Here is a 54,353-nt window from a genome sequence, read left to right on the forward strand (position 1 = left end):
GCCATGCACCCCTGCGGAGTGCTGCTGTCGGACGCCTCCCTGCTCTCCCGTACGCCGGTCATGCCGACCAGCGGTGAGGGCTTCCCCATGGCGCAGTTCGACAAGGACGACGTGGAGGACCTCGGCCTGCTCAAGCTGGACGTGCTCGGCGTGCGGATGCAGTCGGCGATGGCACACGCGGTCGCCGAGGTGAAGCGGGCGACGGGCGCCGAGGTGGACCTGGACGCGGTGCCGGACGGCGATCCGGCGACGTACCGGCTGATCCGCTCCACCGAGACGCTGGGCTGCTTCCAGATCGAGTCGCCGGGGCAGCGGGACCTGGTCGGCAGGCTCCAGCCGGCCACCTTCCACGACCTGGTCGTCGACATCTCGCTCTTCAGGCCCGGCCCGGTCGCCGCCGACATGGTGCGGCCGTTCATCGAGGCCCGGCACGGGCGGGCGCCGGTGCGCTACCCGCACGAGAACCTGTCGGAGCCGCTGGAGGGCACGCACGGAGTCGTCGTCTTCCACGAGCAGATCATCGACATCGTGGACATCATGACCGGCTGCGGGCGCGGTGAGGCCGACCGCGTGCGGCGCGGGCTGTCCGACCCGGAGTCGCAGGGGCGGATCAAGGTGTGGTTCGCGCAGCACGCGGCGGCGAACGGGTACGACGCGGAAACGATTCAGCGGACCTGGGAGATCGTCGAGGCCTTCGGTTCGTACGGCTTCTGCAAGGCGCACGCGGTCGCCTTCGCCGTGCCGACGTACCAGTCGGCGTGGCTGAAGGCCCATCACCCGGCCGCCTTCTATGCGGGGCTGCTCACCCACGACCCCGGCATGTACCCGAAGCGGCTGCTGCTGGCGGACGCGCGGCGGCGCGGGGTGCCGATCCTGCCGTTGGACGTGAACAAGTCGGGGGCCGCACACAGGATCGAACTGGTGTGTGAATCTCCGCGTCGGGCGAAGGTGTGGGGCCTGCGCCTCGCCCTCTTGGACGTGCACGGCATCAGCGAGGCCGAGGCGGCGCGGATCGCCGAGGGGCAGCCGTACGCCTCCCTGCTCGACTTCTGGGAACGGGCCCGCCCCAGCAGGCCGCTGGCCGGACGGCTCGCCCAGGTCGGCGCGCTGGACGCGTTCGGCGCCAATCGCCGCGACCTGCAACTGCACCTGACCGAGCTGCACCGCGGCGCCCGGGCCGGGCGCGGCGACCAGCTCCCCCTGTCCGGCGGACGGAAGACCGCTCCGGCCGGACTCCCCGACCTCACCTCGGCGGAGAGACTCAGCGCCGAACTGGGCGTGCTCTCCATGGACGCCTCGCGCAACCTGATGGACGACCACCGCACCTTCCTGGACGAGCTGGGCGTGGTGTCGGCCAAGCGGCTGCGCGAGGCCCGGCACGGGGAGACGGTGCTGGTCGCGGGCGCCAAGGCGGCCACCCAGACACCGCCGATCCGCTCCGGCCGCCGGGTTATCTTCTCCACCCTCGACGACGGCACCGGCCTGGTCGACCTCGCCTTCTTCGGCGACTCGCACGACGCCTGCGCGCACACCGTCTTCCACTCCTGGCTGCTGCTGGTGCGGGGGGTGGTGCAGCGGCGCGGACCGCGCAGCCTCAGTGTGGTGGGCTCCGCCGCCTGGAACCTCGCCGGCCTGCTGGAGGTGCGCCGGGAGGAGGGGCTGGAGGGCGTCGCGGCCCGGCTGGCCGGAACCGGCGGGGCCCAGGGCGACGACCCCGAGGGCGGTCCGGCGCGCAGTCGCCTGGCCGGTTCGGACGGGCAGCCGGCGCCGACGGGTTCCGCGGCCCAGGACCCGATGGAGCGGCAGCGGAGCATCCGCATGTCCACGGGGTACGAGATGCATCCATGGGCCGATCTGCGCCCGGCGGGCGAAGGGCCCGCGGTGGGAAGGAAGTTGTGGCACCAGAGCCCGGGGAGTGCGGGATGACGATTCTCTGCGTACGTTTCCAGCTGCCGCCGATGTACGAGGCGGCCCTGCCCCAGCTGCTCGGATTGCTGGAGGAGTTCACGCCGGTCGTCGAGGCGCTGCCGCCGGACGGGGCGCTGGCCGATCTGCGGGGCGCCGAGCGGTACTTCGGGCGCGACGCCGTGGAACTGGCCTCGGTGATCCGCGTCCGCGCCCTCGCGCTGTACGGCGTCGACTGCGTGACCGGCGCCGGGCCGGGCCCGATGCTGGCCCGGATGGCCCTGCGGGACGCCCGGCCGGGGCTGACCCGTGCGGTACCCGAGGGCGAGGTGCGGGAGTTCCTCGCCGGCAAGCCCGTCGCCGCGCTGCCCGGCGTCGGCGCCGCGACCGCCCGCACCCTGTGCGAGTACGGCCTCGACACCCTCGGCCGGGTCGCCGCCGCGCCCTTGTCCACGCTCCAGCGCCTGGTCGGCGCGAAGGCCGGCCGTGAGCTGCACGAGAAGGCGAACGGCACCGACCGCGGCCGGGTCGTCCCCAACGGCGTCTCCCGCTCCCTGGCCACCGAACGCCCCTTCACCCGCGACGAACTCGACCCCGGCCGGCACCGCCGCGCCCTGCTCTCGGCCGCCGAGGAGCTGGGCACCCGGCTGCGCGCCGTGGACAAGGTGTGCCGCACCCTCACCCTCACCGTGCGCTACGCCGACAGGTCGGCGACCACCCGCAGCCGCACCCTGAAGGAGCCGACCGCCCACTCGGCGGCCCTGACCCGGGCCGCGTACGGCATGTACGAGGCGCTCGGCCTCCAGCGCGCCCGGGTCCGCTCGATCGCCCTGCGCGCCGAGGGCCTCGCCCCCGCCGAGCAGGCCTCCCACCAGCTCACCTTCGACCCCGTGGACGAGAAGGCCCGCCGGATCGAGGAGGTCGCGGACCGCGCGCGGGCGAAGTTCGGACCGAGGGCGGTGATGCCGGGGTCGCTGGCGGCATGACGCCTCCGGGGGTCAGTTGGCCCACGGAGGAGTGATCCGGGTGCCGTCGGCCAGCTCCGCCTCCAGGCCGACGGAGGTGGTCACCCAGGAGGTCGCGGTCCGGTCGGTGGGGTTCTCCACGGCGAGGGTCGCCCCCGCGTTGACGATCACCGTGTCGCCCGCGGTGACGCGCTCGGCGCGGCCGTCGAGGACGATCAGCAGTTCGCCGGTGAGCAGGTGGAGGATCTCCTCCCGGTTGACGGTGTGCGCGGGCGCCTTCGTGCCCGCCGGGATCTCGCCCCGCCAGGCGCACAGCTCCTTGCTGCCGCTGCGAGGAGTGGCGTACGAGACGAAACGGGCGCCGTGGATCTCGTGGGTCACGGCTTCGGACGAGCGGACGACGGGCATGGCGGTCTCCTGGCGAACGGCAGAGGTTATGGTCAAGTAGCTTGACTATCTGATCGCTGCCTATGGTCAAGTCGCTTGACCAATACGTCAAGGGTGTTTCAATGCCCCCGTGCAGAACTCCGACGCCATGGCCCTGTCCGCCGCCCTGCTCGCCGCCGCCGGTGGGCTGACGCGGCGCATCCACGAGGGTGTCGTCGCCCGCGGCTTCGCGGGGCTGCGGCCCGCGCACGGCTTCGCGTTCGCCCGGCTCGCCCCGGACGGTGCGACGGTCACCGACCTCGCCGCGCACCTCGGGACGACCAAGCAGGCCGCGAGCCAGCTTGTCGAGGAACTGGTCCGCAAGGGATACGCCGAACGCCGGGCGCATCCCGACGACGCGCGGGCCCGGCTGGTCGTGCTGACCGAGTCGGGGTGGGCCTGTACGCGGGCCGCGGAGGAGGCGGCGGCGGAGGCCGTGCGCGCATGGGTCGACGTGCTGGGTGAGGGCGAGGTCCGCGCGCTGCGCGACCGTCTGCTGCGTGTCGCGCCCCACGGGCCTGTGCGGCCCGCCTGGTGAGCCCCCACCGCCCGCGGTCTCCGGCTGACTTCGGCTGACTTCGACCGGGCGCGGTGCCCGGCGCACCACGCGGGGCCTGTCCGGCCTGAGCCGCCGGACAGGCCCCGCGTTCCCCCGAGCCGTGGGTCAGCCGCTGTGCCGGCCCCCGGTCGTGGCCCGTCGGCGGACCGACGCGAACATGACGGCCGCGCCCACCGCCAGGGCGGCTGCGCCACCGACGGCGACGTAGGGAGTGGTGCTGTCCCCGCCCGTCTCGGCGAGGTTCCCGGTGCCCGCGCCGGCGGCCTTGACCTGGTTGGGCTCCCCACCGGCGGCGGGCGTCGAGGCGTCCTCCGGCGTCCCGCCCGACGGCTCGTCCGACGGCTCGTCCGGGGCGGCGGGGTCCGTCGGGTCCGTCGTCGTCCCGGCGTCCTGGTCGCCGTGGCCGTTGTGTTCGACCGTCGACTTGTCGGCCGCGGCCGCGATCTGCTCCTCCGACGGGGCGGAGGCCGCGGGGGCCGGGGCGCCACCGCCGGCGGAGCCGCCGCCCGCTGAGTCGTCACTCGCGGCGCCACCGCCGTTGCCGCTGCCGCTGCCGCTGCCGCCCCCGAAGGAGACGTCGGAGCAGGAGTAGAACGCCTCCGGGCTGTCCGAGCGCTGCCACACCGCGTACAGCAGGTGCTTGCCCGACCGCTCGGGAAGACTCCCGGAGAAGGTGTAGAAGCCGCCCGAGGCGGCCGGGTCGGTGGCGGTGGCCACCGGGGCGGACAGGTCCAGGTCGCCCCAGCCCAGCGGCTTGGCCGGGTCGTAGCCGGGCTTGGTGACGTACACCTTGAAAGTGCCCTTGTGCGGGGCCGTCACGCGGTACTTGAAGGTGTACGAGCCGCTGCTCACGCTGGTGGCGGGCCAGTCGGCGCGGGCCAGGTCCATGCCCTTGAAGGCCGGGTCGTTGGCGCTGCACAGCTTGCCGTCCGGGATCAGCTCCTGGTGCTTGCCGGCCGCGTTGCCGATGCGGATGCCGTTCCAGTCGTAGAGCGCCTGCGTGCCGCCGGCCGCGACCGCCGCCTTGCAGGCGTCCGACTTGGGGCTCTCCGGGCCCTCGGCGTGGCACTGGGACACCCGGCTGACGGGATCGCCCATCGAACCGTGCGCGGACGCCGGGGCGGCGGCCAGCGTGGTCAGGGCGAGTGGGGCGAGGCCGGCGACGGCGACGGCGGCGGCCTTGCGGGACGCGGACGGTGCGGGCATGGGGAACTCCTCGAAACGGTCTCTGGGACGTGGGGACTTGAGCCGGGAACCCGTGGGGTGATCAGCAAACTAGCCCCGAGAAACCGCGAAATCGCCTGTCGGCGACGGGTGGTGGAGATCCTTATGGCCGCGTTAAGGGAGTGCTCAGGCTGCGCTGAGGTAGCTACCGTTCGCGGCATGGCACGGGAACGAGAAGAGCAGGTCCGGCAGGCGGTCGCCGCCGACCTGCCGGCGGTGGAAGACGTCACCGACGCCGCCTACCGCCCCTACGTCGAGCGCATCGGGGTGGTGCCGCAGCCCATGGAGGCGGACCACGCGGCGAACGTGGCCGCGGGAAGGGTGTTCGTCACGGAGGCCTCGGGCGGACCCGTGGTGGGCGTTGTGGGTCTCGTCGTCCTGGAGGCACACCCGGACCACCTCTTCCTCGACAGCGTCGCCGTCCACCCCGACGCGCACGGCAGGGGCGTGGGGCGGCGGCTGCTGCGCTTCGTGGACGCACGCGCCCGTGCGCTGGACCTGCCCGAGGTCAGGCTCTACACGAACGCGTTGATGTGGGAGAACCAGGAGATCTACCCGAAATACGGCTACGAGGTCGTGGAACGTCGAGTGGACGGGCCCTACGACCGCGTCCACTACCGTAAGCGGCTGCTCTGACGCGTCTCATGACGTGACCGGTCCGGTCAGCTGTCCGGCCACCACGTGCGCGCGATGTCCTTGCGGACCTCCGGGCGTCCAGAGGGACGCTCGTCGGCCTCCTCACGGACTCGGCGGGCGTCGGTCTTCTTCAGGGGCTTCTGCACGGTCAGACGGCGCATGGCTGCCTCCTTACGGATCCACCGGGTTCCGCGTTCTCACGGAGGTAGACCCTTTCCCCGAGACTTACCCATCGAAGCATGGCTGTCAGTGGCGGTTGTCACGATCCGGTGTCCCGATCCCGTTGTCAGTGGCGGGTGTCACTCTTGGCGGCATGGCGAACCACAGTGACGAGGCGACCGCGCCGGGTATCGACTGGGACGCGCGGGCCGCCGTCTTCGACGACGAGCCGGACCACGGTCTGCGCGACGCGGACGTGCGCCGGGCCTGGGCGGCCCGGTTGGCATCCTGGCTGCCCACGCGGCCCGGCGACGTCCTCGACCTGGGGTGCGGCACCGGCAGCCTGTCGCTCCTCGCGGCCGAGCGGGGACACCGCGTCACCGGTGTCGACCTGTCCCCGGCCATGGTGGGGCGGGCCAGGTCCAAACTCGCCGGTCGTGACGCCGTGTTCCTGACCGGTGACGCGGCGGCACCGCCGGTGGGCGGGCAGCGCTTCGACGCCGTGCTGGTCCGGCACGTGCTGTGGACGCTGCCCGACCCCGGCCGGGCCCTGCGGCACTGGCGGGAGTTGCTGCGTCCCGGAGGGCGGCTGGTCCTGGTCGAGGGGGTGTGGGGGACCGTCGCACCGGCCGGCATACCCGCCGGCCGGCTCACCGCGCTCCTCGCCCCGCTCGCCGGGCAGGTGCGCGTGGAGCGGCTGTCGGACGACCCGTCGCTGTGGGGGAGGGACGTGGCGGACGAGCGGTACGCGATGGTGGCGATACCCGGGTGAGCCGTCCGCCCCGTGCTATTCCAGCAGGCCGCTGAAGCCATCCGAGCGGGCCAGCCGCTCCAGCTCGTCCAGCGCGGCCACGGCGGCGGCAGCGGCCTCCGGGTCCCGCTCCGCCAGACCGCTCTCGGCGAACTCGTCCTCGTCCAGCCGCCGTACGTCCGTGCCGTCGGCGGAGCGCCACAGGTCCAGGTCGAGGTCCTCCACGACCAGTTCCCCGCCGGTCAGTACGGCGGGGCGGGTGATGTCGCAGTACCAGCCCTTCAGCGCACCGGCCGCCGTCCGGACCTCCTTCACCGAGTACCACCGGTCGCGCCAGTAGTACTCGGTGAAGACGTCCCCGGCCTCGAAGCGCACGAAGCCGAAGTCGCGGACGCCCGCCCCGGCCCAGGGGGCGCGGACGGCGAGGCGGACGCCGTCGTCGTGCAGCAGCTCGCCCGCGTACCGGATCTTCGTACGGCCCGCCTTGACCAGGACGACGTCCACCCCGGGCGTCGCCTCAGCCGAGTTCGCGGACATAACGCGTCTCCGTCCCGCAGACCTCGTACCCGAGCCACTTGTTGACGGCGAGCATCGGGCCGTTGTCGGAGTCGTTGCCCGTGAAGGCCTCCGTGTACCCGGCGGCGCGGGCCCGGTACAGGGAGTCGGTCTTGGTGAGCTTGGCGAGACCCCGGCCGCGGTGGGCCCGGACGGTGCCGGTCATCGCGGTGGAGTAGCGGGTGCCGCCGTCCGTGTAGGCGACGCTGAAGGCGACGGGGCGGCCGTCGGCCACCGCGACCGTGGTCAGTTCGCGGTCGAGCAGCGGGTGCCGCCAGGTCTCCGCGAGCCAGGCCTCGTAGTCCGTGAACTCGACGGCGACGTCGCTCGGTTCGTCCTTCAGCGTCTCCGCGTCAAGTTCGAACACCGGACGGGGATCGTCGGCGAAGTCGGCCGCGGTGCGCAGTTCGACGCCGGGGGGAGGGGACGGCCGGGTCGGCAGGGTGCCGTCGGCCAGGTCGAGGCGGAGGAAGTGGGCCGAGCGCCGCCGCTCGTAACCGTGCCGCTCGGCGAAGGCCAGGCCGGCGGGCTCGTCCAGCACCCAGGCGAACAGCTTCGTCGCCCCCTCGGTGGCGAGGTACTCCTCGGCCGTGCGCACCAGCAGCCCGCCGGCCCCGCGCCGGAGCCTGTCCGGGCGGACGTAGATGTTGAGGTATGCCTGGCCGGGCTCCGGGCTGTCGTGCACCAGCCCCACCTGGGCCGTCCCGATCACCTCCCCGTCCTGCTCCGCGACGAGGGACCGGCTCCGGGCGTCCGGGTGGGTGCCCAGGAGGTGGTGGACGACGGCCTCGGGCGTCCACAGCATGAACGGCAGGGCGACATGGCGGACATGGGCGAAGGCCGCGACGTCGGCCGGATCGTCGGGACGCAGGTCGCGCACAAGAACGGTCATGTGGGCGCACGCTACGGCGAGCGGTCGGTCGGATGCCTCTCATTTTCCCGGGGATACGGGACAATCGCTGCGTGACCTTGAAGATCCACATCGATGACGGCGCCCCGCCCTACGAGCAGGTGCGCGCGCAGATCTCCGAACAGGCGCGGTCGGGGGCGCTGCCGGTGGGGTACCGGCTGCCCACCGTGCGCGGACTGGCCGAGTCCCTGGGACTCGCCGCCAACACGGTCGCCAAGGCGTACCGGGCGCTGGAGGGGGACGGGGTGATCGAGACCCGGGGGCGCAACGGGACGTTCGTCGCCGCCGCCGGTTCAGCCGCCGAGCGGGAGTTGGCGGCCGCCGCGCAGGGGTACGCCTCGCGGGCACGGCGGCTCGGGATCGCGGAGGCGGATGCGCTGGGCGCGGTGCGGGATGCCCTGCGGGCGGCCTATCGGGACTGAGCGCCGTGCCGGTCGGGGGTGTCGCCCGGCCGCGGGTGCGCCGTGGCTGGTCGCGCGGTTCCCCGCGCCCCTTTCGGCGTACGGGTGACCGAAAGGTTCGCCGTTCGAGCGAGTCGGCCGAACAGCACCGCGTCGCGCACCGCCGCCGCGTTCGGGTCGTTGTTGAAGTACACGTAGACGTCGTGGTCGTCCGGCCAGGTGTTCGCGATGCGGTCGACCCATGTCGCCAGAGACCGACGGCCGTAGTGCGGCCACGGCGCGGCGCGCCCCTGGTGGAAGCGGACGTAGCCCCAGTCGGTGGTGCTCCACAGCGGAGTGGCCGGACGGGCCCGGACGTCGGCCCAGCACAGCGCGGCGCCCCGGGACTCCAGGACCCCGCGCACCTCGGGCGTCCACCAGGACTCGTGCCGGGGCTCGACCGCGACCCGCGTGCCGGGCGGGAAGCGGGCGAGGCAGGCGTCCAGGAGGCCCGCGTCGCCCCGCAGCGTCGGCGGGAGCTGCAGCAGGACCGGGCCGAGGCGGTCGCCCAGGCCCGCCGCGTGGCTCATCAGGCGGTCGACCGGCTCCTCCGGGTCCCGCAGCCGCTTGATGTGGGTGAGGTAGCGGCTCGCCTTGACGGCGACGGTGAAGTCCGCCGGTACCCGATCGCGCCACGCCTCGAACGTCTCGCGCGCGGGCAGCCGGTAGAACGCGTTGTTGATCTCGACCGTCGCGAAACCGGCCGCGTACCGCTCCAGCCACAGCCGGACGGGCAGGCCGGGCGGGTACAGGACGCCCCGCCAGTCCCGGTACTGCCAGCCGGACGTGCCGACGAACAGGGTCATACCCCCATCAAAGCACCCGGCCGCCCCGCTAGAGGTAGAGCCCCGCCTCGGCGCCGTCCCGTGGCTCCGGCAGCGCCGTCGGCGAGGTGCCCCGGCGCAGGGCGTACAGCTCGGCCAGCGTGGCGCCCTCGCGGCCGACACCCTCCTCGGTGCCCAGCCAGTCCACCGCCTCGCGGCGGGTCAGCGCTCCGACCTCGATGCGGGCCAGGCAGCGGCCGGGGCGGACGACTGCGGGGTGCAGGCGTTCCAGGTCCTCGTTGGTCGTGACGCCGACCAGGACGTTGCGGCCCTGGCCGAGCAGTCCGTCGGTCAGGTTCAGCAGCCGGGAGAGGGCCTGGCCGGCGGTGTGCTTCGCCTCGCCGCGGATCAGCTCGTCGCAGTCCTCCAGCAACAGCAGCCGCCAACGGCCCTTGCCCGCCGCGTCCTCCTCGCCGATCGCGATGTCCATCAGGTAGCCGACGTCGGAGAAGAGCCGTTCCGGGTCCAGTACGCAGTCCACCTGGCACCAGTCCCGCCAGGACCGGGCGAGCGTGCGCAGCGCCGAGGTCTTGCCGGTGCCGGGGGGCCCGTGCAGGAGCAGCAGCCGGCCCGCGATGTCCTCGGGGGTCGTCTTCATCAGGGTGTCCATCGCGTCGGCGACCGGCGCCGTGTAGTTGGCCCGGACCTCGTCCCAGGTACCCGCGGAGATCTGCCGCGTGGTGCGGTGCGGGCCGCGCCGCGGGGAGACGTACCAGAAGCCCATCGTGACGTTCTCCGGCTGCGGCTCGGGCTCGTCCGCCGCGCCGTCCGTCGCGTCGCCGAGCACCTTCTCGGCCAGGTCGGCGCTGGTCGCCGTCACCGTGACGTCGGCGCCGCGGTTCCAGCGTGAGACCAGCAGCGTCCAGCCGTCGCCCTCCGCCAGCGTCGCGCTGCGGTCGTCGTCGCGAGCGATCCGCAGCACGCGCGCGCCGGGCGGCAGCAGCGTCGCCCCGGAGCGCACGCGGTCGATGTTCGCCGCGTGCGCGAAGGGCTGCTCGCCGGTCGCGAAACGGCCGAGGAACAGCGCGTCGACGACATCGGACGGGGAGTCGCTGTCGTCGACGTTGAGCCGGATCGGCAGGGCCTCGTGAGGGTTGACGGACATGCCGCCATGATCCGGCACCCGGCCGCCGCGTGCACCCGGTTTCCCGGGTACCCGCGGCTCCCGCGCCCTCCGGCACGGTCCGGCCGACGGCCGGCGGTTCAGGCGCCGGCCCCCAGCATCCGCCCCCGTACCCGCCGCGTCCCGCGGAGTACGGCGTACCCCTTGGTGAGGGCCCGGTCCCGGGCGAAGGTACGGGCGATCGCACGACCCTCGATCAGCCGTGCGAACTCGTCGGGCCCCGTACTCCTGCGCACGGTGACCCGCCGCAGCGCGTACGGCCCCTGGGCGCGGCGCGCCAGGCCGTTGCCGACGGCGAGCGCCTGCGCGTACCCCGTCTCGCGCACCGCCCGCCGCACCCGGCGGTCGGAGTACCCGTAGGGGTAGGCGAACGAGGCCGGTACGGTGCCCAGCTGGTCGGCGACGATCTCCTTGCAGTGGATCAGTTCGTACCGCAGCCGCCGCTCGCCGAGTCGGTCGAGCTGCGGATGGGTGTGGCTGTGTCCGCCGATCTCCACGCCGGCGGCGGCGAGCTCGCGGACCTGGTCCCAGTCGAGCATCGTGTCCAGGGCGCCCCCGGTGTCGTGCGGGCCGCGCAGCCAGCCGGTCGAGACGAACAGGGTGGCCGGGAAGCCGTGTTCGGCGAGGGCGGGCAGGGCGTGGCGGTGCACGCCCTCGTAGCCGTCGTCGAAGGTGATGAGGACGGGCCGCTTCGGCAGCGGGCGGCCGGAGCGCCAGGCGGCGGCCAGCTCCGCCGTGCCGACCGGCGTCAGGCCCCGGTCGGCGATCGCCGCCATCTGCTCGGCGAACGCCTCCGGGGTCACCGACAGCACGCGGGTCGCGTCGTCGGGCTCGTCCGCGACCGCGTGGTACATCAGGACCGGCACGCGCGCGTCGGCCTCGCGGACCTGCTCAGCCATGCGCGCCCCCCTCGACGGCCGCCACCGTGAACGTGGCCCCGCCCCGCCGCGCCCGCACGCTCCCCACCACGTAGCCGCCCGCCGCCGTGAGCACCCCGGCGACGATCGCGCCCGCCCGTCCCGCGCCGCCCGGCCGGGCCAGCACGGCGTCGCGCAGCCCGCGCACCACCCCGGCCGGCAGCACCCGGGTGGCGTACCGGCGTTCGGACTCGAGGCCCTTGTCCGCGCCGACGCTGCGTGCCACCAGGGCCTTCGACAGGCCCTCGGCGTAGGCGCGGGTACGGAAGTAGCCGAAGTGCTCGCGGGCCTCGGGCACCCGGTGGTGGATCACCGCCCGGTCGTCGATCAGCAGCACCGCGTCGGGCCGGGCACGGGAGAGCCGGATGCACAGTTCGGTCTCCTCGCAGCCCAGCGGGCGCTTGTCGCCGTCGCGCCCGATGCCGGTGGCGAAGCCGCCCGCCGCGTCGAACGCCTCGCGCCGGAAGGAGGCGTTGCCGCCCAGCACGTTGCGCACCCGTACCCGGCCGGGCGGCAGGCCACGGTACGTGCAGCCCACCACCCAGTCGAACTCCTCCGGGAACCAGCCGGGCCGGCGCCCGGACGCCCAGATGGGCACCGTGCGCCCGCCGACGGCGACGACCGCCGGGTCGGCGTACCCCTCGGCGAAGTGCCGCAGCCAGTCGCGCTCGGCCACGGCGTCGTCGTCGAGGAAGGCGATCACCTCCCCGCGCGAGGCGGCGATCCCGGTGTTGCGGCCGGCGGACAGGCCGCGGGGGCCCGCGTTGGCGAGCACCCGCACGTCCCGCCGCTCCTTGTACTCCTTCAGCAGCCGGTCCCTCAGCGCCTCGTTGTGGTCGACGACCAGCAGTGTCTCCAGGGCCGGCCGGGACTGCGCCCGCACCGAGGAGACCGCCGCGAGGATGTCCTCCCAGCGGTCCTCGGTGTAGACGCAGATCACGACGGAGATCGTGAGTGAGGCGTCGGGACCGCTCAAGACGCCTTCCTCCGGACCGGGACGACGGGGACGACCGGGGCGACCGGTCCCACCGCACCGGCCGATCCCGCCGGCCCGAGTGTCGTGGAGTGCGTACGGCTGCGCAGCGCACGCCGGTTGGAACGCTCGTCGAGGATCACTCTGAGCACTCGCAGCCCGTCCCGCACGGCGCGCAGGTTGCTGACGCCGTGGATGCGCAGGTACTCGTGGCTGGGTATCTCCTGGACCTTCAGGCCCGCCTTGACGACCCGGATGTTCATCAGGGTCTCGACCTCGAAGCCGGTGCAGTCGAGGTCGATCTTGTCCAGGCAGTGCCGCCAGAAGGCGTTGTAGCCGTAGCACAGGTCGGTGTACCGGGCGCCGAACTTCCGGTTGACGACCGCGCACAGGGCGCGGTTGCCGAGCTTGCGGATGAAGGTCATGTCGTCGGTCCCGCCGCCGTTGGCGAAGCGGGAGCCCTTGGCGAAGTCGGCGCCGGAGACGAGGGCGGAGACGTAGGACACGATCTCCTGGCCGTCGGCCGAACCGTCGGCGTCGACCATCACGATGATGTCCCCGGTGCACGCCTTGAAGCCGGTGATCAGCGCGTCCCCCTTGCCCTTGCCGCGCTGCTCGACGACCTTGACGTCCGGCCGGAGTCCCCGGGCGACCTCGACGGTGCCGTCGGTGGAGTTGCCGTCCACGAGGACGACCTCGTGGATCCACTCGGGCAGTGTCTTGAAGACGTAGGGAAGGTTCTCCGCCTCGTTCATGGCGGGTATCACCACGCTCACCGGCGGCGCTATCGCCAGGTGCGAGGAGACGGGCCGGTACCCGGCGGGCGACGGCTCGGGTGACGCGTCGGGTGAGGAATCCGGTGACGGATCGTTGCCCGTCGGCGCCGGCTGCAGAACTGAGCTCATGAGTCTGGTCCCTCTCGTCCGGCGGACCGCCCGCCCCAGGGGCGGTCCGGCTCTGTGTCCGGTTCGAAAGGGGGGTTCTCACCCAGGGCGCGACGGCATGGATCTCCGTGCGTGCCAGGTGAGCTGGCAAAGCCTGTCGGCGCCGGAAGAAATCGGCAGCCGACCGCGCGGCACGGCCCGGTCACCGGTGCGGTCACCGAGCACGGCACCCCCCTACCGCGCCCCCTCGCCCCGGTCCGCCGCGGCCTCGAGCCCTCCCCTGAGCCGCTTGCCGACGTACCGATGCGGGAGATGTATGACGGTATTGACGATTGAACCCGTATGGCAAGACCTGGAAGCAGGTCTCACGTTTTTGTTGGTTTGCCGTCATCCGTTCTTCTTGCGGGGCGATTTGCACGGATCGGGTCCCCCTGGACCGTTCCGCTTTGCCCCCCGAAGCCCAAGATGCCGGGCCTCAATGTGGCGCAGCTCGCAGGAGAGCGTCAAGGGCGCACTGGCGTTCCCGCTGACTTTCGTCCGATTTTGAATGACTGTCAGCCATTTTTTGGCATGGACACTTCCTGTCGACGCGCGTAGCCGCTACCACGGTCATGGCAGAGATCCTGCTAAAGGAGGTTCCATGAGACGTTACCGACTTGTCGGCTTCCTGAGTTCAGTACTCCTGGCCGCCGGCACCGCCCTCACCGGGGCCGCAACCGCTCAGGCGGACCAACAGGCCGCAGCCGAGGGCTATGTGGCGCTCGGCGACTCCTACTCCTCCGGGGTCGGAGCGGGCAGCTACATCGCCTCCAGCGGCGACTGCAAGCGCAGCACGAAGGCCCACCCGTACCTGTGGGCGACCGCCAACTCGCCCTCGACGTTCGACTTCACCGCCTGTTCCGGCGCCCGTACGGGTGATGTTCTCGCCGGACAGCTCGGCCCGCTCAGCTCCGCCACCGGCCTGGTCTCGATCAGCGTCGGCGGCAACGACGCGGGCTTCGCCGACGTCATGATGACGTGCGTCCTCCAGTCCGACAGTTCCTGCCTGTCGCGGATCGCCACCGCGAAGGCGTACGTCGACTCGACGCTGCCCGGCAACCTCGACGGCGTCTACTCGGCCATCCGCGGCAAGGCGCCCAACGCCCACGTCGTCGTCATCGGATACCCGCGCGTCTACCAGCTCGGGGCCTCCTGCATCGGCCTCTCCGAGACCAAGCGGAAGGCGATCAACGACGCCGCCGACCACCTCAACACCGCGATCGCCAAGCGCGCCGCCGACCACGGCTTCACCTTCGGCGACGTACGTCCCACCTTCACCGGCCACGAGATCTGTTCCGGCAGTTCCTGGCTGCACAGCGTGAACTGGCTCAACATCGGCGAGTCCTACCACCCGACCGCGGCGGGCCAGTCCGGCGGCTACCTGCCGGTCCTCAACGGCGCCGCCTGACCGGAAGCGGAAGGAGAAGAGGAGGGGGAGGCCCCGCCCGTCGGGGTCTCCGTCTCCGGCTCCGTCCCCGTACCGGTCTCGCAGGTCACGGAGAAGGCCACCGAGTTCGACGTGGCCTCCACCGGAGACCGCACCTCCACGCGGACGGCGCTCTCGAACGTGCCGCTGTCCTCGTTCGTCGTCACGACGACCGAGTCCTGCCGCGAGCGGTCACCGCCCGCGGGAAAGGACAACGTCCTCCACCCCGGGTCCGAGACCGACCCGTCCTCCGTCACCCAGCGGTAGCCGACCTGCGCGGGCAGCCGCCCCACCGTGAACGTCGCCGTGAAGGCGGGCGCCTGGGCGTGCGGCGGGGGACAGGTCCCCGAGTAGTCGGTGTGCGAGCCGGCCACGGAGACCTTCACCGACCGCGGTGGCGGACTGCTCTCCGGGCTGCGGCTGCCGGAGGAGACCGACGGGCTCGGCTCCTCACTCGTCTCCGGCCGGCTCTGCGCGGCCGAACTCGCCCCAGGGGCCCCGCCGCCCGAACCCTCCGTACCGCCGCCGTCCGAGCGGTTCAGCAGCGCGTACGTCAGCCCGGCCAGCGCGAGTACGAGCACCGTCAGACCCAGGAGCAGCACCGCCCGCGCACGCCGGTCCCGTCTCCCGGGCGCGGCGGGCCCGGGACCCGATGTGCTCGCCGTCGCGGGAACGGGCATCGGTGGAGTCGGTGAGGTCCCCGGCCCGGGACGGGCCGCGACCGTCGGGGCGTACGCGCCGGCCGGCACCGTGCCGGCGCGCGGCACGCCGCCCCCGGAGGGAGTACCCCCGGTGCCCACGAGCCGCAGCTCCCGCTCGGCCCGCTCGGCCGGGAGCCGCTCGGCCGGCTCCTTGCGCAGCAGCCCCTCGATGACGGGGGCGAGCGCGCCGGCCCGGTGCGGTGGCGGCAACTCCTCGTCGACGATCGCCCGCAGGGTGCTCAGCGGGGTGTCCTGGCGGAAGGGCGAGACGCCCTCGACCGCCGCGAACAGCAGCACGCCCAGCGACCAGAGGTCGGACTCGGGACCGGGCGTGCGGCCCAGCGCCCGTTCCGGGGCGAGGAACTCGGGCGAGCCGATGACCTCGCCGGTCATGGTCAGCGCGGAGCTGCCCTCGACCATGGCGATACCGAAGTCGGTGAGCACGACCCGGCCGTCGTTCGACAGCAGTACGTTGGCCGGCTTCACGTCCCGGTGCAGCACTCCCGCACCGTGCGCGGCCCGAAGCGCGGCCAGCACTTCGGCACCGACCCGCGCGGCCCGCCGCGGTTCCAGTGGCCCCTCGGCCTCCAGCAGGTCGGCCAGCGACAGCCCGCGGACCAGCTCCATCACGATCCAGGGCCGGCCGTCCTCGGTGGCCACGTCGTACACCGTGACCACGTTGTGGTGGGCGACCCGGGCGGCGGCCCACGCCTCGCGCTCCAGCCGGGCGTACATCCGCTGTACGTCGGACCGCGGCAACCCGGCGGGCGCGCGCACCTCCTTGACGGCCACCTCGCGGTGCAGCACCTCGTCGCGGGCGCGCCACACCGTGCCCATGCCTCCCTCGCCGAGGGGCGACAGGAGGCGGTAGCGGCCGGCGATCACGCGCTCACCGCCGGGTTCTCCGGACACCGGCGCCCCCTATGAGGTCTCGCGCGGACATTCCCCGGGAGCGGGCCCGTACTTCTCCCGCATTCCTCCCCAAAGTAGCTCAGCCCAATGCGGATGCGGCCCCCCTGAACACCAATCCGGCCCCGAGGACCACCACCACGAACGCCGATCCGAGGGGAGTGGCCCGGCGCACCAGACCGGCCAGCGGGCCCGACGCCCACCGGGGACGCCGTCGCAGCAGACGGCTCACACCACCGCCGACCCGGACGACCGCGACACCGGCCGCGGTGAGGGTGAGGGCGAGCCCGACGCCGTACGCGACCACGAGGAGCAGGCCGAACCAGGCCTGGCCGAGGGCCGCCGCGCCGACAAGCACCACCACGGCGGACGGACTGGGTACGAGCCCGCCGGCGAAACCGAGAAGGACCGTGCCGCGGAGGCTGGGGGCGCTGGGGTGGGTGTGGGTGTGGCCGTGAGGGCCGTGACTGTGCTCGTGGGCGTGGCCGTGACCGTGCCCGCTCTCGTGCCCGTGGTCGTGGGTATGGCCGTGCCCGTGGCCCCGGTTGCGGAGCGCGCGGCGTACGAGGTTCGCGCCCGCCAGGGTCACGAGGACGCCGCTGGCGATGCCGAGCCAGGCGACGACCGAGGGTGCGGCGGCCGAGCCCGCGGTGACCAGGAGGCCGAGGGCGACCACACCCAGGGTGTGCGTGACCGTCACCGAGGCGGCCATCGGCAGGACGTCCTTCAGCCGGGCCCTGCCGCCGCGGGCGGCGGCGGTCGCCGCCATCAGCGTCTTGCCGTGGCCCGGTGCGAGCGCGTGCATCGCGCCCAGGGCGACCGCGATGACGAGGGCGAGACCGGCGAAGCCGGGGGTGAGGCCGCGGCGGGCGACCAGGGAGTCCAGGGCACGGGTCCAGCGGTCGGCGCCGCGGGGCAGGACGGAGGCGGCGGGGGCGTCCCGCCGGTCCCGGTCCAGAGCGGGCCCGCCGGGCCGGACGCGCAGGGAGGCGCTCGCGGTCGTGGCCGGTGAGCCGAGCAACTCCTCCGGATAGCGCGTCAGTTCGCGGGAGGCCGATGCCGTCGGCACGTCCGACGCGGTGAGTGTCGTACGGTCGCCGCGCGCGGTGATCTCCCGCCAGCCGGGCCCGGACGACGCACCGGCGGCCCGGAAACCGACGGCCGCCTCGGCGGCCTTGGGCAGCGGTGCGGTGAGCCGGCATTCCAGGCGCAGGGTGTCGAGCCCGGCCTGACCGGGCCGCACGCGCGCGTGACTGTGCCGCGCGGTGAGGGCGACCGTGCGGCCGTCGACGGTGAGCCGGCTGTCCCGCGCGGCCTTCGCGCAGCGCTGCCGGGCCCACTCGGTCAGGCCGAGCCGTTCGACGTCGGGCCCGGCCTGGGTCGCCGGGATCTCGGCGAGGTCCTCGACGTGGTCGACGCGCAGTTCGCCGGGGGCCGCGACCAGACCGTCGTAGCGGTTGACGGTGAAGTTGCCGAGCGGATGCGCGCTCGCGCCGGCCGCGGGGAGCAGGGCGAGGGCGCAGGCGGCGGTGAGGACGGCGGTGCCGCGCGTCAGGAGACGGCGGGGAGTCAACGGGCCGCCTCCAGGCCCTCGAGTGCCGCACGGGCCTCGCGGGCGCCCAGCGGGGAGAAGCCGGGGTTGAGGTCCAGCGCCGCCCTCAGATGGCGACGGGCGTCCTCGTTCCGCCCCACCGCCCGCTCGATGACGCCCAGATGGTGGAGGAAGGAGGCGTCGCGGTACCCCGTCGCCGTGGCCCGCCGGGCGTACGGCAAGGCCTCGGTGTCGCGGCCGCTGACGTGCAGTGCCCAGGCGAGGGCGTCCGCGGTGTGCACGGTGCGGCGGCGGTCCCACTCGGCGCGGGCCGCGCGCAGTGCCGCGCCCTTGTCGCCGTGGTCGGCGGCGGCGAGGGCGGTGTCCAGGTCGACGTTGACGCCGCCGGACCGGGCGAGAGCCGTCCACGCGTCGACGAGGGCGTACTGCTCGCGGGCCTTCGCCTGTTCCCCCCGCGCCTCGTACAGCTCGCCGAGGGCGACGAGCGGACCGGGCAGCGGGGAGCGGGCGACGACGTCCTCCAGGTCCCGGACCGCTCCCTCCCGGTCGCCGCTCGCGGCCTTGGCCCGGGCGCGGCCCTCCAGGGCGGGCAGGTGGGTGTCGTCGGCGGCGAGGGCGCGGGCGTAGTGGCGCAGGGCGGCCGGGTGGTCCCCCTGGCTCCAGGCGAGCCGGCCCAGTTGGGTGGCGACGTACGCGACGTCGGCGGGGGCGGAGGCACCCGCGAGAGCCTGCTCCAGCACCCGGCGCGCGGTGTCCACCTCGCCCCGCAGCTCGCGGACGTAGGCGTACCGCGTGAAGACCGGGATGCCCGGCCGCCGGGTGTCGGCGGTGTCGGCGGCCCGCACCGCGTCGTCGTAGCGGCCGAGTTCGACGAGGGCGTCGATACGGGAGCACAGGGCGCGCTCGCTGTAGGGGTTGGCCTCCAGGGCGCGGTCGGCGTACGCCAGCGCGTCCGTGAAGTCGTGCCGGGCGGCGGCGAGGGCGGCGCGGCCGGCGAGGGCCTGGTCGTTGCCGGGCGCCAGCTCGAGGGAGCGCTTCAGGGCCTTCTCCGCCCGCGGGTAGCGGGAGGGGTCGCCGTCGGTGCGGGCCTGTTCGACGTAGGCCAGCCCGAGGGCCGCCCAGCCGCCGAAGTCCCGTGGCTGGGAACGGAGGCGGGCCTGCAGCGCCGGGACACTCGCGTCCGTGCGGACGCCGTCCGGCAGCCCCGGCCCGCCCCTCGGCGCACCGGCCGCCACGGAGCCACGACCGTCCCGTACTCCGTCGACGGCCACGGCCCCCGCCGTCAGCGCCACGGCCAGCAGCGCGGCACACCCGACGAGAGGCGACGCCCGCCGGCGCCGCCCCGCCGCGGCGAACCGCCGCACGGCGGCCAGGCGCCGGTCGGCACCGGTGACCTCGGTGTCCTCCGTCCCGGACGCGGGTCCGGGCGGCTCGGCCGGTTCGCTGTCCGGCGCGTTGTCGTGCGTGTGCGGGGCCATGCCTCTCCTCATGCGATCAAGCGACGAAGCGGTGTGAGCGGTCAAGCGGTGCGGGCGGCCAGGCGGTGTGAGCGGTCAAGCGGTGCGGGCGGCCAGGCGGTGTGAGCGGTCAAGCGGTGCGGCCGGCCAGGCGGTGTGAGCGGTCAAGCGGTGCGGGCGATCAAGCGATGCGGGCGGCCAAGTGGTGCGGGCGATGAAGCGATGAACTGGTGCGACGGTGCTGGCGGTGCACGGTGCCGGCGGTGTGAACGGTGCCGGTGACGCACCGGTGACCTGCGTGGGGGTACGAGGCGGCGCGGCCCGCCGTGGGGGAGGGGAAGGGGGCGGGCCGCGCCAGTCGATGGGGCCGGTCAGTAGGCCCGGCCTCGCATGCGGCGCCACCATGCCAGGGCACCGCCGATCAGCAGGATGCCGACGGCCCCGGCGCCCGCGGAGGCGGCGATGAGGGTCGTGTCGTCGGATCCGGCCGGCCGCAGCGCGTCGCCCAGCTGGTTGCGCACGTCGTTGCCCTCGCCGCTGCCGTCGGCGAGCGGGCCGCGTGAACCCTCGGTCGGGTTCGCCACGTACGGGAAGGCCTTCCCGAACTCCTTGTCGTTGGCGTCGACGGCGTCGCCGAGGTCGTTCGGGGCACCGACCAGCTCACCCTCGACGACCTGGAGCGCGGCGTCGAGCACGTCGTCGGTCAGCCTGCGCCCGTTGGGGAAGCCCGCGTTGTCGCCGTCGAGGACACCGAGGCGCTTGGGTTCGGCGGCCGGCGCGACCGAGGTGTTCAGGCGCAGTTGCTCGGAGGGGGTGACGTGGGGCGGCTGGTTGAGGTCCTTGACCCCCTTGAGGAACACGTCGACGAGGTCGTCGCGCGGCTCGGCGGGCGCCTTGATCTCGTAGATGGCCTCGATGAGCTTCGGCAGCTCGGGGTTGGTGACGTTCTCCAGGAAGCGCGCGTCGTCCGCAGGCGCGGACGCGTTGAAGGCGTCCTTGTCCTTCAACGGGTTGACGACCTCGTTCACCAACGGGTTGCCGAGCCGCGAGACCTGGGCGAACTCCCCCTGGGCGTTCTTGCGTTGCGTCGTCGACCAGATGCCCACGACCGGCTGCTCGGCCGACTCCACGATCATGTGGTTCGGGACCTGTAGGGCGATCGAGTTGACGTTGTAGCCCTTGAGGGTGTCGTTGCCGACCTCGGACAGGTTCCCGCCGTACAGCAGATCGAAGACGCGCAGGTCCAGGAAGAACGGGTCGTCGGCCTGCCCGGCGAACGTCTGTGCCCCGCCGGCCAGCTCGTGGACCGCCTGGTCGCGCAGCGCGCCGTAGTCCGGCATCGACGCCTTGCCGACGTTCGACGGTGCCACCGGCACCTCGTGGGCGATCGTCGTCCGGGACGCCTCCTTTCCCTCGTGCAGCTTGACGAGGTCGATGTCGTAGGTCTGGGTGATGTTGAGATCAGGGTCGTCGAGGCTGGTGACGGGGCCCGTGTTGTAGAGGAACGTCTTGTCGTTCTTCGTGTGCGTGGTGAACGTGTAGCGGAACACCAGGTCGCCCTGCGCGTCGCCGTCGTTGTCGACGTGGAGGTCGTACTGGGCATCCTCCGCGAAGGTGAAGAAGTTCGGCCCGCCGGCCGGTTCCTCGAACGGGATCCAGTTCGCGACGAGCGTCGTGGTGTCCGGCCGGTCCGGGCTCACGAAGGCGTACAGGTCCGTGTTGTCGTACTGCGGGGCCCCCGATATCAGCGGGGCCTCCCGGTGGCTGGAGGCGGACGCCGCCCCCGGTTCCAGCGCGGTCACGCCGGCGGCCGCGAGCCCTCCGGCGGCCAGCGCGCCGCAGACCAGCGTGGCGGCGCCCCGGCGGCGCCGTGTGCCACCGCTTCCGGAGATAGGTGTCATGCCGTCCGTCCTCTGTGCCGATGTGCCGACTTCCCTGACGCACCGGCATTCGGAGCACCTCCGGACCCGGATTGGTCCGACCCGGAAAGAAGTCCGAGGAGACCGAGAGGAGTTCGGAACGAGCCCAGGACGAGCCCAGGACGAGCCCTGGGCTACCCCGGAACCCGGCCCCACCGCCAACACGTGCCCGGACGACCCGCGTTTTCCGCCCGCGGATCCGTAACTCCTGCGGAGGGCGTGCCGCCGCGCGCGCCCGGCGCTGACGTGGACGGGCCCGGCGCGGGCCCGCGGGGAGAGGGGGAGCGGGTGGAGGCGGACGAGCTGCTGGTGCTCGTGGCGGACGGCGACCAGAAGGCCTTCGAGGAGCTGTACGGGCTGGTCTCCGGCCCGGTGTTCGGACTCGTACGGCGCGTGGTGCGCGACCCCGCCCAGTCGGAGGAGGTGGCGCAGGAGGTGCTGCTCGAACTCTGGCGGTCCGCGGCGCGGTTCGACCCGCGCCGGGGAAGCGCCCTGTCGTGGATCCTCACCGTCGCCCACCGCCGCGCCGTCGACCGGGTGCGCAGCGCCCGCGCGGCGGGCGAACGCGAGCGGCGCGAGGCCCGCCGCGCCCACCACCCCGCCTTCGACCAGGTCTCGGAGGAGGTCGAGGCGGGTCTCGAACGCGAGTGGGTGCGCCGCTGCCTGGACCGGCTGACCGCCCTGCAGCGCCAGTCGGTCACCCTCGCCTACTACGACGGCTACACCTACCGGGAGGTGGCCGAGCGCCTCTCCCTTCCGCTGGGCACGGTGAAGACACGGATGAGAGACGGACTGAGCCGCCTGCGCGACTGCCTGGGAGGTGTCGCATGAGCCTCTTCGGCCGGCTGCCGCGCCGCGGCGACCTCCACTCGCTCGCCGCGCCCTACGCCCTGGACGCCCTGGAAGGCGCCGAGCGGGTCCGCTTCGAACGGCATCTGGAGGGGTGCGAGCGCTGCGCCGCCGAGGTGCGGGCGCTGTCCGAGGACGCCGTCCGGCTGGCCTGGTCCACGGCCGCCCCGGCGCCGGCCGGCCTGCGCGACCGGGTCCTGGCCGCCGTACGCAGCACTCCGCAGGAGCCGCTGCCCGGGCGCGGGCCCGCGCGCCGGCTGCCGCCGCACGTGTGGGGCGTCCGGCCGCCGCCGGAGCGCTCCCGCCCGTCCCGGCCGCGCCCCCTGCTCGTGCCCTTCGCCACGGTGACGGCCGCCGCGGCGCTCGTGGTCGCCTCGCTCTTCGCCGTCCAGGCCAACCGCACGCAGGACGAGCTGGCCACCGCGCGGGACCGGACACGTGAGATCGCCCACGTTCTGGCCGCCCCCGACGCCCGCGCGACGAGCGGCGAGGACGACCGGGGCCGCAGTATCGGAGTGGTCGCCTCCGCATCCGAGGGGCGCGCGGTCGTCACCCTGAGCGGGTACGGCGAGCCGTCCGGCGACCGCGTGCATCAACTGTGGCTCATGCGCCCCGGCGCCGTGCCGCGCTCCCTCGGGCTCTTCGACGGCGACACGCCCCTGATCGCCTCCGCCCTTGACCGGTCCGCCACGTCACTGGCCGTGACGGTCGAGCCGGACGGGGGCTCGACCCGTCCGACGAGCAGGCCGGTTGTCCAACTCACCCTGGAATCTGTTGGATTCGGAGAGTAATCGTCAACCCCCTTACGGGGAAGGTGAATCCTGTGACCGCGATACACGCATGCCGCACCGGGGCGATAGGGTTACTCTGCCCGGGCCGGGTGGACTCGTACGGGTGGGGAGTGACATGGAACAGATAACAGTGCGCAGCAGGGCAAGGGTCCCTGCCATCACGTGCGGAAGCAGCGCGACCAGCTCGCGTCTCGACCGTCATCTCGCGGTGCTCGGAGGGCCTGCCCTTCCGCAACGGGAGACGGTGGAGGCGACGTCGCTGATGCGTGAGCTGACCGCGCGGGAGCCCGCGCACAAGCGCAGCAGCAGGGGCGTCAGGGTGCGCCGGGTCTCGCTGTTCGCGCCACTGCGCCGACTGCGCCGCTCGCTGTTCGGCGGCAACTGAGGCCCGCGCGCCGGCGGTCACACCGACCCGGCGCGGCGCCGCGCACCCGTCCGTCATCCCCACGGCACGCAGCGGCGCCCCGGTGTGCTCCCCGAGCGCGGGTAAACCTTCGTACGCCCGTACCCGTTCGTACGCCCGCTTCGTACGCCCGCTTCGTTCGTACGCGTCCTTTGACGCGCCCGTCTCTCCCGGTACGTCCGTCCCGCCGACTCCCCCCGGCGTGACGCCCGTCGGCCCGCTCAGCCCCCTCCGTTCGCGTACCGGCGCACGGCGAGCGGGACGAACACCGCCAGCAGCACCGCGCACCAGGCCAGCGACCCGGCGACGGGATGCGCCACCGGCCAGGCGGCCCCCTCCGGCACGGGCGCGTTGCCGAAGAGATCGCGCAGCGCCGTGGTCACCGCGCTGATCGGATTCCACTCGGCGACCGTGCGCAGCCAGCCCGGCAGTCCCCCGGTCGGGATGTACGCGTTGGACAGCAGCGGCAGGATGAAGGTGGCGCCGCCCAGTTGACCGGCGGCCTCCTCGTTCCGCGTGAGCAGCCCCAGGAAGATCCCGACCCAGGTCGTCGCGAACCGGAACAGCAGCAACAGCCCCACGGCCCCCGCCGCGCCGAGCGCGCTGCCCTCCATCCGCCAGCCCACCGCGAGCCCGACCAGCAGGAAGGGCACCGTCCCGGCGGCCGTGACGAGCATGTCCGCGACCGACTGCCCGAGCGGTACCGCGGCCCGGCTCACCGGCAGCGTCCGCAGACGGTCCGTCACGCCCCGGTGCGTGTCCTGGGCGGCCTGGAACATGCCGGTCATGATGCCGTTCGCGGCCGTCGCGACCAGCAGACCCGGCACCAGGAAGGAGCGGTACTCCTCGCCCGGCATCGCCAGCGCGCTGCCGAAGACGTAGCCGAAGAACAGCAGCATCGTCACCGGCATCGTCTGGGTGAGGATCAGCAGCCCCGGATTGTTCCGCAGCCGCCGCAGCTGCCGGCCCAGCATCGCCGTGCCGTCGTACGCCAGGTCGTGGGCCACGGTGCTCATGCCACAAGCTCCTTGTTCTCGCCGGTGAGGCGGAGGAAGACGTCGTCGAGGGTCGGCGGGCGCAGGCTCGCGTCCAGCAGGGGCACGCCCGCCGCGTCCAGTTCGCGCACCAGGCGCGGCAGGGTCAGCGTCGGATCGGTGCAGACCGCGCCGACGGTGCGCCGGTCGGTGTCCAGCGCGGGTTCGGCTCCGGTGAGCCGGTCGAGCACCGCCGCCGCCCGCCCCATGGCGTCCGCCTCCGCGACGACGGCCTCCGCGTACGCTCCCACCAGCGCCTTGAGTTCGGCCGGGGACCCCGTGTGCGCGACCCGGCCCCGGTCCATCAGGGCGATGTCGTCGGCGAGGCGGTCGGCCTCCTCCAGATACTGAGTGGTGAGCAGCACGGTCGTGCCGTCCTCCTTCAGGGCGCGCACGGCGTCCCAGATCTGGTTGCGGCTGGCCGGGTCGAGTCCCGTCGTCGGCTCGTCCAGGAACAGCACCTCGGGGCGCCGGACCAGGCTCGCGGCCAGGTCGAGACGCCGCCGCATGCCGCCCGACAGGGTGGACGCGGGCCGGTCGGCGGCGTCGGCCAGCGCGAAGCGGTCGAGGAGTTCGCCGGCCCGCGCACGCGCGTCCCGCACCCGGTGCAGCCGGGCGAACAGCCGCAGGTTCTGCCGCCCCGTGAGGTCCCCGTCCACCGACGCGTACTGCCCGGTGACACCGATCCGGCGGCGGACGGCGGCGGCCTCCCGGACCAGGTCGTGCCCGGCGACGCGCGCCGACCCCGCGTCCGGACGCAGCAGCGTGGTCAGCAGGCGCACCGCCGTGGTCTTGCCCGCCCCGTTCGCCCCGAGCAGCCCGCACACCGTGCCCTCGGCCACCGCCAGATCCAGCCCGCGGAGCGCGTGCACATCGCCGAAGCGCTTCTCCAGGCCTTCACTAAGTACAGCGTACGTAGTAGTCATGCGCCGACCATAGCGCACTACGTACGCTGTACGTAACTAGGATGGTGGCCGAGGTGATGAACCATGGCGGGCCGAGCGGCCGTACCCGAAGTGATCTGGGCGCGCCCCGAGCGCACCGGCCGGGGGCCGAGACCGGCGTACACCCGCGCCGACATCGCCGCCGCCGCGGTGCGGATCGCCGACGCCGAGGGACTGGACGCGGTCTCCATGCGCCGCGTGGCCGGCGAGCTGGGCTGCGGCACCATGTCGCTCTACAACTACGTCCCCCGCAAGGAGGACCTCTACGAGCTGATGATGGACGCCGTCAGCGGCGAGCACGAGCTGTGGGAGCCGAGCGGCGACTGGCGCGCCGACATGCTCCGGGTGGCCCGCCAGACCCGGACGCTGATGCACCGCCACACCTGGCTGCCCCGCCTGATGTCCCCGGTCTACGGCTTCAGCCCCAACGCGCTGCGCTACCTGGAGCACTGCCTGGCCTGCCTCGACCCCTTCGACGCGCCCTACGGCACGAAGATGGAACTGGTCGCCATGGTGAACGGCGTCGTGACGACCTACGTCACCAACGAGATCTCCACCGCCGAACGCACCCGTTCGCTGCCCTGGTCCGAGGAGCAGGAGAACGCCATGCGCATCGCCTACCTGGGCCGGCAGGTCGCGAGCGGCGCCTACCCGCGGCTGGCGGCGTCCTTCGCCGAGGACGCCGGTCCCATCGACCTGGAGGCGGTCTTCGAACGGGCCCTGACGCGGGTGCTGGACGGGTTCGCCTGAGCGGGAGGACACCGGCCGTGCTGGACGGGTTCGCCTGAGCGGGAGGACACCGGCCCGAGTCAGGCGGGCCTACAGCAGCGCCAGCTGCCCCTCCGGCCCCTCCTCCCGGCCGTCCAGCACGGAGGCCGGCCGGCGGGCCGCCGGGGGCACCGGCAGTACCCCCGCCGCACGCAGCTCGGCCGACGTGATCCCGTCCGTCACGGTCAGCTCCCGGCAGCGCGGCCGCACTTCGGCGAGCAGCGCGAGGACCGTGATCAGTTCCAGCAGCTCGGACGTCCAGGCCTGCGGCCAGGTGGCCGGGCGGATCGCCGCCAGCGTGCCCGGCTCGCCCTCGGCGGTACGGGCCGCGAACCACTGCTCCAGCACCCGCACCCCGCCCGCCTCGAAGTCCCAGGCGCCGGGCGGTACGGGGGAGACGCGGCCCTCGTCCAGGTACAGGGCCTCCTCGTCCCGGTCGTAGCGCAGGGCCAGCGGGCGGGCGGGCAGCGGGGCGCGGACGTAGGGGCGCCGACCGCCGGGCAGCTTGGGACGCTCGCCGTCGCGGCGCATCAGCCACAGGGCGCGCCTGCCGAGGCCGACGCCGCGCTCCCACAGCGCGGGGTCGGCGGTGAGCGGCACCAGGGACCCCTCCCGCACGGTCGCCACCGCCCAGGCCAGCACGTCCGCCGGCTCGGGACGCAGGCCCAGCCGGGCGGCCAGGTGGTCGAGGAGACCGGGGGCCAGGTTCGGCTCCGCGCCGCCGGGACGGCGGTACAGCGGACGCACCCGGGCCCCGCCGAGCAGCGGCAACCGAGAGGTCGCGAGGAGCGGGGGAGGGCCGGCGGCGCCGGGCGCCTCCACGACGAACACCTGCCGCTCGTCCGCCACCCGCCACAACTCCGGCCGGGCCGCGTCGATCAGCCGGTGGTCGGGAATCAGCCACTGCTCGTCGAAGGGCGCGCGCAGCACACGGACCGGTTCCGGACACGGCCCCGAGGCGCGCACCAGCTTCTCCGTGCCGCCGGCCCCGCCCGGCAGCCGCCCGACCGCCGTGTGCAGCGAACGTGAGCGCGTCGGCTCGAACAGGGCCTCGCGGTCCGGGCCCTCGGCCTTGACCAGGGCGTCCCAGCGGGCCTTCAGGGACGCCGCGTCCGGTGCCGTCGGCCACCCCCGGCCGAGCCGCGGCGGTGCGACGGACCACGGCATGAGGTCCGCCAGCGGCGGAGCGTCGTCGTGCGTCACGCCTGGCATCGTACGACGGGGTGCCACGGCCTCACGTGGCGTCCAGGGTGACCGTGAAGGAGAAGCGGTCGCCCCGGTAGTGGATGACCGCCACGTCCAGCACCCGCCCCGCCGTGTCGTACGTGACGCCCGTGTAGTGCAGGATCGGGCTGAGCAGCGGGACTTCGAGCAGCCGCGCCGTCTCCGGGTCCGCGAGCCGGGCCTCCACGGTGTCCGTGATCCGGCTGATGTCCATTCCCACCACGTCCCGCAGCACCTTGGTCATCGGCCAGCGGGCCAGGTCGTCCACGTCGATGCGGGCGGCGACCTCGGGGCGGACGTAGTTGCGGGCGTGGTTGGTGGGTTCGCCCGTCTTCTCGTCGCAGCGCAGCCGGTGGTACGTCGCCGTCTCGGCCAGGTCCGGGAAGAACTCGGCCAGTTCGGGCGGTACCGGGCCGGTACCGTGTTCCAGCAGCTCGGCCTTCATGCCGGACTGCTGGGCCACGATCGCGTCCACCGAGCCCAGCAGCCGCACCGGGGCGCCCCGCCGGGCGCCGGGCTCGATGAACGTGCCGCGCCTGCGGTGGCGGGTGATCAGCCCCTCGTCCTCCAGTTCCTTCAGCGCCTGCCGCATGGTCAGCACGCTCACCCCGTAGTGACCGGCCAGCTGCTCCTCCGTGGGCAGCCGCAGCGGGTCCCGGGGCGAGCGGCCGAGTATCGAGGCGCGCAGCGACTGCGACACCTGGTACCACAGCGGCAGCTTGCGGTTCAGGACGATGGAGTCCGGGGCGAAGGAGGTCACGGGCCATCCGTACCGGTAGGGAATCCTCAGTGCAAGGGGCGGAAGTGACGCTCCAGGCCCTGCCAGACGTCGTCGTAGCCCTGCTGCAGGTGCTCGGCGCGGGCCGCGTGGGGTGTGAGGGTCACCGGCCAGCGCGTCTCGAACATGAACGCCAGCCCGTCGTCGATCCGCTGCGGCTTCAGCTCGGCCGCGCTCGCCCGGTCGAAGGTCTCCCGGTCCGGGCCGTGCGCCGACATCATGTTGTGCAGCGAGCCGCCGCCCGGCACGAAGCCTTCCGCCTTGGCGTCGTAGGCGCCCTCGATCAGGCCCATGTACTCGCTCATCACGTTCCGGTGGAAGTACGGGGGCCGGAAGGTGTCCTCGCCCACCAGCCAGCGCGGCGCGAAGACCACGAAGTCCACGCCCGCGAGGCCGGGGGTGTCCGACGGGGAGGTCAGCACCGTGAAGATCGACGGGTCGGGGTGGTCGTACGAGATGGTCCCGATGACGTTGAAGCGGCGCAGGTCGTAGACGTACGGCACATGGTTGCCGTGCCAGGCGACCACGTCGAGCGGGGAGTGGCCGTAGGTGGCCGACCACAGGTTGCCGCAGAACTTGTTGACCACCTCCACGGGGCCCTCGACGTCCTCGTACGCCGCGACCGGTGCCATGAAGTCCCGCGCGTTGGCCAGGCCGTTGGCGCCGATCGGACCGAGTTCGGGGAGGCGGAAGGGGGCGCCGTAGTTCTCGCAGACGTATCCCCGGGCGTCCGCGTCGAGCAGCTCCACGCGGAACCGGACCCCGCGCGGGATCAGCGCCACGTGACCCGGCTCGGCGTGCAACAGCCCGAACTCGGTGCGCAGCAGCAGCCCGCCGCGCTCCGGGACGATCAGCAGCTCTCCGTCGGCGTCGCTGAAGACGCGCTCCATGGAGGCCGTGGCGTGGTAGAGGTGCACGGCCATGCCGGTGCGCTGGGTGACGTCGCCGTTGCCGCCGAGCGTCCACAGGCCCGCCAGGAAGTCGGTCCCCGCCTCCGGCTCGGGCAGCGGGTTCCACCGCAGCCGGTTCGGGTCCGGCACGGCCTGGGTGAAGGGCGCCGTGCGGATCGCGCCGTTGCCCGCGCGGGTGAACGCGGGGTGCGCGGCCGACGGGCGGATCCGGTACAGCCACGAACGCCGGTTGTCCGCCCTCGGCTCCGTGAACGCCGTGCCGCTCAGCTGCTCCGCGTACAGCCCCAGAGGCGCCCGCTGCGGCGAGTTCCGGCCCTCGGGCAGTGCGCCCGGAACGGCCTGCGAGCTGTGCTCGTTGCCGAAACCGGACAGGTAGGCCAGCCCCTCCGCGGTCTTCCGCGCGTCCCCGCTCATTGATCGCTCCCTCGCAAACCCGATTCCTATGGGACACCGTAGGATTGCGGTTTCCCGCGCGCAAGAGCTCGTACGGAGGTTCCGGCTCCGCTCCGATCCTTCCCGGCCGTTCACCGGAAGGATGACCGGAATCAGCCCCCGGGGGATCCGGACAGTCGGACCGGTGTTCTAGTCTCCCGTCATGTCGTGGACGCGGGGAGTACTCGCCCTGCTCGCGGTCTGTGTCCTGCTGGTGACCGGACCCGCGGGCTGTGGCTCCGGTGATACGGGCGGGACGGGCGAACCGGAGGGCCGGGATTCGGCCACGCCGGTGGGCAGACTGCTCGACACCACCGACGAGGAGGGCCGGCGCTACCGGGAGGTGGACGGCGAGCGCGCGCCCGCGGTCCGCATCGAGGTGCAGCCCGAGAACGACGACGGCTGGGACGTGCGCCTGACCGTCCGAGACTTCCGGTTCTCGCCGGCCGGGACGGAGGCGAAGGCGGTGGCCGGCCGCGGCGTCGCCCATCTCTTCCTCGACGGCGACCTCCTCACCCGCCTGCGCGGCCCGGAGTACCGTCTCACCGCCGACCTCCCGCGCGGCACCCACCAGCTCACGGTCCGGCTGTACGCCGACGACGGCACCGTCTGGGCCGTCGACGGCAAGCCCGTCGAGAGCACGGCGGACATCACCGCGTCGGACACGGAGCCGACGGAGGCGACGGAGCCCGAGGAGATCGGCGACCAGGCCCCGCCCGCACGCACGGCGGCCCGGTGAGTGCAGCCGTCGGCCACCGCCGTACTGAAGGTCACAGTTCACCGGACCGCGGCGGAAGGGCATCATGAAGACCGTGTCCCACGCGACCTCGCTCCGCCGAGCCCCCGTGCAGCGGCGCAGCGCCGAACGGCTGACCCGGATCCTCGACGCCTGCGCAGACCTCCTCGACGAGGTCGGCTACGACGCCCTGAGCACCCGGGCGGTGGCGATGCGCGCGGACGTCCCCATCGGCTCGGTGTACCGCTTCTTCGGCAACAAGCGGCAGATGGCGGACGCGCTGGCCCAGCGCAACCTGGAGCGCTACGCCGAGCGGGTGACCGAGCGGCTGGCGGAGACGGCCGACGGCGGCTGGCGCGGGGCGCTGGACGCGGTGCTCGACGAGTACCTGGCGATGAAGCGGACCGCACCCGGCTTCTCCCTGATCGACTTCGGCAACCAGATCCCGGTCGGCGGCCGGCACGCCGTCCCGAACCACCGGGTCGCCGACCGGCTCACCGAACTGCTCTCCGGCTACCTCGGCCGCCGCCCCGACGACGATCTGCGCCGCACCTTCCTCGTTGCCGTGGAGACGGCCGACACCCTCGTGCAACTCGCCTTCCGCGTCGCCCCGGGCGGGGACGAGAGGATCATCGAGGAGGCCCGGGAACTGCTGCGGGCCTATCTGGGGCGCGTACTGGATTGACGGGCCGTCGTGCTCGACCGGCGACCGCGCACCCGCCCGGCGGGCCGCCTGCGCTCGACTGGCGGACCGCCTGCGCTCGACCGGCGGACCGCCTGCCCCCGACTGGCGGGCCGCCTGCCCCCGACCGGCGACCGCCTGCGCTCGACCGGCGACCGCCTGCCCCCGACTGGCGGGCCGCCCGCGCTCGACCGGCGGGCCGCCCGTGGCCGACCGGCGGGCCGCCCGTGGCCGACCGGCGGGCCGCCCGTGGCCGACCGGCAGGCCGCCCATGCTCGATCGGCGGGCCGTCCCGTACGGCCTTCGGCGCGGGACTGCCCAACATGCCTACCGGTCGGTATGCTCACCGCGAGAGAGCGCCGCTGCCCGCCGCCCTACGGGAGGACCCATGTCCCGCACCGCCCTGCGTATCTGTCCCCTGTGCGAGGCCACCTGCGGCCTGGCCCTCACCATCGACGGCACCACGGTCACCGCCGCCCGCGGCGACCGCGACGACGTCTTCAGCCGCGGTTTCATCTGCCCCAAGGGCGCCTCCTTCGGCGCCGTCGACTCCGACCCCGACCGGCTGCGCGCGCCCCTGGTGCGCAGGGACGGCGAGCTGCGCGAGGCCACCTGGGAGGAGGCGTTCGACGCGGTCGCCGCCGGCATCAGGACCACCGTCGACCGGTACGGGCCGCACGCCGTCGGCATCGTCCTCGGCAACCCCAACGTGCACACCATGGCCGGCGCGCTCTACCCGAGCGTCCTGCTCGGCGCCCTCGGCACCCGCAGCCTCTTCACCGCGTCGACGGTCGACCAGATGCCCAAGCACGTCTCCAGCGGGCTCCTCTTCGGCGACGCGAACGCCATCCCGGTGCCCGACCTGGACCGCACCGACCACCTGCTCCTGATCGGCGCCAACCCGCTGGAATCCAACGGCAGTCTGTGCACCGCGCCCGACTTCCCCGGCCGCCTCAAGGCCCTCAGGGCCCGCGGCGGCACCCTCACCGTCATCGACCCGCGCCGCACCCGCACCGCGAAGCTCGCCGACCGGCACGTGGCGATCCGCCCCGGCACCGACGCCCTGCTCCTCGCCGCGATGGCCCGCGTCCTGTTCGAAGAGGACCTGGTGGACCTCGGTGAACTGGTCCCGCACGTCGAGGGCGTCGAGGAACTCGCCGACGCCGTACGGGACTTCACCCCGGAGTCCGTCGCCGCCGCCTGTGACGTGGACGCCGGGGTGACGCGCGCCCTCGCCCGTGAACTCGCCGCCGCCCCCACCGCCGCCGTCTACGGCCGCATCGGCAGCTGCACCGTCCCGCACGGCACGCTCGCCAGCTGGCTCGTGGACGTACTCAACATCCTCACCGGCAACCTCGACCGGCCCGGCGGCGCCCTCTTCCCACAGGCGGCCACCGACAGGACGCCCCGCCCCGCCGGTCCCGGCCGCGGCTTCGCGCTCGGCCGCTGGCACTCCCGGGTGAGCGGGCACCCCGAGGCCAAGGGCGAGCTGCCCCTGTCCGCCCTCGCCGAGGAGATCGACACCGCGACCCAGGCGGGCGAGCCGGTACGCGCGCTGATCACCGTCGCCGCCAACCCCGTACTGTCCGCACCCGACGGCGACCGGCTCGACAAGGCCCTGGACTCGCTCGACTTCATGGTGAGCGTCGACCCCTACCTGAACGAGACCTCGCGTCACGCCCACGTCGTCCTGCCGCCGCCCCCGCCGGCCCAGAGTCCGCACCACGACTTCGCGTTCAACACCCTCGCCGTGCGCAACCAGGTCCGCTACACCCGCCCCGCCGTCCCGCTGGAGCCCGGCCGCATGGCCGAGACCGAGATCCTGGCCCGGCTGACCCTGGCCGCCACCGGCGCGCACGGCGCCGACCCGGGCGCCGTCGACGCCATGGTGATCGAGCAGACCCTCGGCAAGGCCGTACGGGACCCGCACTCCCCGGTGCACGGGCGCGACCCGGGCGAGCTGACCGCACGGCTCACCGGTGAGAACGGCCCCGAGCGCCGACTCGACCTGATGCTGCGCCTCGGCCCCTACGGCGACGGCTTCGGCGTACGCTCCGACGGGCTGACCCTCCAGCGGCTGCTCGACCACCCCCACGGCATCGACCTCGGCCCGCTGCGCCCGCGCCTGCCGCGACCGCTGAAGACACCCAGCGGCAAGGTGGAACTGCTGCCGGGCCCGATCGCCGGCGACCTGCCGCGCCTGCGACAGGCCCTGGCCGAGCGCCCCGACGGGCTCGTCCTGGTCGGCCGCCGCCACCTGAGGTCCAACAACAGCTGGATGCACAACGTCCCGGCCCTCACCGGCGGCTCCAACCGCTGCACCCTGCACCTGCACCCCGACGACGCCGAACGGCTCGGCGTGCGCGCCGGGGAGCCGGTGCGGGTCAAGGGCGCCGGGGGAGAGGTGACCGCCCCCGTCGAGATCACCGACGCCGTCCGGCCGGGCGTGGTCAGCCTCCCGCACGGCTGGGGCCACGACCGTCCCGGCACCCGCCTGACCCACGCCGCCACCGAGCCGGGCGTCAACGTCAACCAGCTCCTCGACGGCAGCATGCTCGACCCGCTCTCGGGCAACGCGGTCCTCAACGGCGTACCCGTCGAGCTCGCCCCGGTGGCCCGGGCCTGACCAGCCGCCGACATGCACAAAGCTGTGACCTGGAGTTTTGCGCTTATTGCTCGCATGTCAACGTCTTGTTAACGCTGCTTCGCGGCACCTAACGTCGCTCGCACCGCCTGCCCCGGTGGGATGTTCAAGGGCGAACGTTAGGTACTCACTCATGCTGACCATCCTCGGCTTCGCCATGATCGCGACCTTCCTGGTCCTGATCATGATGAAGAAGATGTCGCCGATCGCGGCGCTCGTGCTGATTCCCGCGCTGTTCTGCGTGTTCGTCGGCAAGGGCGCCGAGCTCGGTGACTACGTCATCGACGGCGTGTCCAGCCTCGCCCCCACCGCGGCGATGCTCATGTTCGCGATCGTCTACTTCGGGGTGATGATCGACGTCGGGCTCTTCGACCCGATCGTCCGGGCCATCCTGAAGTTCTGCAAGGCCGACCCGATGCGGATCGTCGTCGGTACGGCCCTGCTGGCCGGGATCGTCTCGCTGGACGGCGACGGCTCCACCACCTTCATGATCACCGTCTCGGCGATGTACCCGCTGTACAAGCGCCTGAAGATGAGCCTGGTGGTGATGACCGGCGTCGCCGCGATGGCCAACGGTGTGATGAACACCCTGCCCTGGGGCGGCCCCACCGCCCGCGCCGCCACCGCGCTGAAGGTCGACGCCACCGACATCTTCGTCCCGATGATCCCGGCCCTGGCCGTCGGTCTGCTCGCGGTCATCGCCCTGTCGTACGTGCTGGGCCTGCGTGAGCGCAGGCGGCTGGGCACGCTGACGCTGGACGAGGCGCTGGTGCGTGAGCCGGAGAGCGAGACGGTGCTGGTCGGCGCCGGTTCCGGTGCCGGTTCCGGCGCGGGGGCGGATGCGGGCGCCGGTCCGGCTGCCGGTCCGGGTTCGGCCGCGGGTTCCGGCGGCGGTGCGGGGAAGGCCTCCGCGGGCGCCGGCGGGCCCCAGGACGCCGCCCAGGACGGTGAGCCCGACGACGACTTCAAGGGCCTCGACCCGAACCGGTCCACCCTGCGCCCCAAGCTGTACTGGTTCAACGCGCTCCTCACGCTCGTGCTGCTCACCGCCATGATCATGGAGCTGCTGCCGATCCCGGTGCTCTTCCTGCTCGGCGCCGCGCTCGCGCTCACCGTCAACTTCCCGCACATCCCCGACCAGAAGGCCCGTATCGCGGCCCACGCCGACAACGTCCTCAACGTCTCCGGCATGGTCTTCGCCGCCGCCGTCTTCACCGGCGTCCTCACCGGCACCGGCATGGTCGACCACATGGCCAACTGGCTCGTGGACACCATCCCCGACGGCATGGGCCCGCAGATGGGCCTCGTCACCGGCCTGCTGAGCCTGCCGCTGACCTACTTCATGTCGAACGACGGCTTCTACTTCGGTGTCCTGCCGGTGCTCGCCGAGGCCGGTCAGGCGCACGGCGTGTCGACGCTGGAGATCGCCCGCGCCTCGATCGTCGGTCAGCCGCTGCACATGTCCAGCCCGCTCGTTCCGGCCGTCTACGTCCTGGTCGGCATGGCCAAGGTCGAGTTCGGCGACCACACGCGGTTCGTGGTGAAGTGGGCGGTCCTGACGAGCCTGGTGATTCTCGCGGCGGGCATCCTGTTCGGCATCATCTGATCATCGGACCGGCCGTCTGGGGGACCCGTTCACCGAGTCGTCCGGGACCAGGCCGTCGGGAAAGGACACACGATCATGGCGCCCGGTGGGAACCGCGGCTGGCTGCTCCGCCTCGTCATCGCCTTCGGCTTCGCGCAGGGGGCGGTGTCGATGGCGCGGCCCGCCGTCTCCTACCGGGCCCTCGCGCTGGGCGCGGACGAGCGGGCGGTCGGCGTCATCGCCGGCGTGTACGCGCTGCTGCCGCTGTTCGCCGCCGTCCCGCTCGGCCGCCGCACCGACCACGGCCGCTGTGCGCCGCTGCTGCCCGTCGGCGTGGTCCTCATCGCCGGCGGCTGCGCGCTGAGCGGTGTGGCGGGCTCCCTGTGGGCGATGGCCCTGTGGAGCGGCGTCATGGGCCTCGGACACCTGTGCTTCGTCATCGGCGCCCAGTCACTGGTGGCCCGCCAGTCCGCGCCGCACGAACAGGACCGCAACTTCGGCCACTTCACCATCGGCGCCTCGCTCGGCCAGCTCGTCGGGCCGATCGCGGCGGGCGCGCTGATCGGCGGCCACGACATGGCCGGCAGCAGCGCCCTGGCCCTGGTGGTGGCGGGGGCGGGCGCGGCGGTCGCGTTCACGTCGCTGTGGCGCATAGAGCACCCGACGGCCGCGAAGACCCGCGGGGCGCAAGGGGCGCGCGTGCCCGTGGGGAGCATCCTGCGCGCCCGTGGCGTGCCCGCGGGCATCCTGATCAGCCTGTCCGTCCTGTCCGCCACCGACATCCTCACCGCCTACCTGCCGGTGGTCGGCGAGCACCGGGGCATCTCCCCGGCCGTGATCGGCCTACTGCTCAGCCTCCGTGCGGCGGCCACGATCGCCTGCCGGCTGGTGCTGACGCCCCTGCTGCGGCTGCTCGGCCGCACCGCGCTGCTCACGGTCACCTGTCTGCTGGCCGCCCTGCTGTGCGCCGGTGTCGCGCTGCCGGTGCCGGTGTGGGGGCTCGCGCTGATGCTGGTCGTCCTCGGCTTCTGCCTCGGTGTCGGCCAGCCGCTGTCCATGACGACCGTCGTCCAGGCGGCCCCCGACGGAGCCCGCTCCACCGCCCTCGCCCTGCGCCTGACGGGCAACCGCCTCGGCCAGGTCGCCGCACCCGCCGCGGCGGGCCTGATCGCCGGCGTCGCGGGCGTGGCCGCGCCGTTCGTGATGCTCGGCGGCCTGCTGCTCCTGTCCTCGGGCATCGCCCTGCGCGCCCCCTCCACGGGCCCGGTGGGGGACCGGCCCCCTACCGAGGACGGGCCCGAGGACACCCCTCGCCGCCGGGCGCCCGGCCGGACGGCCCGGTAGGGCCAGGACGGCCTACCCGGGCCCCTCGCCTACCCGGGCCCCTCGCCTGCCCGGGCCCCTCGCCTGCCCGGCGGCGCCGCGCGCACGTCCAGCGCCGCGCGGGCGGTCGGGCGTGCGGTCGGGCGTGCCTGCGGGCGTGCCTGTGGTCGGGCGGTCGGGCGTGGGGTCGCCTCTGAATCCGGCCGTCCGCTTTCTCACCAGATGGACGGTGGCCCCGAGATGTGGTCCAGCGTCTTCCCCCGGCCGCGCACATTCCGTTAACTTCCGTGACTCACACGCCCCGTACGACCGCACGAGGGCGTCCGACCGCGGAGCACCAGCGCTCAGTGAGCCCCGGGGGCACCTCCCATGACACGCGCCATCTCCCTGCACGACGTGAGCAAGACCTACGCGCGAGGCGTCCGCGTGGTGGACCGGCTGTCGCTGGACATCGCGCCCGGCGAGTTCCTCGTCCTGCTCGGCCCCTCCGGCTGCGGCAAGTCCACCGTGCTGCGCATGATCGCCGGCCTGGAGGAGATCACCGACGGGCAGCTGCTGCTGGACGGCGCGTACGCCAACGACCTGCTCCCCGCCGAGCGGAGGATGGCGATGGTCTTCCAGAACTTCGCCCTGTACCCGAACATGACGACCCGGGGGAACATCGGCTTCCCGCTGCGCGTGGAGGCCCCGCAGACGGACCCGGGGCCCCGCGTGGACGCCACCGCCCGCATGCTGGGCATCGAGGACCTCCTCGACCGCTTCCCCGCCCAGCTCTCCGGCGGCGAACGCCAGCGCGTGGCCATGGGCCGGGCCATCGCCCGCCACCCCAGCGCCTTCCTCATGGACGAGCCGCTGTCCAACCTCGACGCAAAGCTCCGCAACCATCTGCGCGCCGAGATCACCAGACTGACCAGGGAACTGGGCGTCACCACGATCTACGTCACCCACGACCAGTCCGAGGCCATGTCCCTCGGCGACCGCGTCGCGGTCCTGCGCGGCGGCGTGCTCCAGCAGCTGGACAGCCCGCGCGCCGTGTACGCCCTGCCCCGCAACGTCTTCGTCGCCGCCTTCATCGGCACCCCCCGCATCAACCTGCTGCGCGGCCTCGTCCGTGCGCCGCTCGACGGCGCGATGACCATCAGCCTGGGCAAGCAGTTCCTGCGCCTGCCCGAACCGCTCTCCCTGGACCACCAGTTGCTCCGCGTCCAGCAGGGCCGCGAGGTGATCGTCGGTCTGCGCTCGGAGGCCGTCCGGATCGCGAAGCCCGCCTCCGCCCGCCCCGGCGAGGTGCTGCTCACCGGCCTCGTCGAGCACGTCGAGTTCCAGGGCCACGAGGTTCTCGTCCACCTCAACACCGGCTCGCGGCCGGCCGTCGTACCGGACCTGGAGGCTCCGCGCCTCGCCGCCCGCCCGGCCAGGCGTCGCCGCCGCGACGGCACGGTCCTGCACCGGCTGCGGGAACGGGCGGGCGCCCTGCGTGCCGGACCGGTGGTGGTCATGGACGAAGAAGAGGACGACACGCCCGCGGTCGCCGCCCCCGACGGCCGCCTCCCCGGCGACCTGATCGTCCGGACCACCCCCGACATCGACCTGCGCCACGGCATGCAGATCCCCCTCCTCGTCGATCTCGCCCACCTGTTCGTCTTCGACCAGCACGGCGACCGGATCTGCCCCGCCCCGGCGCGGCTGCCGGACCTGGAGGAGTGATTCCCCCGGGGCAGGGCCCGCCCGGAGGGTGAGTCTCGCCACCATGGTGGCCGCCCCTGGTGCCGTAAAACTATCGGCGCTAGTTTGGGGCGTCGGACGACGAGGCCCGCCCGGAAGGAACGCGATGAAGGCACACGACGGCATGTACATCGACGGAGCCTGGCGGCCCGCCGACGGACGGGACACGATCGAGGTCGTGAACCCGGCCGACGAGCAGGTGATCGGCAAGGTCCCCGCCGGCACCGCCCTGGACGTCGACACCGCCGTACGGGCCGCCCGCGCCGCCCTGCCGGGCTGGGCCGCCACCCCGCCCGCCGAGCGGGCCGCACGCCTGGCCGCCCTGCGGGACGTACTGGTGGCCCGCAAGGACGAGATCGCCGAGACGGTCACCGCCGAGCTGGGCTCGCCGTTGAAGTTCTCGCAGGCCGTGCACGCCGCCGCCCCGATCGCGGTCGCCGGCTCCTACGCCGAGCTGGCGGCGACGTACGCCTTCGAGGAGAAGATCGGCAACTCCGTCGTCCATCACGAGCCGATCGGTGTGGTCGGCGCCATCACCCCCTGGAACTACCCCCTTCACCAGATCGTCGCCAAGGCCGCCCCGGCGCTCGCGGCCGGCTGCACGATCGTGCTGAAGCCCGCCGAGGACACCCCGCTCACCGCCCAGCTCTTCGCGGAGGCGGTGCACGAGGCCGGCGTCCCGGCGGGCGTCTTCAACCTCGTCACCGGCCTCGGCCCGGTCGCCGGGCAGGCCCTCGCCGAGCACCCCGGCGTCGACCTGGTCTCCTTCACCGGCTCCACGGCCGTGGGCCGGCGGATCGGCGCCACCGCGGGCGCCGCCGTCAAGAAGGTCGCCCTCGAACTCGGCGGCAAGTCCGCCAACGTCATCCTCCCGAGCGCCGACCTGGCCAAGGCGGTCAACGTCGGCGTCGCCAACGTCATGTCCAACTCCGGTCAGACGTGCAGCGCCTGGACCCGCATGCTGGTGCACGCCGACCGGTACGACGAGGCCGTGGGACTGGCCGCGGAGGCCGCCGCCAAGTACGGCGACCGGATCGGCCCGGTCGTCAACGCCAAGCAGCGAGAGCGCGTGCGCGGGTACATCGAGAAGGGCGTGGCCGAGGGCGCGCGCCTCGTCGCGGGCGGCCCGGAAGCCCCGCGAGAGCAGGGCTACTTCGTCAGCCCGACGGTCTTCGCCGACGTGACCGAGGAGATGGCCATCGCCCAGGAGGAGATCTTCGGGCCGGTCCTGTCCATCCTCCGCTACGAGGACGAGGAGGACGCCCTGCGGATCGCCAACGGCACGGTCTACGGACTCTCCGGCGCCGTCTGGGCCGGGGACGAGGCGGAGGCGGTCGCCTTCGCCCGCCGCATGGACACCGGCCAGGTCGACGTCAACGGCGGCCGGTTCAATCCGCTGGCGCCCTTCGGCGGCTACAAGCAGTCCGGCGTGGGCCGTGAGCTCGGCCCGCACGGCCTCGCCGAGTACCTCCAGACCAAGTCCCTCCAGTTCTGAGCCAGGGAGCAGTCCACGTCATGGCCGTCCGTACCGCTGTCCGTGCCGCCGTCGTACCCGCCGTAGGCGCCCCGCTGGAAGTCACCGGGATCGAGCTGCCCGAGCCCGGCCCGGGGCAGGTCCGGGTGAAGCTCGCCGCCGCCGGGGTCTGCCACTCCGACCTGTCCCTGTCCAACGGCACCATGCGCGTGCCGCTCCCCGCCGTCCTCGGCCACGAGGGCGCCGGCACGGTCCTCTCCGTCGGCGAGGACGTCACCCACGTCGCGCCCGGCGACGACGTCGTCCTCAACTGGGCCCCGTCCTGCGGCGCCTGTCACGCCTGCTCGCTCGGCGAGGTGTGGCTGTGCGCGAACGCCCTGGACGGCGCCGCGAACACGCACGCCCGCCGCGCCGACGACGGCAGCGAGCTGCACCCCGGCCTGAACGTCGCCGCGTTCGCCGAGGAGACGGTGGTGGACGCCGGTTGCGTGCTGCCCTGCCCCGACGGCATCCCGCTCGTCGACGCCGCCCTGCTCGGCTGCGCCGTCCTGACCGGATACGGTGCCGTCCACCACTCGGCGAAGGTCCGCGAGGGCGAGACGGTCGCCGTGTTCGGCGTCGGGGGAGTGGGCCTCGCCACCCTCCAGGCGGCCCGGATCGCCGGCGCGTCGAAGATCGTCGCCGTCGACGTGTCCCCGGAGAAGGAGGAGCTGGCCCGCGCGGCCGGCGCCACCGACTACCTGATCGCCTCCGACACCACCGCCCGCGAGATCCGCGCCCTCACCGGCAGGCAGGGCGTCGACGTCGCCGTCGAGTGCGTCGGCCGCGCGGCCACCATCCGCACCGCCTGGGATTCCACCCGGCGCGGCGGACGTACCACGGTCGTCGGCATCGGCGGCAAGGACCAGCAGGTCACCTTCAACGCCCTGGAGATCTTCCACTGGGGCCGCACACTCTCCGGCTGCGTCTACGGCAACGCCGATCCGGCCCGCGACCTCCCGGTGCTGGCCGAACACGTCCGGGCCGGACGCCTGGACCTCGGCGCCCTGGTGACGGAGCGGATCGCCCTCGACGGGATCCCGGCCGCCTTCGAGAACATGCTCGCGGGCAAGGGCGGGCGGGCGCTGGTGGTGTTCTAGCCGCCCGCACCGAAAACACGCCGGGGCGTCTGGCCCCCCGTGTCCGTGTGTCCCGGGGGGCCAGGTGCCTCGGTCGCCCGTGTCCGTGTGTCCCGGGGGGCCAGGTGCCTCGGTCGCCCGTGTCCGTGTGTCCCGGGGGCCAGACGCCCCGGCCCCCCGTGCCCGCGCGTCCCGGGGGCAGACACCTCGGTCACCCGTGCCCGCGTGCCGTCAGCACCGCCCCCATGCGGCTCCTCATACCGCCCCTCCCACCGCCCCTCCCACCGTCCCTCGCGGCGCCACGATCACCGTTCGGCAAACATCCCGCACGCCCGTTGACCACATACCGTCCGGTCAGTACGTTCCCGGGAACGTCCCACACGTCCCCGACGTCCCCCCGCACCACCGGAGCGTGCACGTATGGACACCACCCCCTCCGCTCAGCCCCTCCCCACCACCGCCCCGGCCGCCCCCAACCGCCGTCGCGTCGCCACCGCAGCGGCCCTCGCGTCGGCCGTCGAGTGGTACGACTACTTCGTCTTCGGCATCGCCGCCGCCCTCGTCCTCGGCGACCTGTACTTCCCGGCCGGCAGTCCCACCGCCGGGGTCCTGGCCGCCTTCGCCACCTTCGCCGTCGGATTCCTCGCCCGGCCGATCGGCGGCGTCGTCGCCGGCCAGCTCGGCGACAAGAGGGGTCGCAAGCCGATGCTGGTCCTCGCGCTCACCCTGATGGGCGTGGCCACCACGGGCATCGGTCTGCTGCCCACGTACGAGACCATCGGCGTGGCCGCCCCGATCCTGCTCGTCCTCCTGCGCATCGTCCAGGGCATCGCCGTCGGCGCCCAGTGGGGCGGCGCGATGCTGCTGGCCACCGAGTACGCCCCCGAGGGCAAGCGCGGCATCTACGGCAGCGTCGTCCAGCTCGGTGTCCCCATCGGCGTGGTCACCGCCAACACCGTCTTCCTGCTGGCCGGCGCGTTCACCTCCGAGTCGGCTTTCGAGGCCTGGGGCTGGCGGGTGCCGTTCGTGGTCGGTCTGCTCGTCCTCGGCCTCGCCTGGTACATCCACACCCGCGTCGAGGAGACCCCCGAGTTCCGGGCGGCCGAGCGGGCGCTGGCCGAGAAGGAGCGGGGCGAGCAGCCCTCACCGCTGCGCGCGATCATGCGCGATCACCTCGGCACCGTGCTGCTGGCCGGCGGCTCCTTCGCCGTGAACACCGCGACGTTCTACATCCTCATCACCGGCGTCCTCGACTACACCACCCGCGAACTGGACATGGAACACGGCGCGGTGCTCGCCGTCTCGCTCTGCGTCAGCCTCACCCAGCTGGTGCTGATCCCGGCCGCCGCCGCCCTGTCCGACAGGTTCGGCCGCATCCGGATCTACACCGTCGGCGCGGTCGGCATCGCGGTGTGGGCCGTCCCGCTGTTCCTGCTCATCGACACCGGCTCACTGGTGTGGCTGGCGGTCGGCACCTTCGTCGCCAGCTGCTTCCTCAGCATCATGTACGGCCCCCAGGCCGCGCTGTTCGCCGAGCTGTTCACGCCGGAGATGCGCTACACCGGCGCCTCGCTCGGCTACCAGATCGCGGCCGTCGGCGGGGGCGGGCTCGCCCCGTTCGTCATGGTGCTGCTCCTGGAGGCGACGGGCACCTCGATGGCCGTCTCCGGTTACATCATCGGCCTCTCGGTGATCGCCCTGGTGTCCATCAAGGTGCTGGCCGACAGGGCGCGTTCACGCTGACCGCGAGGCGTTCTCGGGCCGCGCCCCCGTGACCTCGTCCGGGGTCGCGGCCCGCGTCCGTTTCCGGGACCGGGACACCGCCACGCCCGCCAGGCACAGCGCGCCGCCCGCCAGGGTGAGCAGCCCCGGCACCTCGCCCAGCGCCAGCCACGACATCACGACGACGAGCGCGGGCACGGCGTACGTGGTCGCGCCCATGCGGCCCGCGGTCGTACGGGACAGCGCGTACGCCCACGTCGTGAACGCCAGCGCGGTCGGGAACACGCCCAGGTACACCATGTTGAGCGTCGCGGAGACGGGCGCGCCGGCCGCCTCGGTCACCAGCTGACCCGTGAACGGCAGGCAGAGCACCGCCCCGACCAGGCACCCGAACGTCGTCACCTGAAGCGCGCTCGCGTGTCCCAGCGCGGGCTTCTGCGCCACCACCCCGCCCGCGTACGCCACGGCGGCCAGCAGGCACAGCACCACCCCGAACAGCGAGGAACCGCCCTCGCCGGACATCGACAGGCCCACGGTCACCGCACCGGCGAACGACACCGCCATCCCCGCCAGCAGTCGCGGCGGCAGCGCGTCCCCGAGCAGGCGGGCGCCGAGCAGCGCGATCAGGATCGGCCCGACGTTCACCACGAGGGCGGCCGTACCGGCGTCCACCTGCTGCTCGCCCCAGTTCAGGGCGACCATGTAGAAGCCGAACCAGAGCACCCCCGATATCGCGATCCCCCGCCACGCGGGACGCGGTGGCAGTCCCCCCCGGCGCAGCAGACAGATCGCGCCGAGCGTCAGCGCGCCCGCCAGCAGCCGTCCGAGCGCCAGCGCGCCCGGCGAGTACGCCTCGCCCGCGGCGCGGATCGACACGAAGGCGGAGGCCCACAGGACGACGGTGACCGTGGCGGCGCCTGCCGCGAGCAGTTCCGGACGACGGAAGGGGCCGGGACGGGCGGTGCTCATCGTGCTCCTGAGGCTGGGGGGTGTCGTTTGGATCTTGCCGGAGTCGTGGGCCCCCGCCGGCGGATTTCGGCCGGGGAAGCGGTGCTCAGCGCAGCCCTGCCGGGTCGACGCCCAGCAGCTCGGACAGCGCGTTCTCGCCCGACGGCGTCACCTTCACCGCCCGCCCGGACCCGATGCGCACGCACCAGCCCGTGTCCAGGGCGTGCCGGCACAGGGCCGCGCCCGCGACGCCCGCGAGATGCGGACGGCGCTCGGTCCAGTCGAGGCAGGCCCGGGCCAGTGGCCGGCGACCGGTGGGCGCGAGGGGGATGCCGGCGGCCTCGAACCAGCCCAGCCCCGCGTCCGTGAGCGCGAAGCCGGTGTCCTGACGCAGCAGCCCGCGCCCGGTCAGCGCGTCGGTGACCGTGATGCCGAGCCGTCCGGCGAGATGGTCGTAGCAGGTGCGGCCCCGGGCCATCGCCGACCCGGCGCCCGACGCCCGCAGCGAGCGCGGACGCCGTGCCGCAGCCCCGGGCGCGACCTGCGCCGTCAGGTCCTCCACCAGCTGTGCCACGCGCTCGTCGGCCAGCCGCACGTAACGGTGCCGCCCCTGCCGGTCCTCGGCCAGCAGCCCGCCCGCGACGAGCTTACCCAGGTGCTCGCTCAGCGTGGACGCGGCGACTCCCGCGTGCCGGGCCAGCTCACCGGCGGTCCACGCCCGCCCGTCGAGCAGCGCCAGGAGACAGGCGGCCCTGGTCTCGTCGGCGATCAGCCCGGCCAGCCGCGCGAGCCCGGGCGCCTGGGCGTCCTTGTCGGTCATGCGTTCCAGGATGCGGTACGCACGGTTCGGCGGGCGCCGAAGTGTCCTCAGGCGCCCCGCGTCACCTGCGCGTACTGCTGCGCCAGCCCGTCCAGCAGCGCCGTCAGCCCGGTCTCGAAGGCCCGCTCGTCGATCTTCTCCTGCTGCTCGGCCAGGAGGTGGGCCTGCTGGAGGTGCGGGTAGTCGGCGGGGTCGTAGGCGCCGGCGTCGTCGACGAAGCCCCCGGCGAAGGAACCCAGCGCCGAGCCCATGATGAAGTACCGCATCAGCGCGCCGATGGACGTGGCCTGGGCCGGGGGCCAGCCCGCCGCGACCATGGCGCCGTAGACGGCGTCCGCGAGGTGCAGTGCGGCCGGGCGGCGGCCGGGCCCGTGGGCCAGTACCGGGACGATGTTGGGGTGGTCGCGCAGTGCCGCCCGGTAGGAGACGGCCCAGTCGTGCAGCGCCGTGCGCCAGTCCCGGCCGTCCTCGAACATCGACAGGTCGACCTGCGCGCTCACCGAGTCGGCGACCGCCTCGAGGATCTCGTCCTTGGTGCGGAAGTGGTTGTAGAGCGAGGGCCCGCTGACTCCCAGCTCCGCGGCGAGCCGGCGCGTGGAGACGGCCGTGAGGCCCTCCGCGTCCACCAGCGCGCGGGCCGTCTCGACGATCCGGTCGGTGCTGAGCAGGGGCTTGCGCGGTCGGGCCATGGCGCACATAGTAGGGCTGCGACCGTAAACTAGCAGTGCTAATTTAAAGGTCCGGCTTTCAAGGTCCGGCTTTCAAGGCCCGTGTCTCGGGGTGTGTCCCGAGGTGCGTGTCTCGAGGGGCGTTTCCCAAGTCCGTCTTCTGTGGGGTGACTCGGCATGAATCTGGAGCTCAGCGAGGAGCAGAGCGCTGTGCGGCGGCTCGCGCGGGACTTCGTGGAGCGCGAGATCGCCCCGCACGTCGTCGCCTGGGACCGCGCCGAGGAGGTGGACCGGTCGATCGTGAAGAAGCTCGGCGAGGTCGGCTTCCTCGGGCTCACCGTCGACGAGGAGTACGGCGGCTCCGGCGGCGACCATCTCGCGTACTGCCTGGTGACGGAGGAGCTGGGGCGGGGCGACAGCTCCGTGCGCGGGATCGTGTCCGTCTCCCTCGGACTGGTCGCCAAGACCATCGCGGCCTGGGGCGACGAGGAGCAGAAGCGGCGCTGGCTGCCGGGCCTCACCTCCGGCGCGTACGTCGGCTGCTTCGGCCTGACCGAGCCCGGCACGGGGTCGGACGCCGGCAACCTGTCGACCCGTGCGGTGCGCGACGGCGACGACTACGTCGTCAACGGCACCAAGATGTTCATCACCAACGGCACCTGGGCCGACGTCGTCCTGCTCTTCGCCCGTTCCACGGACGCCCCCGGCCACAAGGGCGTCTCCGCCTTCCTCGTGCCCACCGACACCCCCGGCCTCACCCGCCGCACCATCCACGGCAAGCTCGGGCTGCGCGGTCAGGCCACCGCCGAGCTGGTCCTGGAGGACGTCCGCGTCCCCGCCTCCGCGATGCTGGCCCCCGAGGGCAAGGGCTTCTCGGTCGCCATGTCGGCCCTCGCCAAGGGGCGGATGTCGGTCGCGGCGGGCTGCGTCGGCATCGCCCAGGCCGCGCTGGACGCGGCCGTCGGGTACGCGGGCGAGCGCGAGCAGTTCGGGAAGACCATCGCCCACCACCAGCTCGTGCAGGAGCTGATCAGCGACATCGCCCTCGACGTGGACGCGGCCCGGCTGCTCACCTGGCGGGTCGCCGACCTGATCGACCGCGGGCAGCCCTTCACCGTCGAGTCCTCCAAGGCCAAGCTGTTCGCCTCGGAGGCCGCCGTCCGCGCCGCCAACAACGCCCTCCAGGTCTTCGGCGGCTACGGCTACATCGACGAGTACCCGGCCGGCAAGCTGCTGCGCGACGCCCGCGTGATGACCCTCTACGAGGGCACCAGTCAGATCCAGAAGCTGGTCATCGGGCGAGCGCTGACCGGGGTCTCGGCCTTCTGAACACCTGAACCGAGCACCTGAACCGAGCACCTGAACTGAACACCTGAACTGAACACTGAGTACCCGGACTGAGTACCTCGGCGGATGTGGCCCCGGCCGCGTCCGCCGACCCTTGTCCCCATGAGTGACACACCGGTCAAGCAGCAGAGTACGGCGGCCTTCTACGGGCAGGCCGTGGCCTCGTTCGCGGTGGCGATGATCGCCACCGCCGTCGGCATCTACAACCTTCAGGCGGACGCCTGGGTGCGTGCCTTCCTCGCCGTCGCCGTCCTGTACCTCGTCACTTCGGCCTTCACGCTGGCCAAGATCATCCGTGACCGTCAGGAGGCCGGTCAGATCGTGAGCCGCGTCGACCAGGCCAGGCTGGAGAAGCTCCTCGCCGAGCACGACCCCTTCGAGAAGCTCGGGTGACGCGCCCGCCCGGTGGTTGCCCTAAGCGCCCGCTCAGCTTCGGCGGTATGGTGGAGCTCCTGTCACCGAGAGGGGCGAACAAGCGATGAGTACGGCGGCCGAGACGACGGGCGGCGACATCGAGCCGTGGGAAGAGGTCACCCCGGAGGCGGCCCGGCGGCTCCTGGTCGCCGCCGTGGAGGCCTTCGCCGAGCGCGGGTACCACGCGACCACGACCCGCGACATCGCCGGTCGGGCCGGCATGAGCCCGGCCGCGCTCTACATCCACTACAAGACCAAGGAAGAGCTGCTCCACCGCATCAGCCGGATCGGCCACGACCGGGCGGTCGCCATCCTGCGGGCCGCGGCCCAGGGCGAGGGCGGCGCCGCCGAGCGGCTCGCCGACGCCGTGAGCTCCTTCGTGCGCTGGCACGCCGGGCGACGCACGACCGCCCGGGTGGTGCAGTACGAGCTGGACGCGCTCGGCCCCGAGGCCCGCGACGAGATCCTCACGCTGCGCCGGCAGTGCGATGCCGCGGTGCGCGGCATCATCGAGGACGGCGTGGCGACGGGCGAGTTCGACGTACCGGACGTCAAGGGCACGACACTGGCCGTGCTGTCGCTCTGCATCGACGTGGCCCGCTGGTTCAACGTGAACGGCCCCCGGACCCCCGACGAGGTCGGCGCGCTCTACGCCGGCCTCGTGCTGCGGATGGTGGGAGCCGAACCGTCCGGCTCCGCTCAGAGGTAGTAGCGCGAGACCGACTCGGCGACGCAGACCGGCTTGTCGCCGCCCTCTCGTTCCACGGTGAAGGCGACGGCCACCTGGATCCCTCCCTTGACGTCCTCGACGCCGGTGATCGTCCCCGTGGCGCGCAGCCGCGAGCCCACCGGGACGGGGGAGGGGAAGCGGACCTTGTTGGTGCCGTAGTTGACGCCCATCTTCACGCCCTCGACCCTGATCAGCTGGGGCCCGAAGAGCGGGAGCAGGGACAGGGTCAGATAGCCGTGCGCGATGGTGGTGCCGAACGGGCCCGCGGCCGCCTTCTCCGGGTCCACGTGGATCCACTGGTGGTCGCCGGTCGCCTCCGCGAACAGGTCGATCCGCTTCTGGTCGACGTCCAGCCAGTCGGTGTACCCAAGCTGCTCGCCCACCGCCGCCTTCACGTCGTCGGCGGATGTGAAGATCCTCGGCTCTGCCATGTCCCGGCCTCTCTGCTCGCTCGACTGCCTGCCCGACCGCTCACGCGACTCTAAGCGACTGCTTAGCATGGTCGCCCGTGAAGCCCGTGTCAACGGACCGGGGAGTCCTCGCGGGTGACGGGGTCGGTAGGGTTCGAGGAGTGCCTCAGATTCCCGAGAAGATTCACGAGCTCACGGTCGGCCAGCTCGCCGCGCGCAGTGGCGCCGCCGTCTCCGCCCTGCACTTCTACGAGTCCAAGGGCCTGATCAGCAGTCGCCGCACCTCGGGCAACCAGCGCCGCTTCGGCCGTGACGCGCTGCGCCGGGTCGCCTTCGTGCGCGCGGCGCAGCGTGTCGGCATCCCGCTCGCCACGATCCGCGAGGCGCTCGCCGAGCTGCCGGAGGGGCGCACGCCCACCGAGGACGACTGGGCCCGGCTCTCCGAGTCCTGGCGCTCCGAACTGGACGAGCGGATCAAGCAGCTGAGCCGGCTGCGCGACCACCTCACCGACTGCATCGGCTGCGGCTGTCTGTCCCTGGACACCTGCGTCCTGTCCAACCCCGACGACGTCTTCGGTGAACGCCTCACGGGCTCCCGCCTGCTGGCTGGGCGTGCCGCCTCCGCCGCCGGCCGCCGCGCCCCCGCGAGCCGCGCCCCCGCGAGCCGCGGACCTGCGAGCCGCGGACCTGCGACGGAGGAGGGGTGCTGCGACTGACGGCCGGATGACCCGGCCCCGCGTCACCTGCCGCCCCGCCGCGCCGAGGCCCACTCCGTCAGTCCCGCGGTGACCAGCTCGGCGTTGGACGCGGCCCGGCGTCCGTCCGGGAGGGACAAGGTGTCCTCCAGGCCGACGCGGGTCGCCAGACCCAGCCGGCCGGCCAGGCGCAGGACCGGCCACGCGCCGGTCTCCTCGCCGTGGAGCAGGACGGGGCGGCCGTGGGCGCCGCCGAGGCCGGTCAGCAGGGTGCGCGCGGAGTCCTCGGCGGTCGACGGGTCGGTGTCGGTGACCTCCGCCAGCACGCGCAGTACCTTCGCCGCCAGGGGCGAGCGCAGGAACCGTGCCACCCCGTCCGTGCCGGACCAGAGGCCGGCCTCCACGTCCACCCCGCGCTCGATCAGGGCGGCGGCGACCTCCTCGGCGCCGGGCTCGTGCCAGTTGACCGAGGCGTGGTCGGGCAGGACCGTCCAGCTCCGTACCCGGGCGGCCCGCGCGGCCGGATCGGGCTCGGCCCAGGCGCCCGTCGTCACGCCGACCGGCACCGACGCGGGCACCCGCGCCCGCACCGCGTCCAGCGTGGCCGCGAGGACGCGGGGCGACAACGTGTCCCGTCCGCACGGCGCCTTGGGATGCACATGGACATCCGCGGCTCCGGCGGCCACCGCTGCGGCCGCGGAGTCGGCGATCGCCTCCGGCGACAGCGGCACGACAGCGCCGTCGGCGCCTCCACGGGCTCCGTTCACGCAGACCTGCACCATTCCCCCATGGTGCAGGCCCATCGGCCCACGGCCGCGCGTTCCCACGGTCGGTTACGCCGACATGAGCAGCCGGCCGCGCCGGGCGTCCGCCAGCGCGTCGGGGGTGAGGACAGGCCGCGGGACGAGGATCCCGCAGTCCGTGCAGACGGGGCCCGTCGAGGGTTCGTGGTCCAGGTCGTACTTCCAGACGAGGCGCTCCCCGTCGCACACCGGGCACACCGAACCCGGTTCACGCTCCAGCGCGGAGATCAGGCCGCGCAGCACCTCCGCCAGCGGCCCGCCCGGATGGACGCGGGGGTCGTCGCACCAGGCGACACCGAAACCGCCCCAGGTCAGCCGGTGCCAGTCGTCCACGCTGCCCGGCCTGCGCAGCCCCTCGTGCTTCTCCTTCCTGCGCCGCTCGGCGAACCCGACCTCGTAGGCCAGCCAGACCGAACGCGCCTCCTCCAGCTCCTCCAGTGCGGCCACGAGCCGCGCTGGGTCGGGGGAGCGGTCCTCGGGACCGAACCCGGCCCGGGAACACAGATGGTCCCAGGTAGCCCTGTGCCCGTAAGGGGCGAACCGCTCAAGGCACTTGCGCAGCGAATAGCGCCGTAGCGCCAGGTCGCACCGTGGATCGCGGACCTGTCTCGCCAGACTTCGGAAACCGGCCATCGCCCTGCACCTCCGTCACACCTGCACCTGTACTTCGGTCACTTCGGCGTCGTCGTACGGACGTCGCCGAATAGACGTATCGACAAGCGATTCGGCTCCATCCGATTTCCGATGCCCCGCGCAAGCCGATCCACCCGTTCCAAAAAGTGACGCTCGTTCATCTTCCAACCAGGGCATACCGGCGGTAACGTCCGGCCCACCCTTAGTCGGGAGGAGCTGCCATGCCACGGCGCACCCCACGCAACGCCCTGGACAGACTGAGAACTCCCCGCGGCTTCCACGGGTTCCTGAAGGGCGCGTCCGTATGCGCCCTCGTTGCCGGCCTTTTGTCACCGCTTTCCCCCGCGATGGCCGCCGGAACGGGCTTGACCTCGGAGATAACCGCGGAAGCGAGCACTGAAAAGATCACGCAAGAGATCACGCAAGAGATCACCGGAAGCCATGCCGAACCGGCGGCCAACGACCATTGCGGCGGCCAGTGTTCCGACATTCTGCCGCCTGGTCAGAACGGCAACGCCACCCTCGCCCAGATCCTTCTCAACCAGGCCTTCGGCACCCAGCCCGCCCATGCCGAAGACCAGCTCGGGCCCTACGCGAACCTCGCCGCCGGCTATTCCGGCCTCACCAACGAGAAGATCAACACCTTCTTCAACGACGCGTCCTTCGGCGTCCCCGACGGCCAGGTCGCCTCCACCGTCCGCCCCGCCGGCCGCGGCGACGTGACCATCGTGCGCGACAAGAAGACCGGCGTGCCGCACATCACCGGTACCACCCGCTACGGCACCGAGTTCGGCGCCGGTTACGCGGCGGCCCAGGACCGGCTGTGGCTGATGGACCTCTTCCGGCACGTCGGACGCGGCCAGTTGACCCCCTTCGCCGGCGGCGCCCCCGCCAACCAGGGCCTGGAGCAGCAGTTCTGGCGCAGCGCCCCGTACACCGAGGCCGACCTCGCGGAGCAGATCGAGAGTGCCGCCGCCAAGGCCGGCGAGCGCGGCGAACTGGCCCTGGCCGACGTGGACGCCTACGTCGCCGGAATCAACGCCTACATCGACGCCTCCGACAAGGGCCGCTACTTCCCCGGCGAGTACGTCCTGACCGGCCACAAGAACGCCATCACCAACGCCGGCACCATCGAGCACTTCAAGCGCACCGACCTGATCGCGCTGGCCTCCGTCATCGGCTCCCTCTTCGGCGCCGGAGGCGGCGGCGAGGTCACCAACGCGCTGTCACTGCTCGCCGCCCAGGAGAAGTACGGCGTAGCCGAGGGCACCGAGGTCTGGGAGTCCTTCCGCCAGCGCAACGACCCCGAGGCGGTCCTCACCCAGCACGCCGGCAGCTTCCCGTACCTGCCCAAACCGGACGACCCGCAGGGTGCGGCCCTGCCCGACGCCGGCTCGGTCCAGGCGGAGCCGCTGGTGTACGACCGTACGGGCAGCGCGGCCGGTCCGAGCGCGACCGGTGCCTCCGCCACGGCGGCGGACGCGGCCGTCACCTCGGCCCGGCGCGGCATGTCCAACGCCCTCGTGGTCAGCGGCGAGCACACCGCGAGCGGCCACCCGGTCGCCGTGTTCGGCCCGCAGACCGGCTACTTCGCGCCGCAGCTCCTCATGCTCCAGGAGATCCAGGGCCCCGGCATCAGCGCCCGCGGCGCCTCCTTCGCGGGTCTGAGCATGTACGTCGAACTCGGCCGCGGCCAGGACTACGCGTGGAGCGCGACCACCTCCGGCCAGGACATCATCGACACCTACGCCGTCGAGCTGTGCCAGGACGACCACCACTACCTCTACCGCGGCACCTGCACGCCGATGGAGAAGGTCGAGCGGAAGAACGCCTGGAAGCCGACCGTCGCGGACGGCACCGCGGCCGGCTCCTACACGATGCGGGTCTGGCGCACGAAGTACGGCCCGGTCGAGTACCGCGCCACCGTCGGCGGCAAGAAGGTCGCCTACACCACCCTGCGCTCCTCGTTCCTGCACGAGGCCGACTCGATCATCGGCTTCCAGATGCTCAACGACCCGGACTACCTGAACAGCCCCGAACGCTTCCGGAGCGCCGTCCAGAACATCAACTACACCTTCAACTGGTTCTACGCCGACTCCGAGCACACCGCGTACTACAACAGCGGCGACAATCCGGTCCGGGCGGACGGCGTCGACGCCGACTTCCCCGTCTGGGCGCGGCCGGCGTACGAGTGGCGGGACTGGGACCCGGCCGCCAACACCGCCCGGTACACCCCGGCCTCCGCCCACCCGCGCTCCGTCGACCAGGACTACTACGTCTCCTGGAACAACAAACAGGCCAGGGACTACACCACCGCCCCCTGGGGCAACGGCTCCGTCCACCGCGGCAACCTACTCGACGACCGCGTCAAGAAGCTGGTGGCCGAGGGCGGTGTGACCCGGGCCGCGCTGGTGAAGGCGATGGCCGAGGCGGGCCTCGCCGACCTGCGGGCCGAGGGCGTACTGCCCGACTTGCTGAGGGTGATCGAGTCGGCGCCGGTGACCGACCCCGCGGCGAAGACCGCCGTGGACCGGCTCAAGGCGTGGCGCTCGGCGGGCGCCCTGCGCACGGAGACCTCGGCCGGCTCGAAGAAGTACGCTCACGCCGACGCGATCCGCACGCTGGACGCCTGGTGGCCGCTGCTGGTGAAGGCCGAGTTCGAACCGGGCCTCGGCAGCGACCTGTACACCGCGTTCACCCGCAACCTGCCCGTCGACGAGTCCCCGTCCGCCGCCCACGGCCCGACCGGCGCACACGCCGGCAGCGCCTTCCAGTACGGCTGGTGGAGTTATGTCGACAAGGACATCCGGTCCGTCCTCGGTGAGCGCGTCGCGGGGCCGCTCGCGCGCGCGTACTGCGGCGACGGCGACCTCGCCGCCTGCCGGGACACCCTGGTCTCGACCCTGAAGGAGGCGGCGGGCCGGACGCCCGCGCAGGTCTATCCCGGCGACGACAACTGCTCGGCGGGCGACCAGTGGTGCGCCGACTCGGTGATCCACCGCACCCTCGGCGGCATCAAGCACGGCGGGATCGGCTGGCAGAACCGGCCGACCTACCAGCAGGTCGTGGAGTTCACGTCCCACCGGTGACCGGCCCGTCCCACGGTCACCTGCACCGGACGCACGGTCACCTGTAGAGGAGGTACTGGCGGCGCGTCCCGCGGAACGCCGCCAGTTCCTCCTCCCAGCCGCCCACCACCTCGTCGGTGTCCGCGCCCGCGTCGATCATCGTGCGCACCCGCGCGGAGCCGGTGAGCTTGTCGATCCAGTTGTCCGGCCGCCAGGCGAAGCCGTCCCACGTCTGCTTCGCGGTCACCAGGAGGGCGATCCCTGTGCGCACCGGGTCGAAGTCGGCCCGGTCGTGCACATGGAGCTGCACGCCGCCGACGGTCTTCCCCTGGAACTTGGAGAAGGTGGGCGCGAAGTACGCCTCCCTGAAGCGCACGCCGGGCAGCTCGAGTCCGTTCGCGGCTACGGCCCAGCTCCCGTCGATGCCCTCCGCCCCGATCAGCTCGAACGGGCGGGTGGTGCCGCGCCCCTCCGACAGGTTCGTGCCCTCGAACAGGCAGGTGCCCGAGTAGACGAGGGCGCACTCCGGCGTCGGCATGTTCGGGCTCGGCGGCACCCAGGGCAGCCCGGAGGTGTCGAAGAACTCCGAGCGCTTCCAGCCCGACATCGGCACGGTCTCCAGCGGCACCGGCGACGTCAGGAACTCGCCGTTGAAGAGCCGCGCCAGTTCGGCGACCGTCATGCCGTGCGCCTGGGCGATCGGCTGCCGGCCGACGAAGGTCGCGAACTCCTTGTGCAGGATCGGGCCCAGGGCCGCCCGCCCGGTCACCGGGTTCGGCCGGTCCAGGACCACGAACCGCTTGCCCGCGAGCCGGGCCGACTCCATGCAGTCGAACAGCGTCCAGATGTACGTGTAGAAGCGCGCGCCGACGTCCTGGATGTCGAAGACGACCGTGTCCACGCCGGACGCCGTGAAGATGTCCGCGAGCGGCTGCCCGCTCTTCAGGTACGTGTCGTAGACCGGCAGCCCGGTCGCCGGGTCGTCGTAGCGGCCCTCGGAGCCGCCCGCCTGCGCGGTGCCGCGGAAGCCGTGCTCCGGGCCGAATACGGCGGTCAGGTCCACGCGGTCGTCGGCGTGCATGACGTCGACGATGTGGCGTACGTCCCGGGTGATGCCGGTCGGGTTGGTGACGACGCCGACCTTCTGTCCGTCCAGCAGGGCGTAGCCGTCGCCGGCGAGGCGTTCGAAGCCGGTGCGCAGCCGGCGGCCGCCGTGGCCCCCGGGCGCCGCCTGAGCCGTGCCGGTCGCGGCGGCCGTGGTGGTGGCCGCCACCGCGGCCGTCGTGGCGAGCAGGGACCGTCTGGACAGCGTCATGCGGTGACCTCCGTGATCGCGGCGGGTGTCATGCGCACGCACGCTAACCCGCGTCCCCGGCCGCACGGAATGGAGTAGACCGCGTTTCGCCTCTTCCGTCGTACA

General features: G+C 73.1%; 51 protein-coding genes (1 of these 51 cut by a window edge). 25 read left to right on the forward strand and 26 right to left on the reverse strand.

What is annotated here, in order from left to right:
• Together ACZ4V1_RS27355 and ACZ4V1_RS27360 are read left to right on the forward strand one after the other, a co-directional pair.
• Positions 1-1,926: the 3' portion of a DNA polymerase III subunit alpha gene (locus ACZ4V1_RS27355; RefSeq protein ID WP_468341055.1), read on the forward strand. 1,602 nt of this gene lie to the left of the window's left edge; only the last 1,926 of its 3,528 coding nucleotides appear in the window; its start codon lies beyond the left edge, outside the window; its stop codon occupies positions 1,924-1,926.
• Positions 1,923-2,891: a DNA polymerase Y family protein gene (locus tag ACZ4V1_RS27360; RefSeq protein WP_468340835.1), complete on the forward strand. Its 969-nt coding sequence runs from the start codon at positions 1,923-1,925 to the stop codon at positions 2,889-2,891. Before ACZ4V1_RS27355 ends, ACZ4V1_RS27360 begins: the two co-directional genes overlap by 4 nt.
• A gap of 12 nt (positions 2,892-2,903) precedes the next feature.
• Here ACZ4V1_RS27360 and ACZ4V1_RS27365 read toward each other — a convergent pair whose 3' ends face one another.
• Entirely contained in the window at positions 2,904-3,278 is a 375-nt protein-coding gene (locus ACZ4V1_RS27365; RefSeq protein ID WP_468340838.1) for a cupin domain-containing protein, read from the reverse strand.
• A 109-nt stretch (positions 3,279-3,387) separates the two neighbouring features.
• On the opposite strand from ACZ4V1_RS27365, the gene ACZ4V1_RS27370 reads away from it, so the two are divergent.
• The gene (locus tag ACZ4V1_RS27370) at positions 3,388-3,834 is read left to right on the forward strand and encodes a MarR family winged helix-turn-helix transcriptional regulator (protein ID WP_468340841.1); all 447 of its coding nucleotides are present in this window, start codon (positions 3,388-3,390) and stop codon (positions 3,832-3,834) included.
• A gap of 126 nt (positions 3,835-3,960) precedes the next feature.
• Here the strand turns inward: ACZ4V1_RS27370 and ACZ4V1_RS27375 are convergent, their stop codons facing one another.
• Positions 3,961-5,061 (reverse strand): lytic polysaccharide monooxygenase auxiliary activity family 9 protein, encoded by a 1,101-nt coding sequence (locus ACZ4V1_RS27375; protein WP_468340844.1) that lies wholly within the window; start codon positions 5,059-5,061, stop codon positions 3,961-3,963.
• 177 nt (positions 5,062-5,238) lie between these two features.
• On the opposite strand from ACZ4V1_RS27375, the gene ACZ4V1_RS27380 reads away from it, so the two are divergent.
• Entirely contained in the window at positions 5,239-5,715 is a 477-nt protein-coding gene (locus ACZ4V1_RS27380) for a GNAT family N-acetyltransferase (RefSeq protein WP_468340847.1), read from the forward strand.
• 26 nt (positions 5,716-5,741) lie between these two features.
• Here the strand turns inward: ACZ4V1_RS27380 and ACZ4V1_RS27385 are convergent, their stop codons facing one another.
• Complete coding sequence (locus tag ACZ4V1_RS27385; protein WP_386287304.1) at positions 5,742-5,876, reverse strand: hypothetical protein; 135 nt, start codon at positions 5,874-5,876, stop codon at positions 5,742-5,744.
• Between the two features lie 152 nt (positions 5,877-6,028).
• Between ACZ4V1_RS27385 and ACZ4V1_RS27390 the strand changes: the two genes are divergently transcribed.
• A complete protein-coding gene (locus ACZ4V1_RS27390; protein ID WP_468340852.1) occupies positions 6,029-6,646 on the forward strand; it encodes a class I SAM-dependent methyltransferase in 618 nt (205 codons plus the stop codon).
• Between the two features lie 15 nt (positions 6,647-6,661).
• Here the strand turns inward: ACZ4V1_RS27390 and ACZ4V1_RS27395 are convergent, their stop codons facing one another.
• Positions 6,662-7,162: a ribonuclease FAU-1 family protein gene (locus ACZ4V1_RS27395; protein ID WP_468340855.1), complete on the reverse strand. Its 501-nt coding sequence runs from the start codon at positions 7,160-7,162 to the stop codon at positions 6,662-6,664.
• Positions 7,143-8,072, reverse strand: coding sequence for a GNAT family N-acetyltransferase (locus ACZ4V1_RS27400; RefSeq protein ID WP_468340858.1), 930 nt, complete (start codon positions 8,070-8,072; stop codon positions 7,143-7,145). Before ACZ4V1_RS27400 ends, ACZ4V1_RS27395 begins: the two co-directional genes overlap by 20 nt.
• A gap of 71 nt (positions 8,073-8,143) precedes the next feature.
• Here ACZ4V1_RS27400 and ACZ4V1_RS27405 point away from each other — a divergent pair, with 71 nt between their 5' ends.
• Positions 8,144-8,512, forward strand: coding sequence for a GntR family transcriptional regulator (locus tag ACZ4V1_RS27405; RefSeq protein ID WP_468340861.1), 369 nt, complete (start codon positions 8,144-8,146; stop codon positions 8,510-8,512).
• On the opposite strand, the gene ACZ4V1_RS27410 is transcribed toward ACZ4V1_RS27405, so the two are convergent.
• From ACZ4V1_RS27410 to ACZ4V1_RS27430, 5 genes are all read right to left on the reverse strand, one after another.
• Positions 8,500-9,336 (reverse strand): DUF72 domain-containing protein, encoded by an 837-nt coding sequence (locus ACZ4V1_RS27410; RefSeq protein ID WP_468340864.1) that lies wholly within the window; start codon positions 9,334-9,336, stop codon positions 8,500-8,502. The two genes, ACZ4V1_RS27405 and ACZ4V1_RS27410, sit on opposite strands and share 13 nt — an antisense overlap.
• Before the next feature lie 28 nt (positions 9,337-9,364).
• Positions 9,365-10,459: a DUF5925 domain-containing protein gene (locus ACZ4V1_RS27415; RefSeq protein ID WP_468340867.1), complete on the reverse strand. Its 1,095-nt coding sequence runs from the start codon at positions 10,457-10,459 to the stop codon at positions 9,365-9,367.
• Between the two features lie 98 nt (positions 10,460-10,557).
• Positions 10,558-11,376, reverse strand: coding sequence for a polysaccharide deacetylase family protein (locus ACZ4V1_RS27420; RefSeq protein ID WP_468340870.1), 819 nt, complete (start codon positions 11,374-11,376; stop codon positions 10,558-10,560).
• Entirely contained in the window at positions 11,369-12,370 is a 1,002-nt protein-coding gene (locus tag ACZ4V1_RS27425; RefSeq protein ID WP_468340873.1) for a glycosyltransferase family 2 protein, read from the reverse strand. The genes ACZ4V1_RS27420 and ACZ4V1_RS27425 overlap by 8 nt, the downstream gene beginning before the upstream one ends.
• Positions 12,367-13,272 (reverse strand): glycosyltransferase family 2 protein, encoded by a 906-nt coding sequence (locus tag ACZ4V1_RS27430; RefSeq protein WP_468340875.1) that lies wholly within the window; start codon positions 13,270-13,272, stop codon positions 12,367-12,369. Before ACZ4V1_RS27430 ends, ACZ4V1_RS27425 begins: the two co-directional genes overlap by 4 nt.
• A gap of 619 nt (positions 13,273-13,891) precedes the next feature.
• Between ACZ4V1_RS27430 and ACZ4V1_RS27435 the strand changes: the two genes are divergently transcribed.
• The gene (locus ACZ4V1_RS27435; protein ID WP_468340878.1) at positions 13,892-14,698 is read left to right on the forward strand and encodes an SGNH/GDSL hydrolase family protein; all 807 of its coding nucleotides are present in this window, start codon (positions 13,892-13,894) and stop codon (positions 14,696-14,698) included.
• On the opposite strand, the gene ACZ4V1_RS27440 is transcribed toward ACZ4V1_RS27435, so the two are convergent.
• The 4 genes from ACZ4V1_RS27440 to ACZ4V1_RS27455 form a co-directional block, all read right to left on the reverse strand.
• Positions 14,668-16,329, reverse strand: coding sequence for a serine/threonine-protein kinase (locus ACZ4V1_RS27440; protein WP_468340881.1), 1,662 nt, complete (start codon positions 16,327-16,329; stop codon positions 14,668-14,670). The genes ACZ4V1_RS27435 and ACZ4V1_RS27440 overlap by 31 nt on opposite strands.
• Before the next feature lie 79 nt (positions 16,330-16,408).
• A complete protein-coding gene (locus ACZ4V1_RS27445) occupies positions 16,409-17,899 on the reverse strand; it encodes a nickel transporter (RefSeq protein ID WP_468340885.1) in 1,491 nt (496 codons plus the stop codon).
• The gene (locus ACZ4V1_RS27450) at positions 17,896-19,356 is read right to left on the reverse strand and encodes a tetratricopeptide repeat protein (protein WP_468340888.1); all 1,461 of its coding nucleotides are present in this window, start codon (positions 19,354-19,356) and stop codon (positions 17,896-17,898) included. The genes ACZ4V1_RS27445 and ACZ4V1_RS27450 overlap by 4 nt, the downstream gene beginning before the upstream one ends.
• Positions 19,357-19,706: 350 nt before the next feature.
• The gene (locus ACZ4V1_RS27455; RefSeq protein WP_468340891.1) at positions 19,707-21,236 is read right to left on the reverse strand and encodes a DUF4331 domain-containing protein; all 1,530 of its coding nucleotides are present in this window, start codon (positions 21,234-21,236) and stop codon (positions 19,707-19,709) included.
• 306 nt (positions 21,237-21,542) lie between these two features.
• On the opposite strand from ACZ4V1_RS27455, the gene ACZ4V1_RS27460 reads away from it, so the two are divergent.
• From ACZ4V1_RS27460 to ACZ4V1_RS27470, 3 genes are all read left to right on the forward strand, one after another.
• Positions 21,543-22,085 (forward strand): sigma-70 family RNA polymerase sigma factor, encoded by a 543-nt coding sequence (locus ACZ4V1_RS27460; protein WP_468340894.1) that lies wholly within the window; start codon positions 21,543-21,545, stop codon positions 22,083-22,085.
• Complete coding sequence (locus tag ACZ4V1_RS27465; protein ID WP_468340897.1) at positions 22,082-22,894, forward strand: anti-sigma factor; 813 nt, start codon at positions 22,082-22,084, stop codon at positions 22,892-22,894. The genes ACZ4V1_RS27460 and ACZ4V1_RS27465 overlap by 4 nt, the downstream gene beginning before the upstream one ends.
• Before the next feature lie 115 nt (positions 22,895-23,009).
• Entirely contained in the window at positions 23,010-23,279 is a 270-nt protein-coding gene (locus tag ACZ4V1_RS27470) for a hypothetical protein (protein ID WP_468340900.1), read from the forward strand.
• A 239-nt stretch (positions 23,280-23,518) separates the two neighbouring features.
• Here the strand turns inward: ACZ4V1_RS27470 and ACZ4V1_RS27475 are convergent, their stop codons facing one another.
• Positions 23,519-24,313 carry an ABC transporter permease gene (locus ACZ4V1_RS27475; protein ID WP_468340903.1) on the reverse strand — a complete coding sequence of 265 codons (795 nt, stop codon included), beginning with the start codon at positions 24,311-24,313 and terminating at the stop codon, positions 23,519-23,521.
• Positions 24,310-25,257: an ATP-binding cassette domain-containing protein gene (locus ACZ4V1_RS27480; protein ID WP_468340905.1), complete on the reverse strand. Its 948-nt coding sequence runs from the start codon at positions 25,255-25,257 to the stop codon at positions 24,310-24,312. Before ACZ4V1_RS27480 ends, ACZ4V1_RS27475 begins: the two co-directional genes overlap by 4 nt.
• Before the next feature lie 63 nt (positions 25,258-25,320).
• Between ACZ4V1_RS27480 and ACZ4V1_RS27485 the strand changes: the two genes are divergently transcribed.
• On the forward strand, positions 25,321-26,025 hold the full coding sequence (locus ACZ4V1_RS27485; protein WP_468340908.1) for a TetR/AcrR family transcriptional regulator C-terminal domain-containing protein: 705 nt from the start codon (positions 25,321-25,323) through the stop codon (positions 26,023-26,025).
• A gap of 69 nt (positions 26,026-26,094) precedes the next feature.
• Here ACZ4V1_RS27485 and ACZ4V1_RS27490 read toward each other — a convergent pair whose 3' ends face one another.
• The 3 genes from ACZ4V1_RS27490 to hmgA are packed head-to-tail and all read right to left on the reverse strand — an operon-like array spanning position 26,095 to position 29,370.
• Positions 26,095-27,255, reverse strand: a complete 1,161-nt coding sequence (locus tag ACZ4V1_RS27490; protein ID WP_468340911.1) for a type ISP restriction/modification enzyme — start codon at positions 27,253-27,255, stop codon at positions 26,095-26,097.
• A 22-nt stretch (positions 27,256-27,277) separates the two neighbouring features.
• Positions 27,278-28,027 (reverse strand): GntR family transcriptional regulator, encoded by a 750-nt coding sequence (locus tag ACZ4V1_RS27495; protein ID WP_468340914.1) that lies wholly within the window; start codon positions 28,025-28,027, stop codon positions 27,278-27,280.
• A gap of 26 nt (positions 28,028-28,053) precedes the next feature.
• On the reverse strand, positions 28,054-29,370 hold the full coding sequence (hmgA, locus tag ACZ4V1_RS27500) for a homogentisate 1,2-dioxygenase (RefSeq protein ID WP_468340917.1): 1,317 nt from the start codon (positions 29,368-29,370) through the stop codon (positions 28,054-28,056).
• Positions 29,371-29,551: 181 nt separating this feature from the next.
• Between hmgA and ACZ4V1_RS27505 the strand changes: the two genes are divergently transcribed.
• The 9 genes from ACZ4V1_RS27505 (at position 29,552) to ACZ4V1_RS27545 (ending at position 42,418) form a co-directional block, all read left to right on the forward strand.
• Positions 29,552-30,127, forward strand: coding sequence for a hypothetical protein (locus tag ACZ4V1_RS27505; RefSeq protein WP_468340920.1), 576 nt, complete (start codon positions 29,552-29,554; stop codon positions 30,125-30,127).
• A gap of 64 nt (positions 30,128-30,191) precedes the next feature.
• A complete protein-coding gene (locus ACZ4V1_RS27510; RefSeq protein WP_468340923.1) occupies positions 30,192-30,809 on the forward strand; it encodes a TetR/AcrR family transcriptional regulator in 618 nt (205 codons plus the stop codon).
• Between the two features lie 385 nt (positions 30,810-31,194).
• On the forward strand, positions 31,195-33,432 hold the full coding sequence (locus ACZ4V1_RS27515; RefSeq protein ID WP_468340926.1) for a molybdopterin oxidoreductase family protein: 2,238 nt from the start codon (positions 31,195-31,197) through the stop codon (positions 33,430-33,432).
• 151 nt (positions 33,433-33,583) lie between these two features.
• On the forward strand, positions 33,584-35,056 hold the full coding sequence (locus tag ACZ4V1_RS27520) for a CitMHS family transporter (protein ID WP_468340929.1): 1,473 nt from the start codon (positions 33,584-33,586) through the stop codon (positions 35,054-35,056).
• A 75-nt stretch (positions 35,057-35,131) separates the two neighbouring features.
• Positions 35,132-36,379, forward strand: coding sequence for an MFS transporter (locus ACZ4V1_RS27525; protein WP_468340931.1), 1,248 nt, complete (start codon positions 35,132-35,134; stop codon positions 36,377-36,379).
• 348 nt (positions 36,380-36,727) lie between these two features.
• The gene (locus tag ACZ4V1_RS27530) at positions 36,728-38,065 is read left to right on the forward strand and encodes an ABC transporter ATP-binding protein (RefSeq protein WP_468340934.1); all 1,338 of its coding nucleotides are present in this window, start codon (positions 36,728-36,730) and stop codon (positions 38,063-38,065) included.
• A gap of 124 nt (positions 38,066-38,189) precedes the next feature.
• On the forward strand, positions 38,190-39,578 hold the full coding sequence (locus ACZ4V1_RS27535) for an aldehyde dehydrogenase family protein (RefSeq protein WP_468340937.1): 1,389 nt from the start codon (positions 38,190-38,192) through the stop codon (positions 39,576-39,578).
• Between the two features lie 20 nt (positions 39,579-39,598).
• On the forward strand, positions 39,599-40,696 hold the full coding sequence (locus tag ACZ4V1_RS27540; RefSeq protein ID WP_468340940.1) for a zinc-binding dehydrogenase: 1,098 nt from the start codon (positions 39,599-39,601) through the stop codon (positions 40,694-40,696).
• Positions 40,697-41,095: 399 nt separating this feature from the next.
• A complete protein-coding gene (locus tag ACZ4V1_RS27545; protein WP_468340943.1) occupies positions 41,096-42,418 on the forward strand; it encodes an MFS transporter in 1,323 nt (440 codons plus the stop codon).
• Here ACZ4V1_RS27545 and ACZ4V1_RS27550 read toward each other — a convergent pair.
• The 3 genes from ACZ4V1_RS27550 to ACZ4V1_RS27560 all read right to left on the reverse strand — a co-directional run bounded on the left by ACZ4V1_RS27550 (position 42,410) and on the right by ACZ4V1_RS27560 (position 44,854).
• Positions 42,410-43,366 carry a DMT family transporter gene (locus ACZ4V1_RS27550; protein ID WP_468340945.1) on the reverse strand — a complete coding sequence of 319 codons (957 nt, stop codon included), beginning with the start codon at positions 43,364-43,366 and terminating at the stop codon, positions 42,410-42,412. The genes ACZ4V1_RS27545 and ACZ4V1_RS27550 overlap by 9 nt on opposite strands.
• Before the next feature lie 85 nt (positions 43,367-43,451).
• A complete protein-coding gene (locus ACZ4V1_RS27555) occupies positions 43,452-44,165 on the reverse strand; it encodes an ArsR/SmtB family transcription factor (protein ID WP_468340947.1) in 714 nt (237 codons plus the stop codon).
• Between the two features lie 47 nt (positions 44,166-44,212).
• Positions 44,213-44,854, reverse strand: coding sequence for a TetR/AcrR family transcriptional regulator (locus ACZ4V1_RS27560; protein ID WP_468340950.1), 642 nt, complete (start codon positions 44,852-44,854; stop codon positions 44,213-44,215).
• A gap of 156 nt (positions 44,855-45,010) precedes the next feature.
• Here ACZ4V1_RS27560 and ACZ4V1_RS27565 point away from each other — a divergent pair, with 156 nt between their 5' ends.
• The 3 genes from ACZ4V1_RS27565 to ACZ4V1_RS27575 all read left to right on the forward strand — a co-directional run bounded on the left by ACZ4V1_RS27565 (position 45,011) and on the right by ACZ4V1_RS27575 (position 47,303).
• On the forward strand, positions 45,011-46,162 hold the full coding sequence (locus tag ACZ4V1_RS27565) for an acyl-CoA dehydrogenase family protein (protein WP_468340953.1): 1,152 nt from the start codon (positions 45,011-45,013) through the stop codon (positions 46,160-46,162).
• A 120-nt stretch (positions 46,163-46,282) separates the two neighbouring features.
• Positions 46,283-46,573 (forward strand): YiaA/YiaB family inner membrane protein, encoded by a 291-nt coding sequence (locus ACZ4V1_RS27570; RefSeq protein ID WP_019325286.1) that lies wholly within the window; start codon positions 46,283-46,285, stop codon positions 46,571-46,573.
• A gap of 85 nt (positions 46,574-46,658) precedes the next feature.
• Complete coding sequence (locus ACZ4V1_RS27575) at positions 46,659-47,303, forward strand: TetR/AcrR family transcriptional regulator (RefSeq protein WP_468340956.1); 645 nt, start codon at positions 46,659-46,661, stop codon at positions 47,301-47,303.
• Here ACZ4V1_RS27575 and ACZ4V1_RS27580 read toward each other — a convergent pair.
• Positions 47,294-47,755, reverse strand: a complete 462-nt coding sequence (locus ACZ4V1_RS27580; RefSeq protein ID WP_468340959.1) for a MaoC family dehydratase — start codon at positions 47,753-47,755, stop codon at positions 47,294-47,296. The genes ACZ4V1_RS27575 and ACZ4V1_RS27580 overlap by 10 nt on opposite strands.
• A gap of 140 nt (positions 47,756-47,895) precedes the next feature.
• On the opposite strand from ACZ4V1_RS27580, the gene soxR reads away from it, so the two are divergent.
• A complete protein-coding gene (soxR, locus tag ACZ4V1_RS27585) occupies positions 47,896-48,450 on the forward strand; it encodes a redox-sensitive transcriptional activator SoxR (RefSeq protein ID WP_468340962.1) in 555 nt (184 codons plus the stop codon).
• Between the two features lie 23 nt (positions 48,451-48,473).
• On the opposite strand, the gene ACZ4V1_RS27590 is transcribed toward soxR, so the two are convergent.
• Together ACZ4V1_RS27590 and ACZ4V1_RS27595 are read right to left on the reverse strand one after the other, a co-directional pair.
• Positions 48,474-49,211, reverse strand: coding sequence for a 3-keto-5-aminohexanoate cleavage protein (locus tag ACZ4V1_RS27590; RefSeq protein ID WP_468340965.1), 738 nt, complete (start codon positions 49,209-49,211; stop codon positions 48,474-48,476).
• Between the two features lie 51 nt (positions 49,212-49,262).
• The gene (locus tag ACZ4V1_RS27595) at positions 49,263-49,865 is read right to left on the reverse strand and encodes a hypothetical protein (RefSeq protein ID WP_468340968.1); all 603 of its coding nucleotides are present in this window, start codon (positions 49,863-49,865) and stop codon (positions 49,263-49,265) included.
• Between the two features lie 221 nt (positions 49,866-50,086).
• On the opposite strand from ACZ4V1_RS27595, the gene ACZ4V1_RS27600 reads away from it, so the two are divergent.
• On the forward strand, positions 50,087-52,954 hold the full coding sequence (locus ACZ4V1_RS27600; RefSeq protein ID WP_468340971.1) for a penicillin acylase family protein: 2,868 nt from the start codon (positions 50,087-50,089) through the stop codon (positions 52,952-52,954).
• 37 nt (positions 52,955-52,991) lie between these two features.
• Here the strand turns inward: ACZ4V1_RS27600 and ACZ4V1_RS27605 are convergent, their stop codons facing one another.
• Positions 52,992-54,248, reverse strand: a complete 1,257-nt coding sequence (locus tag ACZ4V1_RS27605) for an exo-beta-N-acetylmuramidase NamZ family protein (protein WP_468340974.1) — start codon at positions 54,246-54,248, stop codon at positions 52,992-52,994.
• Positions 54,249-54,353: the final 105 nt, after the last annotated feature.

It is taken from the genome of Streptomyces sp. NPDC028991, from assembly GCF_055564775.1.

Excerpts from the sequence above, each read along its gene's own strand:
- ACZ4V1_RS27565 (WP_468340953.1), top strand. The coding sequence starts at position 45,011 with ATGAATCTGGAGCTCAGCGAGGAGCAGAGCGCTGTGCGGCGGCTCGCG.
- ACZ4V1_RS27430 (WP_468340875.1), bottom strand. The coding sequence starts at position 13,272 with ATGAGCTCAGTTCTGCAGCCGGCGCCGACGGGCAACGATCCGTCACCG.
- ACZ4V1_RS27435 (WP_468340878.1), top strand. The coding sequence starts at position 13,892 with ATGAGACGTTACCGACTTGTCGGCTTCCTGAGTTCAGTACTCCTGGCC.
- ACZ4V1_RS27545 (WP_468340943.1), top strand. The coding sequence starts at position 41,096 with ATGGACACCACCCCCTCCGCTCAGCCCCTCCCCACCACCGCCCCGGCC.
- ACZ4V1_RS27535 (WP_468340937.1), top strand. The coding sequence starts at position 38,190 with ATGAAGGCACACGACGGCATGTACATCGACGGAGCCTGGCGGCCCGCC.
- ACZ4V1_RS27510 (WP_468340923.1), top strand. The coding sequence starts at position 30,192 with ATGAAGACCGTGTCCCACGCGACCTCGCTCCGCCGAGCCCCCGTGCAG.
- ACZ4V1_RS27415 (WP_468340867.1), bottom strand. The coding sequence starts at position 10,459 with ATGTCCGTCAACCCTCACGAGGCCCTGCCGATCCGGCTCAACGTCGAC.
- ACZ4V1_RS27450 (WP_468340888.1), bottom strand. The coding sequence starts at position 19,356 with ATGGCCCCGCACACGCACGACAACGCGCCGGACAGCGAACCGGCCGAG.
- ACZ4V1_RS27465 (WP_468340897.1), top strand. The coding sequence starts at position 22,082 with ATGAGCCTCTTCGGCCGGCTGCCGCGCCGCGGCGACCTCCACTCGCTC.
- ACZ4V1_RS27400 (WP_468340858.1), bottom strand. The coding sequence starts at position 8,072 with ATGACCGTTCTTGTGCGCGACCTGCGTCCCGACGATCCGGCCGACGTC.
- ACZ4V1_RS27385 (WP_386287304.1), bottom strand. The coding sequence starts at position 5,876 with ATGCGCCGTCTGACCGTGCAGAAGCCCCTGAAGAAGACCGACGCCCGC.
- ACZ4V1_RS27540 (WP_468340940.1), top strand. The coding sequence starts at position 39,599 with ATGGCCGTCCGTACCGCTGTCCGTGCCGCCGTCGTACCCGCCGTAGGC.
- ACZ4V1_RS27530 (WP_468340934.1), top strand. The coding sequence starts at position 36,728 with ATGACACGCGCCATCTCCCTGCACGACGTGAGCAAGACCTACGCGCGA.
- ACZ4V1_RS27525 (WP_468340931.1), top strand. The coding sequence starts at position 35,132 with ATGGCGCCCGGTGGGAACCGCGGCTGGCTGCTCCGCCTCGTCATCGCC.
- ACZ4V1_RS27455 (WP_468340891.1), bottom strand. The coding sequence starts at position 21,236 with ATGACACCTATCTCCGGAAGCGGTGGCACACGGCGCCGCCGGGGCGCC.
- ACZ4V1_RS27375 (WP_468340844.1), bottom strand. The coding sequence starts at position 5,061 with ATGCCCGCACCGTCCGCGTCCCGCAAGGCCGCCGCCGTCGCCGTCGCC.
- ACZ4V1_RS27575 (WP_468340956.1), top strand. The coding sequence starts at position 46,659 with ATGAGTACGGCGGCCGAGACGACGGGCGGCGACATCGAGCCGTGGGAA.
- ACZ4V1_RS27365 (WP_468340838.1), bottom strand. The coding sequence starts at position 3,278 with ATGCCCGTCGTCCGCTCGTCCGAAGCCGTGACCCACGAGATCCACGGC.
- ACZ4V1_RS27560 (WP_468340950.1), bottom strand. The coding sequence starts at position 44,854 with ATGGCCCGACCGCGCAAGCCCCTGCTCAGCACCGACCGGATCGTCGAG.
- ACZ4V1_RS27390 (WP_468340852.1), top strand. The coding sequence starts at position 6,029 with ATGGCGAACCACAGTGACGAGGCGACCGCGCCGGGTATCGACTGGGAC.
- ACZ4V1_RS27420 (WP_468340870.1), bottom strand. The coding sequence starts at position 11,376 with ATGGCTGAGCAGGTCCGCGAGGCCGACGCGCGCGTGCCGGTCCTGATG.
- ACZ4V1_RS27550 (WP_468340945.1), bottom strand. The coding sequence starts at position 43,366 with ATGAGCACCGCCCGTCCCGGCCCCTTCCGTCGTCCGGAACTGCTCGCG.
- ACZ4V1_RS27360 (WP_468340835.1), top strand. The coding sequence starts at position 1,923 with ATGACGATTCTCTGCGTACGTTTCCAGCTGCCGCCGATGTACGAGGCG.
- ACZ4V1_RS27555 (WP_468340947.1), bottom strand. The coding sequence starts at position 44,165 with ATGACCGACAAGGACGCCCAGGCGCCCGGGCTCGCGCGGCTGGCCGGG.
- hmgA (WP_468340917.1), bottom strand. The coding sequence starts at position 29,370 with ATGAGCGGGGACGCGCGGAAGACCGCGGAGGGGCTGGCCTACCTGTCC.
- ACZ4V1_RS27395 (WP_468340855.1), bottom strand. The coding sequence starts at position 7,162 with ATGTCCGCGAACTCGGCTGAGGCGACGCCCGGGGTGGACGTCGTCCTG.
- ACZ4V1_RS27380 (WP_468340847.1), top strand. The coding sequence starts at position 5,239 with ATGGCACGGGAACGAGAAGAGCAGGTCCGGCAGGCGGTCGCCGCCGAC.
- ACZ4V1_RS27595 (WP_468340968.1), bottom strand. The coding sequence starts at position 49,865 with ATGGCCGGTTTCCGAAGTCTGGCGAGACAGGTCCGCGATCCACGGTGC.
- ACZ4V1_RS27470 (WP_468340900.1), top strand. The coding sequence starts at position 23,010 with ATGGAACAGATAACAGTGCGCAGCAGGGCAAGGGTCCCTGCCATCACG.
- ACZ4V1_RS27605 (WP_468340974.1), bottom strand. The coding sequence starts at position 54,248 with ATGACGCTGTCCAGACGGTCCCTGCTCGCCACGACGGCCGCGGTGGCG.
- ACZ4V1_RS27485 (WP_468340908.1), top strand. The coding sequence starts at position 25,321 with ATGGCGGGCCGAGCGGCCGTACCCGAAGTGATCTGGGCGCGCCCCGAG.
- ACZ4V1_RS27515 (WP_468340926.1), top strand. The coding sequence starts at position 31,195 with ATGTCCCGCACCGCCCTGCGTATCTGTCCCCTGTGCGAGGCCACCTGC.
- ACZ4V1_RS27570 (WP_019325286.1), top strand. The coding sequence starts at position 46,283 with ATGAGTGACACACCGGTCAAGCAGCAGAGTACGGCGGCCTTCTACGGG.
- ACZ4V1_RS27480 (WP_468340905.1), bottom strand. The coding sequence starts at position 25,257 with ATGACTACTACGTACGCTGTACTTAGTGAAGGCCTGGAGAAGCGCTTC.
- ACZ4V1_RS27410 (WP_468340864.1), bottom strand. The coding sequence starts at position 9,336 with ATGACCCTGTTCGTCGGCACGTCCGGCTGGCAGTACCGGGACTGGCGG.
- ACZ4V1_RS27590 (WP_468340965.1), bottom strand. The coding sequence starts at position 49,211 with ATGGTGCAGGTCTGCGTGAACGGAGCCCGTGGAGGCGCCGACGGCGCT.
- ACZ4V1_RS27475 (WP_468340903.1), bottom strand. The coding sequence starts at position 24,313 with ATGAGCACCGTGGCCCACGACCTGGCGTACGACGGCACGGCGATGCTG.
- ACZ4V1_RS27520 (WP_468340929.1), top strand. The coding sequence starts at position 33,584 with ATGCTGACCATCCTCGGCTTCGCCATGATCGCGACCTTCCTGGTCCTG.
- ACZ4V1_RS27490 (WP_468340911.1), bottom strand. The coding sequence starts at position 27,255 with ATGCCAGGCGTGACGCACGACGACGCTCCGCCGCTGGCGGACCTCATG.
- ACZ4V1_RS27600 (WP_468340971.1), top strand. The coding sequence starts at position 50,087 with ATGCCACGGCGCACCCCACGCAACGCCCTGGACAGACTGAGAACTCCC.
- ACZ4V1_RS27505 (WP_468340920.1), top strand. The coding sequence starts at position 29,552 with ATGTCGTGGACGCGGGGAGTACTCGCCCTGCTCGCGGTCTGTGTCCTG.
- ACZ4V1_RS27580 (WP_468340959.1), bottom strand. The coding sequence starts at position 47,755 with ATGGCAGAGCCGAGGATCTTCACATCCGCCGACGACGTGAAGGCGGCG.